Source organism: Klebsiella sp. CN_Kp104 (assembly GCF_040064515.1).
Taxonomy (GTDB): Bacteria; Pseudomonadota; Gammaproteobacteria; order Enterobacterales; family Enterobacteriaceae; genus Klebsiella; species Klebsiella aerogenes.
Genome location: NZ_JBEAII010000004.1, coordinates 1 through 57,299 on the forward strand (window position 1 = coordinate 1; position 57,299 = coordinate 57,299).

Genomic DNA, 57,299 nt, shown 5'->3' on the forward strand with positions numbered 1-57,299 from the left:
TAGTGCAGGCGCGAACGGATATGAAAGATCTGAATACGGTATCGGGCGTGCTGGGTAAAATATATCGCGATATAAAAAGCGAGGCTTTTAAAATACTGCTGCCTTAATTCGTTATCGCCATATTCATTATATCCGCTAAGTATCCTTAATAACGCTATACGGGCGTGATGATGCACGCCCGTGGCTAAGGGAATCATCAATTTTATGTTCAAGGAAAAAAATGCCGCGGTAATGACCGTAGCGGCTACCGCGACCCTGTGTCTTGCCGTCTGGACAATTGTGGTCCTGCTGAGCGGTCTGGGATGGTGGAACTGGCACGCCAACCGCACGCTGCAGTGGACGGCGATCCGCGAGATATTGACCGTCTGTGGCCTGATCTGGGCGTATGGTCTCTGTCTCTGGATACTGGGTTTTATTGCTTTCCACCTGTTTATCAGGCAAAAAGCCGATGGGCAACAGCGTCAGACGCGGACTTTTATTAGCCAGCAGACAAAACCGGCGCAGCCGTTTGCGTCCTTAAAGCACTTTCTCCGTCGCCGCTACGGCCGATTGTGGCGCAATAAGGTCCGCCTGCTGTGGGTCGCTGGCGAGGCGGCGCAGATTGCCGCCATCGCTCCAGGCCTTGCGCAACAGCAATGGCTGGAGGGCCGCGGTACGGTGCTAATTCACGGCGGTAGCCTGTCGGCGACGGTGGATATCGAGCGGCTCAGCGCCCTGCGTCGGCTGCGCGGCCGCCGGCCGCTGGATGGCATCGTGCTGGCGCTGGACAATGCTCAGGCCACCGCCGCGACCCTGGACGGGTATTTGCGAAAGCTGGAGCAGGTTGCGCAGGTTCTGCGCTACCAGCCGCCGGTCTATCTGTGGCAACTCCACGACAGCGACTGGCCGCAGGATACGCGCATTACCCAGACGCTGGGGGCGTTGTTCCCGCCGCGGGCCGTCCCGCAGGATGTTGAACGGCAGCTTCGCGCCATTCTGCCCGCCATGCTGGCGCAGGGGACCCAGCAGTTGTGCGCTGATTCGTCCCACGATTACCTGCTGCGTGTCGCTAAATGGCTGAAGGAGGGTGGTATCAGCGGCTGGAAGACGCTACTGACGCCGTGGCTTACCGGGCATCTGCAACAGATCCCGCTCCGTGGTCTGCTGTTCAGCCCATCGTTAAAGGCGGAAGAAGCGGTGGACAATGGGCTCTATCCCCACCGTTGGCCGGCCCCGGCCGTCTGGCAGGGGATCATCGCAGACTGCAGCCGCGCGCGCGGCGTGCCGGTGGGGGTGGCGTGGCGCCGCTCCCTCGGCGTCGGCCTGCTGGCGCTATGTGCCCTGTGGGCGGCGGGAAGCCTGCTCTCTTTTATCGTCAACCGCCAGCAAATTGTCAGCGCCACCCAGCGGGTACAGCTGCTGCGGCAGCCCGTCGTTAACGACCAGCAGCTGATCGATTTGCAGGTGCTGCGCAACGATATCGGCCGTCTACAGAATCAGCTCGCCAACGGCGCGCCCTGGTATCAGCGCTTTGGTCTTAATCATAATGCGCCGCTTTTTGCCGCGCTGCTGCCGTGGTATGGGCGGGCTAACCAGCGTCTGATCCGCGACGCCGCGGCAGAAGCGCTCACCCGGCAACTGACGGTGTTGGTCAACCTGCCGCCGCGCAGCCCGCAGCGGGCGCAGCTGGCGAAAGCGGGTTATGACCAGTTAAAGGCCTATCTGATGATGGCGCGTCCGGACAAAGCCGATGCGGCGTTTTACCGCCAGGCAATGACCGCCGCGCAGCAGACGCGTCAGGGAGTCGCCCCGGCGCTATGGCAGAGCATCGCCCCCGATTTATGGGGCTTCTATATGGACAACTTGCCATCGCAGCCGACGTGGAGAATCACCCCGGACGCCGCGCTGGTGACGCAAGCGCGTCAGGTGCTGCTGGCGCAAATCGGGCGGCGCAACGCCGAAAGCACGCTTTACGAGAACATGCTGCTGCAGGTGCGCCGTAACTATGCCGACATGACGCTGGAAGACATGACGCCGCAGACCAATGCGAGCCGGTTGTTTACCACGGAAGAGGTGGTGCCGGGGATGTTTACCCGTCAGGCGTGGGAGGGCGGCGTGCGCGAGGCGATCGATAAGGCGGTGGCGACCAGGCGCGATGAGATCGACTGGGTGCTGAGCGATAGCCGCCAGACCGTCAGCGGCGACGTCTCCCCGGAGGCGTTGAAACAGCGGCTGACCGATCGCTATTTCACCGATTTCGCCGGGGCGTGGTTGGGTTTTCTCAATAGCATCCGCTTGAATCCGGCGCGCAATATTGCCGATGTGACCGATCAGCTGACGTTGGCGGGCGACGTTCGTCAGTCGCCGCTGATTGCGTTGATGAATACCCTTGCCTGGCAGGGGCAGACCGGGCAGCAGCGTGAGGGCGTGGCGGATTCGCTGGTGAAATCGGCAAAAAGTCTACTCGATAAGGATAAGCAGCCGTTTATCGACCAGCAGGCCGGCGGCGTGCGCGGCCCGCTGGAGAGCACCTTTGGGCCGCTGCTGGCGCTGATGGGCAAAAATCCCTCTCAAAGCGTGGTCGCCGCAGACAGCACCCTCAGTTTACAGACCTGGCTGACGCGCCTGACCCGCGTACGCCTGCGGCTCCAGCAGGTGGCAAACGCGCCCGACCCGCAGGCGATGATGCAGCAGCTGGCGCAGACCGTGTTCCAGGGTAAAAGCGTCGACCTGACCGACACCCAGGAGTACGGCAGCCTGGTGGCGGCCAGCCTTGGCGAAGAGTGGAGCGGTTTCGGCCAGACCATGTTCGTCCAGCCGCTGACGCAGGCCTGGGAAACGGTGCTGCAGCCATCGGCGGCCAGCCTGAACGAGGCGTGGCAGCGTTCTGTGGTCGCTAACTGGCATTCGGCTTTCGACGGCCGCTATCCGTTTGCCGCGGGCAAAAACGATGTCTCGCTACCGATGCTGGCGGCATTCATCCGTCGCGATAGCGGGCGAATCGACCAGTTTCTTGCCCGACAGTTGGGCGGCGTGCTCAACCGGGAGGGTAGCCGCTGGGTGGCCGATAGCGCGCACAGTCAGGGGCTGACTTTCAATCCGGCCTTCCTGAAGGCGATTAATCAACTGAGTTCCTTGTCCGACATCCTGTTTACCGACGGCAGTCAGGGAATGGGGTTTGAACTACAGGGGGTGGCGACGCCGGGCATTGTTGAAACGCAACTCACCCTCGACGGCCAGAATCTGCACTACTTTAACCAGCTTGCCGAATGGAAAAGTTTCCGCTGGCCGGGGACTATCAACAAACCCGGCGCGATGCTGAGCTGGAGCTCAGTGGCGGCGGGCGCTCGGCTATTGGCGAACGACAGCGGCCCGTGGGGCACGCTGCGTATGCTGGAGAGAATGAAGCGCCAGCAGATCGGCGATGGGCTGTTTCGCCTGACGGTCAATACGCCGGATAACCGGCAACTGCAGTGGCTGCTGCGTACCGAACTCGGCGATGGCCCGCTGGCGTTGCTGAAACTGCGAAACTTCACGTTGCCGACACAGATTTTCATTGTGGAGGCCTCCCGTGCGGAACCGTTTGCCGACGGTGACGTAGAGGAATAAGGGCCGACATTCACGCTGCAAGCGCTGCTTTACAAGCAGCGAGTTTTTCAATTCTGACATCTGAGATATTCCATGGACGATTTAACTCTGCGTTATTTTGACGCTGAAATGCGCTATCTGCGTGAGGCTGGCGAGGAGTTTGCCCGCGCCCATCCCGATCGCGCCGCGGCGTTAAACCTCGATAAAGCCGGCGCCCGCGATCCCTATGTTGAGCGGCTGTTCGAAGGTTTTGCTTTCCTGATGGGGCGGCTGCGCGAAAAGCTCGACGACGACCTGCCGGAGCTGACCGGCGGGCTGGTGAGTATGATCTGGCCGCATTATCTCCGTACCATTCCGTCGCTGGCGATGGTGGAGTTCAGCGTCGACTGGCGGGAGATGAAAGAGCCGCAGCGGCTGAAGAAGGGAACGGAAGTGATCTCCCGGCCCATCGGCGAGACGGGCACCCGCTGCCGTTACACCACGACCCAGCCGCTAACCTTACAGCCGCTCGCGCTCTCCCGCGCCAGCGTCAGGGCGCAGGCCGACGGCCGCCAGGCGATTTGTCTGCGTTTTGACTGTAGCGCGTTGGTGGACTGGCGGGCGCTCGACCTGAGCCGTATTCCGTTGTATCTGAATGCCGACGCGCCATTGGCCTGCGCGCTACATGAAGCGCTGACCCTGAATGTGGCGCGCATCGGCATACGTCTGGCGGGGGAGGCCGATAGCAGGCCGCTGGCGGCCCATTTTGCCGTTTGCGGTTTTGGCCATGATGATGCGCTGCTGCCCCAAAGCGGCGGGTTCAGCGGCTACCAGTTGCTGCTGGAGTATTTCAGCTTTCGTGAAAAGTTTATGTCGGTCGCGCTGTGCGGGCTGGAGAATATGACGTTTCCTGATGCGCCGGGATGGTTTGAGATCGAGGTCGTGCTGGATAAACCGTGGCCGCAGGAGTATGCGTTGTCAGAGAAACATCTGCGTTTACACTGCAGCCCGGTTATTAACCTGTTCCCGCTGGAGTCGGATCCGCTGCATCTGGATTCACTACAAAGTGAGTATCTGCTGCGCCCCATGCGCGTCCAGGATGGACACACCGAAATCTATTCGGTGGAGTCCGTCACCTCTTCACGTCTTTCCGGCACCCAAGTGTATGTGCCGTTTACCAGTTTTCGCCACAAAGGCGGCATGTTGCGCCATGATGCGCCGGAATATTATTACCACACGCGCGTTAAACGTGGCCCGTCCGGGCTGCATGATACCTGGCTGACGCTGGGCGGCGAGGCGTTTGACCAGCATCGCGTGCCGCAGAATGAAACCCTGTCATTGAGCCTGATCGGCACCAACGGCCAGTTGCCGCGGCGGGCGCTGCAAAGCACGCTGCTGGACACGGTGGTCAAATCCACGACGTCGCGACTCCAGGTGCGCAATCTCAGCGCGCCGACGTTGCCGTGTTATCCACCGGATCGCGACCGTTTTCACTGGCGGGTACTGAGCCATCTCGGTAGCAGCTTCCTGTGGATGATGGATAACGCCGAGGTGTTGCGCGGCGCGCTGGCGTTGTACGACTGGACGGACAACGAAATGAACCGCCGTCGCCTGCAGGCGATCGTCGACGTGAGCCACTGTGAGGTGGAACGTTTTGCCGAGGGGCACTTTCTACGCGGCGTGCAGATAGAGGTGACGCTCGACGGTAACGGCTTCGCCGGGCACGGCGACATCTGCCTGTTTGGCGAGATGCTCAACCGCTTCTTTGCCCTGTATACCGACATCCATCTGTTTAATCGTCTGATTCTGATACTGCAACCTACCGGAGAGCGTCTCGAATGGCAGGAGAACCACAAACGCCGCATTCCCGGCTGAGCCCGCGGCTGGAGCGGGATATTCAGCGCATCAACTTTTACCGCTTCTGCCAGCTACTGGAAAAATCGCGACCTGGCGCGCCGGCATTAGGCAGCACGCTAAACCCGGCGGATGATCCGGTACGCTTTCGCCCGCATCCGGGGATGGGTTTTCCGGTCAGCGAACTCAAAGCGGTGGAGTATGATGAGGCGCATCCCGACGCGCCGCCGACGTTGCGCACCACCTTTATGGGGCTATACGGTGTCGATTCGCCGTTGCCCACCGCCTGGCTGGATGATATTGCGCAGCAAAGAGAAGGGCATGAGGCGCAGGAAGCATTTCTCGATATTTTTAACCACCGCATTCTGAGCCAGTTTTATCGCATCTGGCGCAAATACTCGTATCCGGCAACCTTTGAAGACGGCGGTCGCGACCGTACTTCACAGAGCCTGCTGGGGCTGATCGGGCTTGGCATTCCCGGCACCGCTCAGCATATTGCCGCGCCGGTATCTCGCTTTCTGGCATTACTCAGCGTGATGCGCCTGCCCGCGCGTACCGAAGAGGGGATTCAGGCGCTGGTACGATTGTTGGCGCCCCATACGCGAGCGGAAGCGTCGCCGCACTGCCCACGGACGGTGTACCCGGCGCAGCCGCTGGGTTTTTACGGCGATAACGATTTCCTGCTTGATGGCTACACGGTGCTGGGCGATGAAACGACCGAGATTGCCAGCCAGTTGCTGATCGCGCTGTACACCGATGATATCGCCGAGGCCACAGGCTGGATGCCGGAAGGGCAAATCTATGCGGACTTTCTGGTTCTGCTGCGGGTTTATCTCGGCTGGCGCTATAAGGCCAAAATCACCTTAACGCTTCCCACGCCGCTGTTACCCGCGCCGGTACTCGGTGAATCGCCGTTTATGCTCGGCATAAGCGGCGTTCTGGGCATGGAGGGGGACGCGGTTCCGCCGGATTTACCGGCCACGTTTACCACGGAACTGGGCGGCTACCGCGGCATGCCGCTTGCATCATTATCACAAGGAAACCAACGTGTTGCATATCACTTCGCTTAAACTATCCGCACTGATTCTTCTGCCGTTCATGCTGGCGGGTTGCGGGCTAACACAGAAAATCAGCGACGGCGCTTCGTCCGCCGTAAAGTCAGTATTTTATCGCCAGGTGAAAACGCTGCGTCTGGATTTTAGCGCGCGCAATGCGTTAAACACCGATAACCGTGAGGATAACAGCGCCTCCCAGCCGGTGATGGTGCGGGTCTATGTGCTGAAGGATCGCAAGACTTTCGATAAGACGGTTTACCAGCAGCTGGCGGCGGAGGGGGAGGAGATATTAAAAGACGACCAACTGGCCAGCCGCAGCCTGGTGCTCAAACCGGGAACGGAGATGAGTCTCACCATGCCGCTGGATGAACAGGCGCAGTATGTTGCCGTGGTGGCGCTGTTCCGGGCGCCGGATCTGACGAAAAACGACTGGAAGCTGGTGCTTGCCCGTGAGGATCTTGACCCGGACCGCGCGCGCGTCATTGAGGCCAGCCATCATCAACTTGTTCTGCAACCGCGGAAGGAGAAGTGAGAAACGCGCTGCGTAATTTTATATTCCATAAATAACCTCACGGACGCCATGATGGCCAAACCTGATTTTATTTAAGGTTTGGCCTGTCGGGGAATCATTTAACCGTGGGCAGATCGCTATATCGGGTGGTGTATCGCGGGGAGAGCATTTCCCGCTTCATCTGCCACGGTTGCTGGATACCCTGGCCGGCGAAGTAAAGCGTCCCACGTCCGTCCTCAGCATTCAGGCGGTCCAGCACCTCCATCAGTTTTTGGCTATTTTTTCGTGGCGCATTTTCGTCAAACAGATTAAGTTGCGCGACGCCCTGGCTATAAAAATCGCCCAGCATCACCCCGGCTTTCTGGTACCGACAGCCACTTTGCCAGATGGCATCCAGACAACGCGTCGCGGCGGCGATAATATCTCTGCTGTCCTGCGTTGGGGTAAGCAGGGTGACCGAGGCATTATTGGCGTAATACCGTTCATCAGGCGCGAAGGGCGACGTTTTTACAAAGACAGAGATAAACCGGCAGTATTGATGTTCCTGACGAAGTTTCTCTGCAGCCCGGGAAGCGTAACTACAGATGGCCTGGCGCATTTCTTCGTACTCGGTGATGCGATGGCCGAACGAACGGGAACAGATAATCTCTTGCTTTACCGGGGCAAACTCTTCCAGCTCGAGACAGGGCTCGCCGCGTAATTCACGGACGGTTCTTTCCAGTACGACATTAAAGTGTTTCCTGATGAAGCGGATATCCGTGTCAGCCAGCTGCAATACCGTCCGGATCCCCATCGTTTCAAGCCTCTTCGCTATGCGTCGACCCACTCCCCAAACCTCTTCCACCGGTAGCGCCGCCATCAATTTTCTTTGCCGCTCCGCATTCGACAGGTCAACCACGCCTCCTGTCTGCTGTTGCCAGCGTTTTGCCGCATGATTCGCCAGTTTAGCCAGCGTTTTTGTCTGGGCTATTCCGACGCCCACCGTCAGGTGTGTGCGTTGCCGCACCGTGGCTCTGAGCTCATGTCCAAATTCGGTAAGAACGCGGCAGTTACGCACGCCGGTAAGATCGCAAAAAACTTCATCAATGGAGTATTTTTCACAGCGAGGCGACATCTCTTCAAGCGTCGTCATTACCCGGTTGGACATATCGGCGTAGAGTTCATAGTTGCTACTGAAGCAAACCACGCCATGATGTCTGAAGATATCTTTTTGTTTAAAGTACGGTTCACCCATTTTCACAAACGGTTTGGCTTCCGCAGAACGTGAAATCACACACCCGTCATTATTGGACAAAACAACCACCGGGCGGCCGCGTAAGTCCGGGCGAAAGACGGTTTCACAGGAAGCATAGAATGAGTTCACATCACACAGGGCAAACACGATCAGCCCGCCGATTTCACGATGTAGGTCACCACGCCAAAGATTTCCAGACACTCTTCACTGCCTGGCATAATCGGCTGGTAGGCGGGATTATCAGGTTTTAGCATGACAACAGGATGTAACTGGAGGCGCTTAACCGTGAATTCCCCATCCACTGCGGCAATAACGATGCTGCCATGGACGGCCTTGCGGGAGCTATCCACCACCAGTAAATCACCATCACCAATGCCAGCGCCAATCATTGAGTCACCGCTTGATTTCACAAAGTAGGTGGCGCCAGGATGCTGAATCAGCAGTTCATTCAGGTCGATACGCCGTTCAACATAATCCTGCGCGGGGCTAGGAAAACCGCAGGGAACAAGATCGCTGAACAGGGGGAGTGCCACGATCTGGCGTAGTTCGGTTAGTGTGAAAAACTGCATGATGATCACCGATTATCTTTACTGTATGTATATACAGTATTGTAGATCGATGGCAGAGATCAAGAGGGTCGTACCTTATCAAAACCTGCGCCAGCGCCCGGCAGGCGGGGGGTTTTATGTCTGAAGCCGATTGATAAACAATAGATTACCTCATCGCTAATATTAGCGACTGCGCCGTTTAGCTGGCGAAAATAGCGCGACGATTTTATGTAAAAACAATCTGAATATGACTGAGGTAAAGGATCTGATATTAACGAGACAGGGGATGTCTGAGCGATTAACGACCAGGGATTGCTCACCGGCCGACCGTATGCAAGAGCAGGCCGGTGAGCAAATGGCTGTGATGGCAGTTCGCAGCCGCGGTTATTTTAAAGCGTCCGGGCCGGTTTAAACATATTTCTTCGCGCCAGGAGACTATTTTCAGACTTACCTCATTACCGTTTCTAATAAGTCAAACCAGTAATTAACGCCTGTTAAGAAAGCTCCACTACTAATAATGACGGTATAAAGATGAACAAAAGCACAGAGTTGAATAATTAAGAGTATTCCTGGGTGAAATCTCGGGCAGAGAGATGACTTCTGATAAATATTCAGGATAATTTATTAATCTTAAGGAATTAGCCCCGCGGCTGCCTGCACCATAAAGGAATCCATATGGTTAATCGGATATCGATCCTGTCATCTGTCGACAGCTCCTCGTTATTATTCTGGAAATTCAGCGGGCAGGAGAAACTGTCCGAACCTTTCCTCTTTCAGGTCGATTTACTCAGCCAGGATTTTGCTATCGACCGTCAGGCCATGCTCGGCAAAAACATGACGGTGGCGGTTCCCGGCCAATGGGGACAGGAGCGTTATCTTTCCGGCAAAATCACCGCCGTTACCGTACGCGCCGAAGATCTTGGCGAGACGCGCTACGCCGTCTATCAGACCACGCTGGAACCCGATTTCTGGCCGATGATGCGCGACCGCAACTTCCGTATTTTCCAGCAGCAGCGGGTGCCGGATATCGTGGCCAAACTGTTTAGCGAGCATAACGTTAAGTTTGAGGACAAACTTACGCGTAGCTACCGGCAGTGGGATTATTGTGTGCAGTATGCGGAAAGCAGCTTCCATTTCATCAGCCGTTTGCTGGAGCTGGAAGGTATTAGCTATCTGTTCCGCCACGATAAAGACGGCCATACCCTGGTGCTGATGGATGACTATCAGCAGGCTGAATCCTTCCCCGGTTATGAAACTATTCCCTGGCATGCGCAGCCGGGCGGCGGCGCGGTCGGCGAAGAGGGCATCAGCCAGCTGATGGCGAGCCACGTCGTCACGCCGGGGCTTTACAGCACCGATGACTATGATTTTCGCAAGCCCCACGCCTGGATGCTGCAAACGCTGCAGAATCCGGTCTCGCCGACGCCGGGCAAAATCGACGTTTACGACTGGCCGGGGCGCTTTATGGAGCACGGCGACGGCGAAGCCTACGCCCGTATTCGTCAGCAGTCCTGGCAGGCCGAACAGCAGCAAACGCAGGGTATCGCCACCGCGACCGGTATCGTCCCGGGACACACGTTTACCCTGACGCATGCGCCTAACATGGCTGATAACGCTAAATGGCTGGTGGTGGGCGCCCGCTATGATTTTGAAGAGAATCAGTATGCCTCCGGCGGCGGAAATACCGCGCAGCACCGCATCGCATTCACCGTTATTCCCGCCGCGACGCCATTTGTCCCCGCGTCAAGGACCGACTGGCCGCGCACCTACGGGCCGCAAACCGCCCGCGTGGTAGGGCCGAAAGGAGAATCGATCTGGACCGATAAATATGGCCGGATTAAGGTGAAATTCCACTGGGACCGCGAAAGCCAGGGCGATGAAAATAGCTCCTGTTGGGTGCGCGTTTCCAGCGCCTGGGCCGGCCAGGGTTACGGCGGGGTGCAGATCCCACGCGTCGGTGATGAAGTGGTGGTGGACTTTATTAACGGTGAGCCGGACCGGCCGATTGTCATTGGCCGCGTCTATAACGAAGCCAGTATGCCGCCGTGGGCGCTACCGGCGGCAGCCACGCAAATGGGCTTTATGAGCCGCTCAAAGGATGGTTCGCCGGACAACGCCAACGCCCTGCGTTTTGAAGATAAACCCGGCGAAGAGCAGCTCTGGCTGCACGCCGAGCGCAACATGGATACTGAAGTCGAAAACGACGAGACCCATGATGTCGGCAATAACCGCACCAAAACCGTCGGCAAAGACGAAACCAGCCATATCAAACAGAACCGCACCCGCACGGTGGATGGCAATGAAAGCGTTACCGTCGGCAAAGATCGCAGCAAAACCATCAATGGTAATGAAACCACCACCGTTGAGCAGAACCGTACCGAAAGCGTGAAGGGGAATGAGACCCTAAGCGTTGAGCAGAACCGCGATGAAACCATCAGCGGCAACCATACCACCACGGTGAAAAGCGACCATACCGCGACCGTCGAAGGCAAGCAGTCACTGACGGTCGTACAGGATCGCACCCGCCAGGTGCAGGGTAACGAAAGCGTCAGCGTCCAGCAGAACCGTAACGTGCAGGTCACCGGCAATCAGACGCTGGGAGTGACCGGCAATCACGATATTTCCGTGACCGGTAAGCAAACGCAGACCATCACCAGTAAGCAAGAGGTGACGATCGGCGCCGGGCGTACCCTGAGCATCACCGGCGGTGATACCCGCTTTACGCAAGGGAGCGTAACCGACAGCGCTACCGATACCGTACATATCAACGTGGGCGAAAGCGGCATTCTGATAAGTAACGGCAGCGTGGAGATTACCGCTGGCGGGTCGACGATCACCATTAACGCCGCTGGCGTGATGGTGAATGGTAAAAAGATTGAGCTCAATGCCTGACAGGGAAAGGGAATGAACGCGGCGAAGAATCCGACCGAAAAAGTAATGAGCGAGCTTGAGCTTAGCTGGCTGGACGCCAGCGAGCAGGCGGAACAGATCCGCTTATTTATCTGGCGGACGCCTGCCGGCGGCGAGTCGCTGCTTGATGGTTTTATCGCGCTGCAGCAGCATCCTGAAGGCCGCTCGCTGCCGGATCTGCTGCTGGGGTTAACCACGCCGTTCGAGACCGGCTATGGCTACAGCGAGGCGCTCGGGCGCGAGTTTGTGGAACACTACGAAGCGACGCCGGATGCCGCTATATGGGATGCCGAACGCTTTCTCCCAACCTATAGCCCGGCGCAGTTGCGGCAGATGCTGCAGGATTTTGCGACGACATTTCATGACGATTTACGTTATCTGGTGTTGGTGCTGAAACCCTCCGCCGTCAGCGATGAAAAGGCGTTGAACCGCTGGTTGAACGGCTGGCTGGCGCAGGAGGCGTGCAACGCCAGACTGTTACTTATCGACACGCTTGAGCAACCGATTTGGCAGCCGCTGTATGAGGCGCATCCGCGCAGGGTACGGCTGCTGACCGATGACGTCGACAGTATGAAAGTGATGCATCAAACCGCGCGCGGGCAGAGCGATCCGAATCCCGATCGCCTGTTGTTTCGCCGCTATCTGGCTGATGCCATGCTGCTGCTGGAAAAAGGCAGCGCCGCGCAGGTGGCCGCGCGCGGCGGTATGGCGCTCGGCGTCGCCCAGCGCTGCGGTTGGGCCGACCAGCAGGCGATGATGCATAACCTGATCGCCGGCGGTTGGTTGAAAGGTAACGATCATCAACGGGCCGTCGATCACTACCGCCAGGCGCAAAACATCAGCGGCGAAATTGCCGACCCGGCGCTTAAAGGACAACTGCGTACCCAAAGCACTTTTGGCGAGGCCGGCGCCTGGTTCGCGCGTAAAGAGTATCTCCAGGCGGCGAAAGTCTATCGCCGGGCGGCGGGCGAAGCGCAAACCATTCCACACCCGGTATTTGCCGTAGAAGGCTGGCGGATGTCCGGTTTTTGTCTCAACCTCGCCGGGCACCGGGCAAAAGCGATGGAGGAGTATGCCCACGCCATCCAGGCGGCGGAGCCGATCCCACGGCAAGAGCGCGCCCAGACCACGCTGACGCTGGCATTCCAGGATCTGCTGCGCATCCATGATAAACGACGGACCGAGGCGCTTGAGGCCTGCGCGACACGCTGGCAAAGCGAAAAACAGCGCTTAATCCAACAGGCGGAAGACCGCTTGCCGCGGCAACCCGCCGTCGAACAGGTAAAACGCGTGGACCGGCAGTTACAGCTACAGCTGGAAGCCGCGTTCGCGCTAATCCGCGAAGCGCGGGAAAAACTGATCCGCGGCGGCGATGACAGCTTTCGTCGCGTGATCCGCCTGGCGCGGGAGAAGCTGCATCCGCACTGGAACGGTCTGCCGGAGATCGCCCACCCCTTTGATGCCCCGCCGGGTGAATGGCAAAGCCTGCCTGCCTGGGGAAATACCGATGCATCATCCACTGAAAATGCAGGGAGCAACCCGCTATGAAGACCCGGATTATTATTATTGTTGCCGTGACGCTGCTGGCAATTCTGTTTTTAAGCCTTTCGGACGGCGGGTTCGCCACCGAAGTGCGCACCTTCCTGCGCGCGCTGCTGCGCGCCATGTTCTGAGGCGCGTCTGATGCACTCCGGGGCTCACTTCGACCCGCAGCTTGGCCTGGATATCCATACTTATCCCTGGCCGCTGCCGACGCCGCATATCGGCATCGTTTTCGACGTGTTTGATTATCTGCCGCTGCTGGGCACAACCGTACACGTCAACAGCATCAAGCGCGCCAGCGCGGGGACCGGCGGTATTGCGGTACATATTCCGGTCGGCGGCGTGTGGGTGCCGCCGCTGCGCGCGCCCGGCGGCCCGCAGATGGAAGACGAGCTGTTTATGGGCAGCAAAACCGTCGCCGTCGATGGTGAACCGTTTTCCCGCATCGGCATGCCGGTACTGAGCTGTAACATCCTCGGAATGGTGCCGCCGTTCCGCCTGAAGCGGCTGAGCAAGCCAAAGCCGCTCTCGCTGACGCTGCCGCTGACGTTTAACCTCGCGATTCCCAACAACGTGATTGTCGGCGGGCCGCCAACCATCAACCTGATGGCGCTGCTGATGCGCGCCGGGTTAAGCGGGTTGGGCAAGGGGTTGAAGAAAGTTAAAAAAACGCCGCAGTGGCGGCTGTTTATGCGGCGGTTTAAAAAGCTGCGCCAGAAGCTGTTTCGCAACATGGATCCCGGCGTCCTGAAATGCCGGGTGCTACGCGCCGAACCGGTTGATATCCGCGACGGTAGCGTGAGCCTGGAGCATGAGGATTTTCTGTTACCCGGCCGCCTGCCGCTGGCGTGGACGCGAAGCTACTCGTCGGCGGATCTCGATGAAGAAGGGGTGTGCGGTTACGGCTGGTCAACCCCGGCGGACACCCGCCTTGAAATACTGACCGATGAAGGCGTCGCGGTGCTGACTCAGCCGGAAGGGATGACGCTGTTTGCGGCGCTGCCGCAGTCCGATGGCCGCGAGCAGGGTATTGTCGGCCTGCCGGACGGCAGCCGCCTGTGGCGGGAAACCCGCAATGGCGAATGCTTCTGGCATGTTGAGCAGGAAGGGAGCGCGCGGCTGCAGTTTCGCGGTAAGCGCGGGCCGCTGGCGATTTACCGGCTGGCGGACCGTAACGGTAATGGCTGGCAGTTCGACTGGCAGGGGCGCGAGCTTGAGCGTATTCGCGAGTTCAGCACGCGCGGCATGAGCGGCAGGGAGATCCTCGTCACCTGGCAGGATGGCCGCCTGCGGGGGCTACGCCTGCGCAACGCGCTGGATGACGAAATCACGCCGCTGACCCGCTATGAATACGATAGCGATAATCAATTGAGCGCGGAGATCGATGCGCTTTCGCATCCGCGGCGCTTCTACTATCAACAGCGCCATATGACCAGCCATGTCGACCGTAACGGCCAGGGCTTCCACTACCAGTTCAATGACGAGTGGCGGGTGGTTCACGCCTGGGGTGACGGCGGCGTATGGGATTACCATTTCGCCTGGCACGACTTGCTCAACGAAGTGGAAATCACCGATTCCAACGGCCATGTAACGTCTGTCAGCTTTGATGATAACGGCCTGCCGGTTTCGGAGATCGATCCGACCGGCGGCAATACCGTCTTCCACTACGATGATTTTGGCCGCACCGTCGAACTCATTGAGCCGGACGGCAGCACGCGTCGTTGGGAGTATGATGAACAGGGGCGAATGATCGCCGAACATCTGCCGGACGGTAGCCAGATTCAGGCGGCCTACAATGAAGACGGCGATGTGCTGACGCTGATTGATGAGAAAGGCGCCTGCTGGCGTTCGGACTATGACGAACGCGGCAACCTGCTGGCGGGAACGGACCCTACCGGCGTCACCTCGCGCTATCAGTATGATGAGTACGGGCAGCTGAGCGCGGCGGACGTGCCGGGTTCCGGGCAGAGTCGCTATCGCTATGATCGGTTTGGTTTTTTGCAGGCGCTGAGCCAGGCCAGCGCGGGAACCACTCAACTGCGGCATTCCGCGCGCGGCACGCTGCTGGAGCGTATTGACGCCGGCGGCGGCAGCAGCCGTTTCCACTGGGACAGCAAGGATAGGCTGGTGGCGATGGTCAATCCGCAGGGCGGCGAAATTCGCGTCGCTTACGACCGGGAAGATTCACCGCTTCACTTCACCGATGAAGCCGGCCAGATAACCCGTTTTCGTTATAACCGCACCGGAATGCTGGCCGCCTGCGAGACGCCGGATGGCGCGACGCTTGGCTATCAGTACGACCTGGAAGATCGCCTGCTGGCGGTGATCAACCAGAAAGGTCAGCGCTGGCAGCTGGACCGCGACGCGCTGGGGCGCATCGCCGCGGAGACCGATTACTGGGGACAGGTAACCCGTTATGGCTGGGATAAAGGCAACCGGCTGATCAGCCGTGAGGATCCGCTGGGGCGGCTGGTGCGCTACGGTTACGACCGCGGCGGGCGGCTAAGCGAGCGGCGCAGCGGCGATACCCTGCAGGCGAAGTATCATTACGATCCCTGCGGACGGATGGTGCTGTGTGAGAATCCGTGGCGGCGGCTGGCGTGGCGCTATGATGACGCCGGGCGGGTGCTGCTGGAGGAGCAGGACGGTTTTCAGCTGCATTATGGCTATAACGAGCGCGGCCTGCTGGTCTCCCGGCGCAGCGACAGCGGTCATCAGGTGCGTTACGCCATGGATGAGTATGACCGGCTGAGCCAGATCCAGCTGAATGACGATGCGCCAATCGTGCTGGGTTACGATGAGGCCGGGCGGCGGGTCAGCGAGCAGCTGTCGGCGGAGGTGACGCGTCATTTCACCTACAACCGGCTCGGCCAACTGACATCGCAGCAGGTGTTGCAGAATGATTTACCGCTGTTCGCCAGCGGCTTCAGCTGGGATAGGCTGGGTAACCTGACCCGGCGCGATGACAGCCTGTGGGGCAGCGATCGTTACGCTTACGATCCGGTGGGGCGCTTGACGGCCCATACCGCGCCGGACGGTACGCTGCGGCAGTTTGTGCAGGATGCGGCGGGCAGCCACCTGCAGACGCAGACCCGGGCGGTGAATGAGAGCGCCGGGGGCTGGTTCCGCGAGGGGCAGCAGCGCGGGGTGCGTTATGTATTCGATCGCGCGGGCGAGCTGCGACAGCGGCGCGATGTCCGGCATAACGGCGAGAAAGAGGATTTCAGCTGGGACGATAACCGCCAGCTGGTGGCGGTGCGCAAGGGCGAGCGGCTGGTGCGTTACGGCTATGACGGGCTGGGGCGCCGGGTGTTCAAGCAGACGGCGGAAGAGACGCGCTGGTTCTACTGGCAGGGCGACGCGCTGGCGGGGGAAACGGTCACTATCACCCGCGAACCGCTGGCGGCACAGAGCATTTTTGATACCGGCAGCCGGCTGCAGCGGCAGAAAGCGCAGGAAACGCTGTTCAGCAGTATGCGCGAGTACGTGTACTATCCGGGAAGTTTTCAGCCGCTGGCGCTGCTGACGCAGGAAGCGGGCAGGAAGGAGAGCTGGCACTATCATTGTGACCCGAACGGCGCGCCGGTGCGCCTGACGTCATTACAGGGCGAGATAGTGTGGTCAGAGAAGACGGGGGTATGGGGAGAGAAAGGGGAGGTCTACGCCGATCGTATCAGCAACCCGCTGCGTTTTCAGGGCCAGTATTTTGACGCTGAAACGGGGCTGCACTATAATCGACATCGTTACTATGATCCTGAAATTGCGGGATTTATTAGCCAGGATCCGATTGGATTAGCCGGCGGGCTGAATGTTTATCAGTATGCGCCGAACCCGCTGGGTTATATAGATCCAAAAGGTTTAACACCGAAGACATTGTATCATTATACGACCGAGGAGGGGATGAATGGGATTATGGAAAGTGGGACTATTCGCGCCTCATCAGGTGATATACATGCGCGTTTTGGTGAGGGGCAATATTTTACAGATATTACACCAGCCATGATCGGCGGAAGGACATTAAAAGATGCTTCAGGGACAGGTAAAATGTCTCTGGGCCAACTGGCAAGTAACATATATGGTGATTCCAGAAAGTTGAATGGTATTACTCATTTTGTAGAAATAGATGTAACTGGGCTAAATGTCACAGAACCAAGAAAAAATACATTTAGAGTTGCAAATACAGGAGAACTGAATGTTTCGGATAGAATCGTCAGCAGTGGAAAGTCCACAAGTTGTGGTTGAATATTATAAGTCTAATGCGGAATTTACGTCTGGGGAAGGCATCCTGTATACAGAGTTTATGGGGGAAATTGCCACAAGACAGATAAGTGTTTTGGATAGCTTATATTACCCATCAGCCTCGTTGAGTGATGAAAATGATAAAATAGGTTTCCTTCTTTATGATGGAAAAAAAAGTGAATTAGAACTATCTGATTCACAGATTATATCAAAAGACGAATTTGAGGCTGTGTGGTTAATAGCTATGAATGATCACAAAGAAAAAGAAATCATTCAATATGTAACTGGAGATGCTGCTGTCCCATTAAGTTCTGCCACTATCATTGCTCATATAGTTAATAACAAAGGGAAATGGGGGAAAGGATTTGTTTTATCATTATCAAAAAAATACCCAGCAGCCAAGAAGGTTTATTTGGATAAATATTCTAACACATCAGATTTAACTTTGGGTGATATACAGTTCATATCTGTAGATGAAAAGGATAGAATATTTGTGGCTAATATGGTTTCTCAAGATGGGATAAGAAAAAACTATGCTGATAAAAAACAATATTTATCATATCACGCACTTGAGGAATGTCTTGAAAAACTATCGGAGTTTGCATTGATTAATCGATTGGTTGTACAAATGCCAAAAATTGGAGCTGGATTAGGTGGCGGAGATTGGAAGCATATTGAGAGTTTAATACAAAAACATTTATGTTATAAATTAATTAAATGTACTGTTGTGATATTGTGATTCCCAGAGCGGGGTACCTTATTTTTTTTTACAGCTGTATCTGGATAGGCGGGATATTAAAGTGAATTTATCATAATATATTCGCTCTTTAAATATTCTAAGTCCGGTGATATTAACAACTATCCTGTAAGTTTTCAGCTGTTGGCGCTGCTGACGCAGGAAGCGGGCAGGAAGGAGAGCTGGCACTATCATTGTGACCCGCTGCGTTTTCAGGGCCAGTATTTTGACGCTGAAACGGGGCTGCACTATAATCGACATCGTTACTATGATCCTGAAATTGCGGGATTTATTAGCCAGGATCCGATTGGATTAGCCGGCGGGCTGAATGTTTATCAGTATGCGCCGAACCCATTAAGCTGGATCGATCCGCTGGGACTAAAATGTGGCTTCGCGGAAAAGGACAATATAACCCAAAGGTGGGTAAATAAATTAACAGGTAAAGCTCCGGCTGAAATAGACTCCCTTTTAACATCTAAAGGTTGGACGAAGATCTATCCACAAGCTGGTAGGCCTGAGGCTATTCAACATATACAATATGTGAAAACGACAAAATCTGGTACAACATATAAATTAGATTATCATCCTGGTGGTAACGCAAAACAACAAAATATTCATGGAAATGATTACTGGAAGGTTTATAGGACTAATAGTGAAGGTGAGGATATCGTATATGGACGTATAGGTCATGGTGGTTTTGAAAATTAAGATCTAATAAAGGACTCTCCTGTTTATGTCGACGGTGTATTAGTAAATGGTGGGATGTAAAATGTTTGATTTTTCTGCAGAAATAAAACCATTTCATTCGTTAGGCGATGTGCTGTTAAATACAAATATATCTGTCTATCTTGCTGAAATGTATGCTGACCATTGTGTTGAGTACAAAGAGTATCTTCTACCTGATGCGAGTAAGAGATTTTCCTATGTATTGGATGATACTTTAACTATATCAACCGAACCTGATGGAAATATATTTTCTATTGGATGCAATCAAAATTACAAAGGGTTATACAAAAACTTATTATATGCCGGTCAAGAATTTGGTGAGATAAAAAAACTCACTTATCGGCAAAGAATATTTAATGGTTCCATTATTATAGACGAGGATTTTGGCATTCAATTTATATTACCCTCACCATTTGATGAGATAGCTGACAGTATAGATAACATTCCGTCCGACTTGAAATTGAATGAAATATATATAGGGGATTTTTCATTTTGGAATCCATGTAAATAACAAAGCAAAGCCGGGTAATAAATTAACTCTTCCCGGCCTTTATAGCAACGCTGCGCTTTGGGAACTCTATCTTAGAGCTTAGATTGGTGCGGGTTGACGGTACGATTGGCCCAGGGGATAGGATTGTTCGTCTGATCCGATTGGATTAGCCGGTGGGCTGAATGTTTATCAGTATGCCCCGAATCCGCTGGGATGGGTGGATCCGTGGGGGCTGAGCGCTGATGATTTAATCAGATACAAGCCATATGATTCTTTAAATGCTCAGCCAGGGGCTAGAAGTACTGCAATATCTAGAGCATGGGTCCATGAGAAAGCGTTATTACAAAACGGTGGGGTTGGAACACGCAATTGGAGTAGTGAAGAAAGAGATTTAATTTTGAAAACATCCAATAAAGATCTTACTTCAGTAATGTCAAGGGCTGGCTATACAGGACATCATATAAATTCAGTTGAAGGAAACGGTTCATTAGGTGCAAAATGGCAAGGAGATCCAAGAAATATTATATTCTTACAAAATCATAACCATCCCAGTGGATTTAATGAACATGTTCATGGACTGAGGGGGCATAGAGGTAATACTCAAAACGTTACAAATGGACGTTTGATAGATAGAGAATCCACATCAAGAATGCGAAGTAAATGTGAGGGGTAGAGTAAATATGACTATTGATAGCTCATTACAAAATTTCATTGAGACATTTCAGAAGAGCAAAAGAAGTATGGGTGTAATGTCCTACTCTGAAGAAAATTTAGGCTGCTCGAACCATGATATTCCTTTACATGGGGATATGTTGTATTTTTATGAACATACTATCCTTGAAGATAAACCCACCTTTGGTGGCGATTTTTTCATTCAGATAATTGAAATGTATGACTTAGGCAATATACAGTCAGGCTGGCTTATACCAAATGGAACAAATGATTGGGATAAGAACTATGTAATCTTTGCAGAACGTAATGGCGACGTTCTGTTTTGTGATGTATTAGACGATAATTCAGCCGTATATGGAAGTGTGCAAAAAAAAGTATATAAATTAACTAACACACTAGGGGACTTTTTGGGTACATATTCCGCTCTGATTGAATTAGAAGAGAGCGAATTTGAATGTGATACCACGGATGATGATTTTAATTATAAAAATGAATATTTGCTTAGGGTGAAGGAAGTTCTAAGTAATAATCTTCCAACTGAATTGGTAGATAATTATATGTGTTTTTTCTTTGGCTAGGTGCATTTTTTTGCCATACTTTATATCAGCCGGTAATCTAAATTCTCCGGCTTTATTTTAATCTTAGGTTAATGTAGCTGTATGATAGGAGCAACTGGCCTGAAGAAAAATGTTGTATCGCTCATCATTGTTAATGTATTTTAAAGATGTCGAGATACAGATGAATATGAAGAATAAAATATAAGTAGTGTATATCCTAACAACAAGTCACGAGAGAATTAATTATTTTTATGATAGTGTCATGAATGATTTTGACTCATTAACTAATAATGGTTCAACCGAAAAGTTGAAGGGGTTAGCTATGGTTATAAATTAAAAAATAAAATCACGTGATGATAAATGATTATATTGAAAAATTTAGAAGATAAGTTTAATAAGATTAGTTCCGATAGTGAAAACTATATTATGTCATATAGTGATAGTGTTAGACTCAACGAAACTAAAGTAGTAGTTAGTAAAGGTGCATTATATAATATTCGACCCTACGAAATCGAACGAGCTGGATTTAAGATAGGTAAGAAACTTAATAAATTACCTGCAAATGTAAAAAATACACACATCTATCACTTTGATAGTCTGGAACGTATATCGTTAATAGAAATATTTGGACAGGCATCAAATATAATTAACAAAGAGTTTTGTATCTATGAAGGTGATAACTTAGAAAGGATTTATTTTACCAGTGCCGGTATGCTGCGAAACATCTCTTTGTCAGTATACAATGATGGATTGATTGAAAAAGATTTCAATTGGGGGATGTAGGGTGCAGTGTATCTGATTATGTTTATGAAGACTCAATTCTTAAGAAAATATATGTTCAGCAAAAAGAACATGCAGAATCATCTTTTACAGAATTTGAAGTTGTATTTTCGTATAAAAATGCGATCATCGATACCATTAAAAATGTATTTCCTAATGGTTATGAAGAACAACGTTATCCTGCACGCTGAATTAGCTAATTAAATAACAGCCTGTGGGGCAGCAATCGTTACGCTTACGATCCGGTGGGGCGTTTGACGGCCCATACCGCGCCGGACGGTACGCTGCGGCAGTTTGTGTAGGATGCGGCGGGCAGCCACCTGCAGACGCAGACCCGGGCGGTGAATGAGAGCGTCGGGGGCTGGTTCCGCGAGGGGCTGCAGCGCGGGGTGCGTTATGTATTCGATCGCGCGGGCGAGCTGCGACAGCGGCGCGATGTCCGGCATAACGGAGAGAAAGAGGATTTTAGCTGGGGCGATAACCGCCAGCTGGTGGCGGTGCGCAAGGGCGAGCGCCTGGTGTTCAAGCAGACGGCGGAAGAGACGCGCTGGTTCTACTGGCAGGGCGACGCGCTGGCGGGGGAAACGGTCACTATCACCCGCGAACCGCTGGCGGCACAGAGCATTTTTGATACCGGCAGCCGGCTGCAGCGGCAGAAAGCGCAGGAAACGCTGTTCAGCAGTATGCGCGAGTACGTGTACTATCCGGGAAGTTTTCAGCCGCTGGCTCTGCTGACGCAGGAAGCGGGCAGGAAGGAGAGCTGGCACTATCATTGTGACCCGAACGGCGCGCCGGTCGCCTGACGTCATTACAGGGCGAGATAGTGTGGTCAGAGAAGACGGGCGTATGGGGAGAAAAAGAGGAGGTCTACGCCGATCGTATCAACAACCCGCTGCGTTTCCGGGGCCAGTATTTTGACGCTGAACGGCTGAATACCTTACTTACCTCTCACGCGGCGTCGCCTTCTTACTACTGTACATCGCTTTATCTGCACTGTTCAGCAATGTATCGGCATCCGCGGCATCGTGAGGGAAAAGCGCAATGCCGATGCTGCCGGAAATCGTAATAACATGCTCGTGGATCAAAAATGACTGGGTTAGCGCATTGCTGATCTTTTCCGCCGTTTGTCGGGGGAGCGGATCGTTTGCCTTTAAACCGGGGAGCAGAGCGATAAACTCATCGCCGCCGAGGCGGGCCACCGTATCACCTTCTCGTAAAACGCTTTGTAGACGGAACGCCACCAGCCGCAGCAGTTCGTCACCCACGGCGTGGCCGTAAACGTCATTCACTGGCTTAAAGCGGTCGAGATCGATAAAAAGCAGCGCCACTTCTGTCTCATTGGCAATGGCCTGAGTAATCGCCAGCTCCAGGCGATTTACCAACAGTCTGCGGTTTGGCAATCCGGTCAGCGCGTCGAAATTGGCATGCAGCCAGACCACCTGCTCCCGCTGTTTACGGTCGGTGATATCGCGAATAAACGCGGAGAAAATCTGCTTGCCTGATTGTTGATGCGGCCAGATCGACAGCTCGATAGGGAACTTGCCTTTAGTGCGATGCAGGGCGGTAATTTCGATGGTGCGATTAAGGATATTCGACGGCTGAGCCGCCTGAAAGCGCATTAAACCACGCGCGTGCTGCTCGCGAAACTCTTCCGGCACGATCATCTCGCCCAGGTTGTTGCCGATAGCCTCCCCTGCGGACCAGCCGAACATTCTTTCCGCTGCCTGGTTCCAGTTAATCACCACCCCAGCATGATTGATGGTAATCACCGCATCCTGTGCAGTCTCAACCAGCTGTCGATGGTTCTCCTCGCTTTCGGCCAGCGCTCGCTGCATCGACTCAATCTCGCTGATGCTCTCCTGTAGCTCACGATGCATTTCCGCAAGCGAAAGCGAGAAAAAGCGAATACGCTCTTCTACTGACATATTTTTCATTTCGGCGTACAGATCGCTGGCGCTACGTGGAGACATAAGGCGTTCCTGATGAATCGAAGAGAATATTCAACCAATTTAGCAATAAGTGTAGTTAAAAAAAGATCCGCTGCTGACATCTCGGCTATTTTATCTATTAAATAAAATCTATTGTAAATTTGTTCAGATTTAAATTTAACGCTTAGTTACAGATGGATCATATTCCGGCGGTAATAATCCGCACTCTTTATAAAGCGTATTAAGGACAATTTATCGTGAATACTTTCTTGCGTAACACCCTGGCCGCCGTAGTGATGACTGCGGGTCTTTCCGTTGCCGCTCAGGCCGCGACGACAGCCGAAGTGCCGCCGTTATCCCAGGACCCAGTGGTGCAACATCTCAAGCTGAGCAACGATCAGGTCAGCAAAATTCAGGCCCTGCGTCAGGAGCTGGAAACAAACCTCAAAAATATCAAAATTGGTGGTTACCAGGATGGTGCTCTGGTGGATGTGATTCAGTCCGGTAAATGGGACGATGCGAAAGTAAAACAGCAGCTAGCCGCTTTTGCGCAATTGGATCAGCAGACGCGTTATTACCGCGTGAAGTATTACTTCGGCATTAATCAGGTGCTGACGGCTGAACAACGTGAGCAGGTAAAAAAAGATCTGCAGCAGGCTCTCAACTAAGCAATGTCCTAATGCTCCGCTGTCCGGCGGAGCATTGATAGTGACTTTCCTCAATGAAAAGACAAGGGTGTCATCATGAAGAAGTTTCTCTTTATTGCGCTGGGAATGGCCGCGTTGTTTAGCCAGGCTGGCGTCGCCGGGACTAAAACGTTGGTTGATTATGGCGTCGTACAGGAAAGCCATATTATTAGCACTCCGCATCAGCGCCAGCCGCTTCGTACGCTCGCGGCAGGAACGCTGGGCGGCGTGGTCGGCCATCAGTTCGGCAACGGAAAAGGCCAGACGGCGATGACCGCCGCAGGCGCTCTGGCCGGAGCTGGCGCCTCTCGCTATCACCAGGATCGGCAGCAGGGCGCTCAGCAGGTTGAACTGTTAATCAAAACCAGTAGCGGTCAAGTGATACAGGTGCTACAGGGATACGACGGTCGGCTTATCTTCAACAAGGGAGATAAGGTGCGCATCCTGACGTCGGGAAATGATACCCGGGTGGATAAGTCGGTGTAACGCAGGTAAATGGGAGCCAATGCACTCCCGTTTGGCGTGACATGTTATGCCGATTTCAGCATATCAAAGCGGATTATCCGCGAACGTCCCAGCTCTTTCGCCCGATACAACGCGGCATCTGCGGCACGTAGCAGGCTGTCGCTTTGCGCGTGTTGCGGATAGCTGGCAATACCGATAGAAACATTCACCTGGCCTATATCCGTCAGCCCAGAGCGTAAAGTCATATTTCTCACGTTGTTGTAGATTTCAGTCGCGCAGGCTTCTGCGCTGGCCTCATCGCTGCCGGAAAGCAGTACCAAAAACTCTTCGCCGCCATAGCGGAATGCCATGCCAAGATCGCGTACCGCGCGCTGGATGATCGCTGCGACGTTTTTAATCACCAGATCGCCCGCCTCATGGCCGTAATTATCGTTAACCGCCTTAAAGTGATCGATATCGATCATCAGGCAGCTCAGCGGGCTGTTGTTGCGCACCGCCAGATTCATCTGCGTATGCAGCGCTTCCTCAAGATGATGGCGGTTTCGCAACCCGGTCAGAGAATCAAACAACGCTTTTTCCAGCAGAGCATTGCGCAGACGCTGGTTGGATAGCGCCAGGCCCAATGCTTCCGCCATGAGTTCAAGATAAGCGCGAGAGGGGGCTGTCTCACTAGTGACATTACGAAAAGAGAGCAGGCCAATGGCTTCACCCTGCGCGATCAGTGGAACGCACAATGATTGCTCGTTGCATTCTTGCGGCAGATGATAGCAGGCGATGTCCGGTTCGCCGTTAACCGGCGGATGGCTCAGGCCTCGACGTACTGCCCAGCACTTATCGGGATAAAACACGGCCGCCTCGTCCGGCGGCGAAAGCCACTGTGCGACGCAGCGCATTTGCCAGGGATCGGTATCAAGAATATACAGTCGGCCAGGAACGTCCGGCGCGATATTGGGGGCGAAAAGTTCAGCGACCTTCACCACATCCTCAAATGATTCACATCCCTGCAAGCGTTGAGTCATTCGCGCCAGCAGTTCACGAACGGCCCAGTCGGCATCGCGTTGTTGTTCAAGACGCTGGCGGGCAAGGCCATTTTCGCGAAAGATACGGATCGCCTGCGCCATATCGCCGATTTCATCAATCTGTTTGAAGTGTGGTGGTTCGACGGCATAATCCTGCGATGCCAGACGCTGTACCACATCGCTGAGTCGTACCACAGGGGTGAGCACCCGGCGTTTGAGAATAAAGCCGAGAACAAATAAAAACATCAAGGCGGTCAGGCCAACCATCGCTTCCGAAAGCGTCCGCCAGAGGCGTGATTTTTCAGTCGCTTGCTGCATGGCGTTGTTTGTTCGTCCTTCCAGCAGCAGGCGGAAATGATCGATTTGCGTTTGCACCCGCTCCAACTCCTGCTCATAAGGCTTACCGTAAACCTGCAAAATCGCCTCTTTCTCTTCGCCACGAGCGACGCGATCGATCGCGGTCTGCTGTTCATCTTGTAATTCATCGGCAATACGCAGACCATCGTGCAACAGCGCCAGTTCCTGCTGGCTGGCGCCAATGTCTTTTAGTTTAAGCAACCGATTTTCAATTGATTCGAGCGTTTGGATCTGCTGACGATACTGTTGCAGCGTCTCCGGTTGTTTTTCGATGACATACAGTCGCGTGAGGTCCGAAAGCTCCCACGCATCGCGTTCTACCTCATCGGCGAGACGAACGAACGTATCCCGTTGTTGTACAGCCTGGCGTTCAGCGCGATCGGCGCCGGAAGCCATTAGCATCGCCATACCGGATGCAATGGTCAGCCCTACGGTGATCCCGTAGGCCCAGTTAGTCATGGTGGCGATTCTCACCGGGTATTTCCTTGCAGGCAGATGAATGAGAAATGGGTATTTTTATTATAGAGCCCTGTAGCCAACCGGAAGGATCAGACGCGCGGTATGCGGGTGACGAGGTGATGTAGCGCCTGGGCATGCTGGCGCAATACAAGATACACATCGTTATCCAGAGCGCCATTTATAACATCAGCTTCTATAAGATGTAACGCCTCCTGATACGGCATGCCGAGCCGATACGGGCGATCCTCAACGAGCGCGGTAAAGATATCCGCAACGGCGATAATTCTGTCCGGAAGTTGTAAATAACGATGATTTAAATTCAGCGGGTAGCCGCTGCCATCGAGTTTCTCATGATGGTTAGCGGCCCAATCGATGATTTCCGCCAGATCGGTGAAATCTCGTAATATTTCACCGGTCATATAGCTATGCTCGCGGATCAATTGTGCTTCGTCATCGCTAAGTTCAGCCTGTTTTTCGAGGATCGCCAGTGGAATATATATTTTGCCGATATCATGCAAATAGCCGGCAATTTCAATTTTGCGGCACACCGGCGGCGGCAGATGCATATAGACGGCGAGGGCATAAGAAATTTCGCCAACCATGATGCTGTGGCTGGCGGTGAAACTACTGTAGGTATCGACAATTTTGGCGATCAACAAACAAATATCTTTTAGACCATCGATGTCAATATATACGTCATTAATCGGCCCGACGATCTCCAGCAACCGCTGAATATGCTCTGCTTGCATATGGCGCCAGAAGGTAGGATGTTGCGCCAGTTCGCATAGTCTATCGCAAAGTGGAGGATCGATGTCGCGATAGTCAGCGACAAAGCGGGCGATGAGAGCACTTTGTTGGTCCGGGGCAACGACGCCTTGCGAAGGGAGTAGACGCTCAAAACAGTCCGCGAAATAGACGATATGCTGCTCCAGATTGCCTTTGCGGCTTGGGCTGAAGTGGTGATCGCCAATAATAGGGCTGATAGGGGTAAAAGTATCCAGCCCGGCAAGCATCTGTACGCCACGGATTTGATGCGGGTCATAAAGGTTGTCTATTGCGTTTAGCGAATCAATGCGCCGCTTATCGCCAAGCACGCCGATATCATGTAGCAGCGCAGCCAGAAAGATGGTTTTTTGTTGCGGCGCAGGAAGATCCAACGCCAGCGATAATTTGTAGCTTATCAGCGCCGTGCGCTGTAGATGCAGATCCAGCCTTGGGTTGATAGCGTTAATGACGCGCGTGACCAGCATTAAAGCCGACTTTAAGGCAATACGCATTTTTCTCTCCGTCCATGCAATCCGCTGTTGCCGTTAATCCTGTGGCGCCGGCAAGCACGATCAAATCCCCCAGGCGCCTGACAAGTGAATCGACGCCAGACTCAAACGCCACCCACTTATGTGAACAACTCATTTTAGCTCACATAGTCGCTTTCATTGTGGTAATAGCGTGATGAATCTCTTCACAGTTTGATTCATATCTACCTGTGATAAGAACTGATTGCTTTTACATCACCTTTCGCGGCGCTGTAAGGGCGGGTTGGAGCATGTGCAAATCGGCTCTCCTGTTTTGTTCGCCTCTATTTGGCGAGGTGGCATTGGTCATGGAGTTTTATTGCCTGAAAAGGGCGAAAAATAACACTTATGGGACAATTTTATATTGTTGCAAACGTGACTATTAGTCTCAATTATATACTTTTGTCAGTATTCATCAGTAAGCATAAATAATCCTGTTCTTATTTATATTTCACAATAACTAAAATTTTAATGAGTCAGTGCATCCTGTAAATATTATTATCTACAGTGATGATTTTTAGTGAATGAATTCGATGCTTGAATGTTTGTTGACCGTTTGAGTTCGGGCTGTGATGTGCCGGGAGGGGGCGTAAACAGTGGCCTGCGTGAAGTTGTGTTTGTAAAATCGCCAGATAGCAGTTTAAGTTCATTCCTATATCGAAAAAAATCATTAGCGCGAAAATGATTATCAGCGTAAATATGAATGAACGGACTCCATTTTTACTTTACATTTTGTAACATCTGTGTATCTATTATGTATTTTAGCGTTAAGTGTAATTTTTTCTTGCTGCCGTGAATTTACCAGGATTACTATTGTCTTACTCGTTGTATCGCCTAATGACAGATGAAGGGACTCGTTTTTTCCTTAAGCGTTACCCTATATTTTAATGTTTACAGGAAAAACCATGTCTTGCGCCTTTAAAAAGAATCTACTGCTTCCCCGCTATTGGGTGACCTGGTTTGGCCTGGCCATTCTTTGGTTAATCGTCCAACTACCTTATCCCGTTTTACATACGCTCGGCACCAGCGCAGGGCGGCTATCGCGTCGCTTCCTGAAGCGTCGGGAACATATCGCCCGGCGTAACATTGAGCTGTGCTTCCCGGAGATGTCCAGCGCGGCTCGTGAAAAGCTACTGGAAGAGAACTTTATGTCTCTCGGCATGGGGCTTATCGAAACGGGTATGGCGTGGTTCTGGAGCGATGAACGCGTTAAGAAGTGGTTTGACGTCGAAGGCATCGCCAATCTGAATAATGCGCTCAGCGCCGATAAAGGCGTGATGGTTGTTGGCATCCACTTTATGTCACTGGAGTTGGGCGGCCGAGCAATGGGCTTGTGTCGTCCGATGATGGCGACGTATCGCCCGCACAACAGCCCGCTTATGGAGTGGGTGCAGACTCGCGCTCGTCTGCGCTCGAATAAAGCGATGATCGACCGCCGTAATCTCTCCGGGCTGGTGCATGCGCTGAAATCCGGTGAGGCGGTGTGGTTTGCGCCGGATCAGGATTACGGCCCGAAGGGCAGCGTATTTGCGCCGTTTTTCTCGGTTCCACAGGCGGCGACGACTAATGGTACCTGGGTGCTGTCGCGCCTCTCCGGTTCAAAAATGCTGAGTATCAGTATGGTGCGCAAGCTGGATCGAAAAGGCTACAGCCTGCACATCAGTGAAGTGATGAATGATTACCCCGGCGAAGATAAACAGATTGCCGCCAGTTATATCAACAAGGTCATCGAACGAGAAATCCTGCGTGCACCAGAGCAATACCTGTGGGTGCATCGCCGGTTCAAAACCCGCCCGCTTGGCGAAACCTCGGTATATTAGTACAACACTTGCGCTCCACGCTTTCAAAATGACCGCAGTTGCGTTAACGTGAGCCGGATCATACTTTTTGTTGAAAGCGAAGGAGTGCAGCGTGTTCGCTGAGTTTGGTGTTTTGAATTATCTGACCTACCTGGTCGGGGCTATTTTTATCATACTCGTACCAGGTCCCAATACTTTTTTTGTACTGAAAACCGGTATCGCGCACGGCGTTAAGAAAGGATACCTTGCCGCCGCTGGCGTGTTTATCGGCGATGCGGTTCTGATGTTCCTGGCTTTTGCTGGCGTTGCGACGCTTATCAAAACGACCCCGGTGCTGTTTAATATTGTGCGCTATCTTGGCGCGATTTATCTGCTTTGGCTGGGCGCCAAAATGCTCTACTCGGTATTTAAACAGCGCGAGGGGCAAGATGCCGCCGATGCTGAGCCGGGGAGCGCCATCCTCAAACGCTCGTTAACCCTGAGCCTGACTAACCCGAAAGCGATTCTTTTCTATGTCTCTTTTTTCGTCCAGTTCATTGACGTTAATGCGACATCGCCGGGCATCGCGTTCTTTATCCTGGCGCTGACGCTGGAGATCATTAGCTTTGTCTACATGAGCTTCCTTATCCTTTCTGGCTCGTTTGTGACGCGCTATGTGAAAACCAAAAAGAAACTGGCGAAATTGGGCAACAGCCTTATCGGTCTGGTCTTTGTGGGTTTTGCCGCCCGCCTGGCGACGCTGCAGTCCTGATCCCGGAAACGATCTGCCAGCGATAATCGCTGTGTTGTAACAAAAACCCTTCAATTTTTATTGCATTGGTGTTACATATACAGCCGATTATCGCTCACAGAGAAGGGAACCCGGATGATTCTGCAAAAAATCCTCAGTAATAAAAACGGCAAGAAGTTTCTGTTGTCGATGGCGACAGTTTTTGCCATTGCGCTTGCCGTCGTGGGCCGCGCAACGTTCGGTGGCGTGGTGAGCGAGTACAACATGCCGTACTCGGAGTGGACAACCTCGATGTTCTTCCTGCAGGGGGCGATGGTGATGGTTTACAGTACCGTGTTCACCGTGTTATTTGCTATCCCGCTGGGCTTTCTGTTTTTAGGTTCTGACCGTCAGGACTAAATGCAAAAAAGGCGAACTCTTGTTCGCCTTTTTGAATGATCCTATCTGTTACCAGCCACGATCATGATGATGGTGGTGGTGGTGTCGATGATGATAACCATCATCCACGATACATCCCGATAACAGCGTGCACAGCGCAATAATCAACGGTAACACCATCGGTTTTTTCATTACTCACTTCTCCAGTTAATGCCCGCTTTGCTGCATAAACACAGCGAAGCGGCTGATGAAATGAGTGTATCGTCTTAACTTATTGAGTAGATAAGACAACTCCGCAATACCGGGGCGGCGGGAAAATTTGAGATTACCACCAGCCCAATTCGGTGCCGGCGACCACCACGATGGCGACAATAATCATAATGATGGTTGTCTTTTTCATCATGCCCCCCCTGGCGCCGCATAGCCGCCAACAAAAAACCAGCCCAGAAAGACCACGGCGACAATGAAAATCACCACCGGAAAAAGAATACCCAATTTCATGCTTAGTTCCTGTCTCTTAACGTAATGTTATCTATCATACTGGAAAGTTATGCTTTCTGGTCGATATCGAAAATGGTCAGCATGCGGCGTGCGTTTTTGTCGTGGTACATAGCCTCATCCGCTGCGCGTAGCGCCTGTTCAACGTCCATATTCTGCGGATCGACATCGATGACCCCAAAGCTGGCGCCAGGGTATTCTATACCGTGTCCGGCCAGGCGGTAACGCCCGGTAAGCTGCTGGCGCAGGTGGACAATAAACGCTTCCTGCTCAGGGGATTCAAGTGCCGGGCCAATGATTAAAAACTCATCGCCGCCGAGGCGGCCAACGGTATCTTCGTTACGTACGTTGGCACTTAATCGTTCACCTATCTGGATGAGAAAACTGTCGCCGCAGGGGTGGCCCAGTTTATCGTTAATCGCTTTAAAATCGTCGAGGTCGATAAAAATAAGCAGGAGCCTGCGCTGCTGGGCGCGAGCTTGGGTAAACAGCGTTTTAAGATGTTTAAACAACGCGCGGCGGTTGGCCAGACCGGTCAGTTCATCGGTATTGGAGTGCATCTCCAGCGCCGCATTTGCGCTACGCAGTTGCTGAACCAGCGTCTCTTTCTCCACGTAATGGGAGATCAGGCCGGCGAACAATGTCATTACCTGCTCGCCTTCCAGATTATAGGGCTGTTTGACGCGGCTTGTGGCGCACAACGTACCATATAACGAACCATCGGCAAGATGGACGGGAATACTAAAGAACGTGGCGATCCCGAGTTCCTGCGCGGCGGTGCAGGACCGCCAGCGTTGGCCAACCTCGTTGCAAAATATACAGTTATCATCGATTGCGCGTTTGCAAAGCGACTCGTCCCAGGGAACGGAAAAACCTTCCGGGATCTGCATTTCGCTGCTGTTGTGGGCATACATGACTAACTGGCGCTGCGCTTCTAAATCAATCCGCGTCAGGTATGTGGACTCCATACGAGTCACCAGTTCCAGCATTTCCAGCAGTTGTCGCACCAACGTTTCGAGCGTTCGTTCGGTAGCAAGCGTCTGTGAGACGCGGGCAAGAATGAAGTCTGACATGAATGAAACGGCCCCCGGAGGTTAGCGCAGTACTGCGAGCTGGCGCAGCGAACAGCTAATAACAAACATATTTATAACGAATGTATCACATTCAGCAGGGGGATATCTGCTATCGCGACGGTAAAAAAAAGCCCCATCGGGGGCATTTGTGATGCCCGGTACAGTTGGCTTTCAACAGTGCAATGCGGTTTGAGCGGCACGCAAGACCATTGAAAGCCATATTAAATTACCCGTGCGTGGACGCAATGTGGACATTTCCCACATTCACGCCACCCCTGAGCGGGTTAAGCGATATCGCGTCTTGCAGATACTCAGGGGCGAAATGAGCGTATGCCATTGTTTGCTCTATTCGCGCATGTCCGAGAATCCGCTGCAACGTAATAATACTCCCGCCGTTAATCATAAAATGCGTTGCGAAACTATGCCGTAACGCATGCGTTGACTGACCTGCCGGGAGATCTGGTTTTACTTCTTTCAGCACCTGCCTGAATCCATCGTAAGAAGCACCGGGGAATAAAATCCCGCACTTGCCTTCGGCAATGTATCGGGCGACTTCAGGGGAAACTGGAACGGTACGCTGTTTGTTGCCTTTTGTTTTAACGAACGTTATTCGATTCTGTATGATGTTTTCAGCCTTTAGCCGGGCTGCCTCCCCCCATCGCGCACCTGTGCTGAGGTAAAGAATGGCAATCTTTTTGTTGTCACCTTCCAGCCTTGAGAGCAGTAGCTCGATCTCGTCGTTCGTGAGATAGCCGGTTTCTGGTATCTCTTCCTTAAGCTTCTTCCTTCCACGAATAGGGTGCTCACCGAAATAAACCTCAGCTTCAATGAGGGCGGTAAACATCCCGCTGATGCTGTTCAAGTCGCGGTTAATGGTAGACGTCTTGATCCCTTGGCTACGCCGGGTGGCACAGTATTGGCTGATAACTGTTTTCGTAATCTGGAATGCACAGGGATCGCCGGTGATTCGTGAAAACAACTGGATTTTGCTCAAATCAATTCGCCCGTGTTCTTCATGCTTACCCTTCAGATTCCACCAAAGTGCGATCAGCTCTGACAGATGCCGCTTATCTGTCGGTTTTGATAACCAGTCTTTGTTGTGGTGGTTGTATAATGTGTGTTTCTCGAAGGCTAACGCCTCGCTCTTTTTCTCAAACTTCCTGCGGATACGTTTTCCATTACGCCCAGCAGGTCTGATGTCCACTTCGTATCGACCATCATCGAGTTTCTTAATACTCATAAGAAAACCCTCCGAGTGGTGCGTTTACTTTTTGCTCTTAACTCTTTGATGCTGTGTGAAGAATATTTTTCAACCAGTAACACGCATTTGTAATGCATGTGATCGCGGTGAATAGTTAACCAGTCTTTTGGTCTGAGTGCTGTGAGGTTGTTGCATCTTGCCCAAAGTGTGCGAGCGCCGGTGCGACTTGCCCGGATTCTGGAGAAATTTGGTCGGTCATAAACCAAAGGGCGTACTTGCTAAATCGCGGATGCTGGAGAATTTTCATCGCTATGTCAGTCGGTGGGATGGTTCTTCCGCTTACGTAAAGTGAAGGCATGGCGTGCAGGTGAGAAAGATAAACCAACTTCTGAATTTGTGTCAGTGTATAATCTGGTTGCTCGCTGGAGGAACTTGACTAAGAATTCATCTTAGAGAAAAGGAATCGTTAATGATAATTTCTTATACTAACTTTGGAGTACAAGAGGCCCGAAAGGCCTCTTTTGGAATGTTAATAAATAAGTAAAATAAACATATGCTATTTTTTTATGAAGTATTTCTCATGAGAGGAATGATGTTCGTTAAACGTATTTAATTGATTAATAAGTTTTCTCTCCCATAGTTTTTCTTTTTTTAGGCCAAACTCATCAAGTTTATGTAATCTATTTGTTTGTGAGTTGAATATAGCCTTGAAATTATCTAGGGAGACTATTTTTGAGCAAAAATGCGTTAATAGTTTTCTGGTTGTTGTAGAGGACGCATAGGCAATCTCTTCTTCGAAATTAGATATTTGTTGGAACAAAAAGATGGAGTGCTTCTTTGATTTTAGAAAGTTCAAATTATCCTTGAATCGCTGAATGTTATCTATTTTGTCCGTGTCAAAAATGATTAATATATCACTTTGTTCAGTAAGTGATGGAGCAATTTTTTTAATGTTATTGTTCCAAAGGTTAGCTTTTATCACTCTCTTTATAGGGTATTTTAGTTGAGACTTTAAATCATTTATTAAAAACTTCTCAGTCTCACCTTCAACAAGTACAATGGCATATTTATTCAGGCGCATCCATCAATCCTCAAAAAGAATTTCTTCAATTAAAGATACATCTGGAACTGTGCCAAAACAGTCATTTTTCACATATGCCAATAAATTTCTATCATTTTTTTTATATATTTCGGTTGCATCTACAAATGTAGTGATGCCATTTTGTTTTTTTGTGAACGTGAATGAATGAGCCGGAAGATCTAAACTAAGCACATCATAGTTATGAGTTGTGTAGAAAAATTGCCCATATCGGCAAAGCTTAGAAATAATTAAAGTGATGATCATTTTTTCTAATTCTGTGTGCGTAAATGCCATTTTTTCGTCTAAGTAATATATACCAGAACCTTTTTCCTCATACCCAATATCTGATTTTTGATCGGCAATAATGCTTCCAAGTAAATGGGAAATTTTTACCGCCTCATAAGTTCCTCTAGACAGGCGTTCCTTATTTGTAATCTCTCCCTCAAGATCTAAGATTACTTTATCATTGTTATGAAAAGTTATAGAATAACCTTGAATCTCTGATTCACCATCATCATCTTTTGAGGTGAGTTCAGCTACCGATTTAATAGTGTGGTCAAATGTTTTTAATACTGCCGAAAGAGCCGCAGTGTTTAATCTAGAGATATTATTTCCAATTTCTTCATTTTCGGAAAGAGCATAATGATAGCCGAAGAAAAAATCTTGATTTGCACAAGCATCTGTAAAGGCATCAGGGGAAAGAATTTGATTGCTAAAAAATATTGAGCTTCCTGATAATGATGGTTTTTTTTCATTCCATACCTTATCTAATCTTTTTGTGGCAGTTGCACAAGAGTCGTTTTTTCTTAGCGCGATACCAGCAACCGTTGTATTCTTCACAACGATCGGTTTTTTCTCTGCTTCTGAAATGAAAAAACCAACTCTATATAAAAAACCTTTATGAGATTGAAAAAAATCAGCCTCAATATAAGCTGGTTGGGATTTATCAGTAATGCTCAAATGTGATGTGTTTAAATTCTTATTATCTAAGAATTGTTGTATTGAAAACAGTACTCTACCAAGGGATGTTTTTCCTGAAGCATTTGCACCAGAAAGAATACAAACTTTTTTGAAATAAAATTTTTCATAACCATCAATATATTCACCCTCTAGTGAACTATTGACAGGTGGGCGAGAAAAACTCAGGTTCAATTCTGTATCCTTGAAGCAAAACAGGTTATCAATCTTGATTCGTGTGAATGCCATTTAGTTCCACCTTTTGGAAGTAAATCATTATTGAAATGATCCTTGCATTAAATTTAAAGTTAAGCAAGCGCTCCTTGAAATTTCTTGCATGGAAATGCACAAAAGTGAACAATTTTTGAAACGATGTTTTTGCTACGCAGCGCCAGCACTGGCGGGGCTTGGGCGGTCTGCACAAAGTGCACAAAAAAGGTCGGTTTAGCGCGCAGGCGAGGCGGGGGAGCAAGCGCGCGTAGAGGGGGTAAGGGAGGGGGGCGTATCGTTCGCCAGTCGCGTCCTGCCGCGCGCTGACTTCTGGTACAGATCCGGAGAGCGCGAGCGAGTGAACACGCCACAATGGCGCTGGCGGCTTCTGGTGAGATGTAGGGATTCGAAAGTGATTGAGCGGCCAGTGTGGCCGGATACTGATACGGGGTGGCGGGTACCGCACCGCTAGAAATGACGATGCGGCCTGGTGTTACTTCGTGCTTTCGAGCAGTGCGTAAGGATTGAAGCGGATCACCTCTTCGCCCAGCCAGTCGTTAACATGTTTCATGGCTTCCATGTAGGGCGTCAGCTCGTTGACGGCGAAGACGCGGGCCGCCTTCTCGATATCGCCAAATGATCCGTTGCCTTCAGGAATGGCGCCCATTAATTGAGGGGGCACCCGATGCGCGGCTAACATGTCATCGCGGGTGGAGGACTTCACCCCTACGAATTCATCCTTTGCCGATATCTGGCTGAACGGCAGGATCTGCACGGAGTCTTTGCCGCCGTTAGGGGCATGAAGAAGAATGTTCTTGAATGCCCCGCCGCATCGGGTGCGGGCTTTAAGGATGCGATCGATAATCAGTACTGGATAATCGCGAAAGCAGGGCATACGGTTGACGATAGCGGATTCAAAACCCGGCTGGAGCTTGAAGCGAAAATACCTGAATGGATTGCAGAAAGTGAGAGTTAGCGGCCATAATATGAGCGAGTTCAACTCCCGCCCCGGGAGGCCATCATGTTTAAGTGTCCTGTTTGTGGTGCCGTTGCAAAAACGCGTACCAGTCGCTCGTTAAGCAATACCACCGTTCGGCATTATCACCAGTGCCAGAATTTTGAATGTAGTATCACTTTCACCACGCTAAACAGCGTTGAAAAACTGGTAACAAAGCGCGCGCCGCGTGAGAAGTTGCCGCCGGGCTTTATCCCTTCAGATGCGTTTCCCGCATCACATTACGGTAATGATCAGCTCAGTTTTGCAATATGAAAAAGCCCCGCATTTGCGGGGTTAATTTCTTGTCAATCAGTAATAATCCGATAAAATCCAAATGTTTTGTAACAAATGAAACCAATAAATAACTATGGGGATTATTGCTATGGCTTTGGTTAGCTGCCCGGAATGCCGGAAGGAAGTGAGCGATTCAGCATTGAAGTGTCCATCTTGCGGTAAACAACTAAGAAAACCGCGTCGCTCAATTTTTGGGTTCCTAATAAAATGGATCTTCATTCTGTTTAATATCTTCATGATCTATGCCCTTTTTAAAGGATTAGGTGGCACAGGTGAGGTTATTAACCATGCCACAACGGAAGCTGAAAGGGCTGGGGCCGCTTTAGGTGCAGGTCTGGGGATGATGGCCATTGGTACTATTTGGGTTATTGGCGACATTGTCATTGGAATACTGGTGTTTCTTACAAGACCAAAGGGATAATCTCATGAAGAAAAGTTTTATTTTCATTGTGACTTTTTTGGCCTCTTCAGTGTCTTTGGTCGCTCATGCTCAAGGGGAACCAAGGGACTTTAAAGGAGTTCTTCAGTGCCGAACGATAGAGGATAGCTCTCAGCGTCTTTCTTGTTACGATAATTCGATCCCCCCGACACGAACGAAGAGCGCTAAAAAATTTGAAAGTAGAGATCAATGCCCTGACGAAAAAACGGACAAAGGGCGCCTGACCTGTTATGACAGATTTTTCTCACCAACGTTTAAACCAGCGAGTTCACCCAAAACCGCACCTTTAAGCCAAGAGGTTGGTAAGAACGAGGCGATCAATAAAGAAAGGCTCCTTGAATGCCGCTCAGAAATAAATGGCACCAAACGATTGGCATGTTATGACGAGCTTTTCCCTCAAGATGGAACAGAGGATGTTGTGCCTTCCTCAGTTGAGCCAGCCCCGAACCCTGGAAAGTGGCTGACTCATATAACAACTTCACCGGTTGATGATTCAAAAAATGTGGTTTTAATGCTACCTAGCAATGATTCCATTAGGACACCATACGGCGAGACCGTTACACCGACTATTTTTGTGGCTTGTCGTGAAAAGAAAACCGAAGTTTTTATTAATTGGGATGTGTACCTAGGACTAGAAGAAACGAGCATGCTTTACCGGTTTGATAAGCAAAAAGCTGTGGAAAGAGGATGGTCGATTTCTACTGATACAAAGGCCGTTTTCTACCGTGGAAGAGACATCGATTTTGTTAAAGCCATGATGAAAGCCGATAAGATGTTCGCAAGGATAACCCCATACAACGAAAGCCCGGTGTCGGTAACGTTTGATTTGTCGGGGCTTAATAGCGCCGTTAAGCCACTACAGCAGGCTTGTGGTTGGAAGTAGAGCGCTTGACCTATTAGAGTAAGCCACGGCAAGCCGTGGCTTTTTTGTCGATGTGGTCGTGATGTGGACAGTTGATGAAATAAATCCTTTTATTTCAGATGATTAAAATCTAAAAAAAAGCCCCATCGGGGGCGATGGGGCAAAACTCATTGATTATGGAATGATCTGTTCTCTGGTCAATTCGAGAACGAGCGCTACTCTAAAGGGCAAAAGTGTAGTTAAAATGGAGAAACCGTGGAGATTCAGGGCGAAAGGTCGCTTTGAATAAAACAGGAGTAATTATGAAGTGGATAGTAATGATGTTGCCGCTGATGCTAGCGGGCTGCGCTCAGTCACAACAGCCTGATGCGCCGCCGCCGCCAAATTCGATCGGCATGGCGAATCCGGCCGCCGTCTATTGCGACCAGAAGGGCGGTAAGCAGGTTCCGGTCCAGACACCTCAGGGCGTACGCACCGACTGTAAACTTCCCAGTGGCGAAACGCTCGATGAATGGGAACTGTGGCGGCGCGATCATCCGGCGAAGAAATAATTCGCTGCCGTTAGATTAAGCTTTTCAGCCACTCCGCCAGCACCAGCGCATGGTTTTGTTGCGTATCTTTGGCCGCGTAGAGCAGCGTTAAGGGTTGCTGATTGGCCAATTTGGCGAGCCGTAGCCCTTCATCGCGATGAGTTTCAAGCTCTTCGCGGTACTGCTGGCGGAAGTGAGAGAAGTCAATCGCTTCTCCGTGAAGAGCCTTGCGTAAATCGCTGGAAGGCGTCAGGGTTTTACACCATTCGTCATAATGCAAATCCTCTTTTTTTATTCCGCGTGGCCACAGGCGATCGACCAGCACGCGGTAACCATCGCTGGCCTCTGTAGGGTCATAAACGCGTTTACATTGAATCATCATTATTCTCCCGTCGTTATGTCTATCTGGCGGCTTGCCCGTGCCGTGTGCCGCTAAATAACCATTGTGTTCCGCGAATGATATCGCTAATCTGAGGTTCCTTGTGTTGCCCGATAATCCTCAGACATAAGGATCCTGCTATGAACACCCCTTTGCGCATTGCCCTTGTTGGCGATTATAACCCTGATGTGATTGCCCATAAGGCGATTCCGCTGGCTATCGATGACGCTGCCGCGGTTCTGGAACAACCGGTGAGTTATGACTGGATAGCCACCAGCGAGATTACCAGCGCAGACCGGCTCACCGATTATGACGCCATCTGGGTGGTTCCCGCCAGCCCGTATAAAAACGCCGAGGGCGCATTTATCGCCATTCGCTACGCCCGCGAAAATAGCATTCCGTTCCTCGGTACCTGCGGCGGTTTCCAGCACGCGATTATCGAATACGCCCGTAATGTTATGGGATGGCAGGATGCGGCGCACGCCGAAACCGATAGCGAAGGGCGAATGGTCATTGCGCCATTAAGCTGTTCGCTGGTGGAAAAATCAGACGCTATCGAGCTGCGCGCGAACACGCTGATTGCCCGCGCTTATGGCCGTGACAGCATTGAAGAGGGATATCATTGTAACTACGGCATTGCCGAAAGCTTTGCCCATGAACTGGAGCAGGGCACGCTGCGGGTGAGCGGTTGGGATGAGAACGGCGAGATCCGCGCCGTGGAGTTAACTACCCATCCGTTCTTCGTCGCCACGCTGTTCCAGCACGAGCGCAACGCGCTGGAAGGGCGTCCGGCGCCGCTGGTACAGGCTTTCCTGCACGCGGCCCGGCAATAAAAAATCGGCAGCCCTGGCTGCCGACTCTTGTGATTAATGAATTTCGCGCGCCCTTCCGGCAAGGGCGCCGAACAGCGCCATGACCACTGCGATGAGTGCGACGATGATTAACGGTATATGCCAGTCGCCGTAAGCATCATGGATTTTACCGATGAGCGGCGGTCCGCAGGCAGCCAGCAGATAACCAATAGTCTGCGCCATGCCGGAGAGGGCCGCGGCCTGATGCGCTGAGCTGGCGCGTAGACCAATAAACGTCAGGCCAAGGATCATGGTGGCGCCGGATCCGAAGCCAAAAATCAATGTCCAGATCACCGCCTGACCGGGCAGTAACCATAATCCCAGCGTGCTTATTACGCACATTAAGGCTACCAGCACGGCGATGCCGCGCTGATCTTTCAGGCGATGGAGTACCAGCGGGATGGCCAGGCCCGGCGCGGCGGTTGCCAACTGCAACAGGCCATGCAGAGAGCCAGCCTGCGCTTCGCTGTAGCCCATACTCTGCAGGATTGCGGGCAGCCAACCGACGATAACGTAATAGACCAGTGAGTTAATCCCAAGGAACAGCGTGACCTGCCACGCCAGCGCTGAACGCCAGATCCCCCGATTGTGCGCGGCACCCGATCCGGTCATCGGCGTGGTAGCCTGGCGGCGCGCCTGCGGCAGCCAGAGTAATAGCGCCAACAGCGGGAAAACCATCAGTAGCAGCAGTGCGCCGCGCCAACCAAAACCCGCCAGCGCCAGCGGTACCACCATCGCGGAACCTGCCGCCGCCGCTGCGCCCATGGTAATGGAGTAGGCGCCGGTCATACGGGCGACATGGCCGGAAAAATCACGCTTAATTAACCCTGGCAGCAGCACGTTGCCCAGCGCGATTCCGCAGCCAATGAGCGCCGTACCAATATACAGCCAGGCTGCTGAGGGGAGCGAACGTAATCCGATCCCGAGGCAAATAATCACCATCGCCAGCAGCAGGCTACGCTCTATGCCGAATCGGCGGGCGACGCCGGCCGCCAGCGGAGAGACCAGCCCGAAGGCCAGCAGCGGCAGGGTCGTGAGCAGCCCGGTTTGCGCCGTCGTCAGTTGGTATTCAGCGCGTATCGCATCCAGCAGTGGGGCGATACCGGTGAAAGTTACCCGTAGCGTGGCGGCGATAAATAAAATTCCGACAATCAGCAGCAGTTTGTTGCCGTTGGCAGAGGAAGAAACAGGACTCATAACGTTCTCAGACTAATAAACAGGGTCGTAACAATAGCCTGTTTAACAGTTGTTTGAATCAAGCTAAAATGACAGATTATCGCTAATATCGGACAATTTAATGATTGGACTGGGTTTAGACGGCTATGAACCAGACAGCGGACATGAAGCGGCGCTGGCGTTTCGCATTCAGGTGGTGGACGACGAGCAGTTCATTCCGCGCCATCAGCACCGCAAAGGTCAACTGATCCTCGCGTTGCACGGCGCTTTAACCTGCGAAGTGGATAACGCCATGTGGATGGTGCCGCCGCTGTATGCGGTGTGGGTTCCAGGCCTGCTTCCACACAGCAATCGCGCAACGCCAGGGGCACAGGTGTGCTTTTTGTTCATAGAACCGGGGGCGGCGCCGATGCCTGAGCATTGCTGCACGTTAAAAATCTCACCCTTGGTGCGAGAGTTGATTATGACCCTTGCGGAACGCGGCAGGGAGGCGCTTGACGCGCCGCCTACGCAGCGCCTGGTGCAGGTATTATTTGATGAGCTACCGCAACAACCGCAGGAACATCTGCAATTGCCGGTTTCAGGACATCCGAAGATCCGCCGGATGGCCGACACCATGGCCCGCGATCCGGCGCACTGGCAGACGCTCTCGCAGTGGGCGGCGGCGTTCGCTATGAGCGAACGCAACCTGGCGCGGCTGGTGGTGCGGGAGACCGGGCTTAGCTTTCGCCGCTGGCGGCACCAGCTGCAGCTGATCCTGGCGCTGCAGATGCTGGTGCGTGGACAGACGGTACAGCAAACCGCCCAGACGCTTGGTTATGATTCAACAACCGCCTTTATCACCATGTTCAAAAAAGGGTTAGGGCAAACGCCGGGCCGCTACCACGCCAGTTTGGCTAAGCCTTTCCGATAAAAAGCGAAATAATACCGGCGGCGATAAGCGGCCCGACCGGGACGCCGCGAAATAGCGCCACGCCCAGCACGGTACCCACCAGTAGCCCGGCGACCAGTTGAGGCTGCGAACCCATGAGCGCGACTCCGCGTCCGCCAAGCCACGAGACGAACACGCCCACGGCAATCGCCAGCAGTGATTTCCAGTTCACAAAAGAGTGTAACAGTGTCGAGGGCGGTAGCGTTCCGCTGGCGATGGGAGCCATCACGCCGATGGTCAGAATGATGATACCGATGCTCAGCCCCTGCTTTTCAATCCAGGGGAAGAAAACGTTAAGCGGCGTCACCCGTACGATGATGAGCACCAGTATTGAGATAGCGACAGTGGTGTTATGGCTGATAAAGCCGAGTGCCGCCAGCCCCAGCAAAATAAACAGGGTTGTATCGAACATGCCAGAGGTCCTTGCCAAAATAAAAAAAGAAAACCTGCTTACTCTACGCATAATCGCGTGAATAAACAGGCTCTTAATTTATTTGCTGCAAATAAGGCTACCAGCGCCGCCCGCGAACCTTGTCGCATACCGGTGATGCGCTAAATGACGCGACGGAACGCGACCAGCTCAGGGCGGGCGATACGCAGATAATCGTCGGTATTCATAATGATCGATTTTTCCAGCAGGCCGGCATTAAAGGCTATCTCTGTAAAACGTTCGAACAGCAACGGGTCGGCGACCAGTTTTAGCTTAGGGTGGAAGCTAAACGGCGGAATGGCGCCGAATACGCAGGCGGTAAGGGCATCGACTTCTGCCGGGCTGGCGAGTGAGGCTTTATTGCCGCCGATATGCTGCGCCAGGCGAGATAAATCGGCCTGCTGATCGGCGGCAAGGATAGCCAGCACGTGCTGGTTTACCCCATTACCTTTCACTTTACAGACCAGCGCTTTGGCGCCCTGTCCCAGCGCGGTACCGCGGATTGCAGATACGGCTTCACATTTACCAACGGCTTCATGTTCCATGACCCGATAGCGGGCCTGTTGCTCATCAAGGAGGCGGCATAATTGCTGGTGTATGTCGGCGGTCTCTGGCGATTGCATGTTGCGATGGTTCCTCTACAGAAAAGGCAAAGCTTAACCCCGCGCGGCGGTAATGAAAACTTATCTGCGAATGCCGGGGCTTTTTTTCTGCTTTTTGTTCATATACAGGCGCGCATCGGCAGCTTTCATTGCTTCGCTGAGCGACTGTTCTGGCGCAAGACTTTCTGCGCCCCAGGAGAAATCGACGCGCTGTTGATGGTCATGAATCGCCAGATATTGCCGGATCCTCGCCGGGATATTTTCCGCTTCAGCTTCCGGATAATCGATCAGAATTAGAAAGAACTCATCGCCTCCTAAGCGCACGCCATAATCGCTGCTACGAATGGATGCGGAAATAGCCTGCGCCAGTAGAATAATCGCTTCGTCGCCGGCGTTATGCCCCCAGGTATCGTTGATCTTTTTCAGTCCATCGCAGTCAAGGGCCATCGTTACCACGTTAACCCCTTGCGCGGTAAGTCGTTGCAGGCGCGACTCCAGCATCGGGGTAAGGATTTTACGATTATAAAGGCCGGTCATGGTATCGCTGATATTCTCTTTCGATACCGAGTTATAAAGGCGGAAATGAACCCGCACCAGATGCAATAATGCGGCGGTAGAGAGTAAATAAAACAGGAAGAGTTTCCATGAACTAAGCAGAAAATACATAACATCCAGAGACAGCGTTATCCGTAAGTTTTCTGCTACCTGATGGGTGTAATGGGCGTAATTCAACAGGTGCGTTTTACTATGATGTACCTCAATGAGTGCGCCGGTATCGGAATCCTTCAAGGTAATATCCAGATAGCGCCACACCAAAGGTCGGTCGCTGGTGTATAACAAGGCCTCAATCTCTTGCGCGGTCACATCGACCATCACTACGCCTTTCAGCTTATCCTTGAAATACACTGGCGTTAAAAACGATAAAATATTCTTTCCCGTCATCGCATCAACATACACGGTTGAGATGAGCGAACGACCCTGTTCTAAACCATCAAGGCTGGCCTGGCTAATACCCAGTTTACTGTCCTGAAGAAAATTCCAGTTCTGTATCGGATTACTTTTAATTCTGACAGGCGCATAAAAGTAGATGTATTTATTTACCAGGTCTATGTAATAGCGAAAGCGTTTTTCTGATTTGAGCGTCGCAGGAACCTCTGGCTGCCAGCTATCATTTTTGGCAACCGCGCGATCGAATGCCTGGAGTGCAGGAATATCGCCCCGCCACTTGCCGCAGTCGGCATGCGCGGCGCTTAGCGTGCCATGCAACTGGGGATAGGTATATCCGGCGATATTCAAACCACTGACATCCCCGTTGTGTTGTACGCTATCGCAGACCTGTTCTACCTCTGTTTGGTTTGGGGGAGTATCCAGCTTACGCAGAAACTGAGAGATGATGAGTTGATTCTGATACTTATCATAGAGAAAGGTCGATTCTCCTTTTTCTATGATGTATCGCATATAGCCTGACATATCGCGGTGGGTAGCGATTAATTCGTATACAAGAAAAGAAGACGTCAACACCACAACGCCTGCGGAAATAACATGTCGCAGTAATTTATTCTGTAATTTCATGATGTTTGGATTCGTCTTACCCGTTTAGCTGATTTTATCATAGTGGATAAACAGGCTACCAGAGCGTGGGTGAACGAACGGCTGGTCAGATTAACTATGCTGACAGGTAGTGTAGGTGTGGAGAATGAGGCAGGGCAGACTAACTAAAATGCGGCACTCTTCATGACGCGTGTCTGAAGAGTGCGCAGGACTGGCCAAAGGCCACTCATGAGGCGGCGGAGGCAAACATTTTGCTTCCGGCGAGTTGTGACATGACAGGCTGATAAACATCGATAGATTCGATATTGTCAAAAGTCACCATGTCGGATTTGCAAAAAATGCATTTCGCGCCGAAGGGGTTTTTTTCGCTCACGTCAAAATGTGAGGTTCTGTATTGTGACCCATGGCAGCACGGGCATCGGAAATGAATATTGTTAATCATAATTTTATCCTTTTATATTATTATGTTTTTTTACATTTTGTCACTTACCCACAGATGAATATGTAAATTTCTGGTGGGCTGAACTGCAAAACGGAAAAATATTTTGCGTTACTACTAAAAATAGCATAGGTGACAGATTATGTTATCAATTTATGCCATTTTGTGTTGATTTGAATGAGATGCTTCTTATTTATCTACTCAGGTCAAAGCCGTCATCGTTATCGTAAATCAGAAGTTCGCATCAAATTTAGCCGGCGTTTAACCGTTTTACTAAGTCATTACTCTTATTAGTCATCTTCTATCCAGGTTTTTAATGTATCAAAGCATACAGGATTTGATTTGCAGAAGAATCTTAATACTATTGGAGAGACTCAGGAAAGGTGGTATCAGCGATAGCGCCTGGAGGTGTGAGTAACTGCTTGGGTAATATCTTTCTGTCTTTCAAATCGACGTAGCCATTAACGCATAGTAGGAAAAATAGTGCAAGATTTATTTTAGCCGTCCAGAGACCCAATGTGTAAAGGATTAATTCGACAATTATCGAAATGTAATTGAACGGAACCTGTGGCTGGCTATTAATGTGTTTTAGTTACAGAAAAATCAGCCAGAATGGGTATTTATCTGGCTGATTTATGAGGCTAAGTATTACTGGTAGCGCCTTGTTTATGAAACAGTTCGCGGAACACCGGATAAATATCTTCCTGATCGCGAATATGCTGCATAGCAAAATTCTCAAACGTCGCCTGCAGATGTTCATATTCGCGCCACAGAGTCTGGTGAGCGCGGCGGGTGATTTCGATATAGCTGTAGTAACGAACCACCGGCAATATTTTCTTCGCCAGCAGTTCATGACACAGCGGCGAGTCGTCTGCCCAGTTATCGCCATCCGACGCCTGCGCGGCGTAAATATTCCACTGCGCCGGGTCATAGCGGGCTTTAACAACCTCATCCATCAACTTCAAGGCGCTTGAAACAATCGTACCGCCGGTTTCCTGGGAGTAGAAAAACTCATGTTCATCCACCTCTTTCGCCTGGGTGTGGTGGCGAATATAGACCACTTCAACGTTTTTATAGGTCCGGCTGAGGAACAAATACAGCAGAATGTAAAAACGTTTCGCCATGTCTTTGGTGGACTGATCCATTGAACCAGAAACATCCATCAGGCAGAACATCACCGCCTGACTTGAAGGCTCCGGTCGTTTCTCATAGTTTTTATAGCGTAAATCAAAGGTGTCGATAAACGGCACGCGCTCAATTTTAGCCCGTAGTTCCGCAATCTCTTTACGTAGCCGCTCCTCTTCCAGCAACTGCGCTGGTTCGCTTTTGGCAATGGTATCGAGATCGTCTTCCAGCGCCCGCAGTTCGCGCCGTTTACCGGCGGTCATCGCGGTTCGCCGCGCCAGCGAATTCTGCAATGAACGCACCACGCTGATATTGGCCGGCACGCCGTTGGCGGTAAAACCCGCACGATGGGTTTTGAACTCGTTCAACTGGCGTTGCTGGTTCTTCTTCAGGTTGGGAAGGGCCAGATCTTCAAACAGCAGGTCAAGATATTCATCTTTCGAAATCTGAAAGACGAATTCATCCTGGCCCTCGCCATCGGCGCTGGCTTGCCCCTGACCACCGCCGCCTCCGCCGCCGCCGCCCTGAGGGCGTTCAATACGGTCGTTCTGCACAAAGTGATCGTTGCCGGGATGGACGCGATTACGAAGCCCGCCGCGCCCCTGATGAAACATCGGCTCGTTAATATCGTCCGTCGGAATGGAGACGGATTCACCGCTGTCGATATCGGTCACCGAACGTTTATTGATGGCTTCGGAGATCGACTGCTTTATCTGCGCCTTGTAACGGCGCAGAAAGCGCTGACGATTGACAGCGCTTTTGTTCTTCCCGTTCAGGCGTCGGTCTATGAACCAGGTCATATGCCCTCCTGTACTGCATTTGCCAACTGTACCCTGATGTTGATTAGGGTAGATGTCTTTCGTTATACGAGCAGTGGTGCTGAAACCCGGCAGCCGCGGCTACCGGGTTGGTCGCTATCAGGACGATTTACGTACCCGCAGGTACCATTCACACAGCAGGCGCACCTGTTTACGGGTATAGCCTTTTTCCATCATGCGATCGACGAAGTCGTCGTGTTTTTTCTGCTCGTCGGTAGACGTTTTGGCATTGAACGAAATGACCGGCAACAGCTCCTCGGTATTGGAGAACATTTTCTTCTCAATAACCGTGCGCAGTTTTTCATAACTGGTCCAGTTCGGATTACGTCCGCTGTTATTCGCTCTGGCGCGCAGCACGAAGTTGACGATTTCATTACGGAAATCTTTCGGGTTGCTGATCCCGGCGGGCTTCTCGATTTTCTCCAGTTCCGAATTCAGCGATTCACGGTCGAACAGTTGCCCGGTATCCGGATCGCGGTACTCCTGATCCTGAATCCAGAAATCTGCATAAGTGACATATCTGTCAAAAATGTTCTGTCCATATTCGGAATAAGACTCAAGATACGCCGTTTGGATCTCTTTGCCGATAAATTCGGCGTATTTCGGGATCAGATAGCCTTTGAGGAATTCCAGGTAACGTTCGGCCTGCTCTTGCGGGAACTGTTCGCGTTCGATTTGCTGTTCCAGTACGTAGAACAGATGGACCGGGTTGGCCGCCACTTCGGCATGATCGAAGTTAAACACCCTTGAGAGAATTTTAAAGGCAAAACGGGTAGAGAGACCGTTCATCCCTTCATCGACGCCAGCGTAATCACGATACTCCTGGTAGGATTTCGCTTTCGGGTCGGTATCTTTCAAGCTTTCGCCGTCATAGACGCGCATCTTCGAGTAGATGCTCGAGTTTTCCGGCTCTTTCAGGCGCGACAGAATAGAGAAGCGCGACAGCGTTTCAAGCGTTCCTGGGGCGCATGGCGCATGGGTCAGCTCACTGTTATTCAACAGTTTTTCATAAATACGGATCTCTTCCGAGATGCGCAGGCAATAAGGCACTTTGACGATATAGACACGGTCAAGGAACGCCTCGTTGTTTTTGTTATTACGGAAGGTCACCCACTCGGATTCGTTGGAGTGCGCGAGGATAATGCCGTTGAACGGCAGGGCGGAGATACCCTCGGTACCGTTATAGTTGCCTTCCTGGGTCGCCGTCAGCAGTGGGTGCAATACTTTAATCGGCGCTTTAAACATCTCGACGAATTCCATGATCCCCTGGTTGGCGCGGCATAGCGCGCCGGAGTAACCATAGGCATCCGGGTCGTTTTGCGCATAGTGTTCCAGTTTACGGATATCCACTTTCCCCACCAGCGCCGAAATGTCCTGGTTATTTTCATCACCGGGTTCCGTTTTGGCGATGGCAATCTGTTCGAGGATTGACGGCCACACTTTCACGACGCGGAATTTAGTGATATCACCGCCGAACTCGTGCAGGCGTTTAGCCGCCCACGGCGACATAATTGTGCCGAGATAACGGTTAGGAATGCCGTATTCTTTATTGAGGATCTGCGCGTCCTCCTGCGGGTTAAACAGGCACAGAGGGTGATCGTTGACCGGGCTGCGTTCGCCATTCGCGCTCAGCACGTAGATTGGCACCCTTTGCATCAGCGATTTCAGGCGTTCCGCCAGCGAGGATTTACCGCCGCCAACCGGCCCCAGCAGATACAGAATCTGTTTTTTCTCTTCCAGACCCTGCGCAGCATGTTTCAGATAGGAAACAATCTGCTCGATGGCATCTTCCATACCATAGAACTCTTCAAACGCCGGATAGCGTGCAACAACCCGGTTTGAAAAGAGGCGGGACAGCCGCGGCTCCAGGGCCGTATCGACCATGACTGGTTCACCAATGGCCGTCAATAGCCGCTCTGCCGCGTTGGCATAAGCACTGCGATCTTGCCGGCAGATGGTAAGAAACTCCTGCAGTGTGAACTCTTCGTCCTTGGCAGCTTCATAGCGCTGGCGATAGTGATCGAATATATTCATGGCATGCCGTCCTTTCGTTTTTTAGCACAGGTTGAGAGCCGTTCATATGAATAGTAGGGGCCCCCGGAAGGAGCAGGCTGAACGACATCCTTTACTTATCAGCAACCCTCGTGCCAGGTTACAGAAGCGATTTGGATAACGTGCTCTGCGACTACACCTTCTAAATTTAAGCGTAGATGCATTTAGAAAACTTGCATGCCGCTAAAACTCAATTTCAATGACATATCAATAACTCATCCGGAAACCAGGCAATTTTTCGCATATCTTGCCAAAGCCTTTCATCAATGTGTCATGAAGTCGCAAGAGGACGGTCATCAAGTAGTGGGAAATTGTTCGGTTTAGTGTAAGAGCAAGTAAAGCATTTGAGGCATGACCTCTACGACGTTAAACTGCACGCGCTAATTATTTGACAACAGGAATATGGATCGTGACTAAAATCAAACTTCTGGCACTGGGTGTGTTCATCGCGACGTCAGCTGGCGCAGTGCACGCTGACGGGAAGTTAACGCTGGGGGCCGGCGTGGGCGTCGTCGAGCATCCTTATAAACAATATGATGCAGATGTTTACCCGGTACCTGTCATTAGTTATGAAAGTGATAACTTCTGGTTCCACGGTTTGGGTGGTGGCTACTACCTGTGGAATGATACCAACGACAAACTGTCCGTGACCGCTTACTGGTCGCCGATGTATTTCAAGCCGGGCGACAGCGACAATTCGCAGATGCGCAAGCTGGACCGCCGCAAATCCACCATGATGGCGGGTTTGAGCTACGTTCATAACACTCAGTACGGATTCCTGCGTACGACGCTGGCCGGCGATACGCTGGACAACAGCAATGGCATTACCTGGGATATGGCCTGGCTGTACCGTTATACCAACGGCAACCTGACCCTGACGCCGGGTATTGGCGTGGAGTGGAACAGCGACAATCAGAACGAATACTACTACGGCGTCTCGAAGCATGAGTCGAATCGCAGCGGCATGCGCAGCTACGATCCTGACAGCAGCTGGAACCCGTATCTGGAGCTGGCGGCGAACTATCGTTTCCTCGGCGACTGGAGCGTTTACGGTATTGCCCGTTACACTCGTCTGTCTGACGAAATCACCGATAGCCCGATGGTGGACAAATCCTGGAGCGGCCTGATTTCGACCGGGATCACCTATACCTTCTGACAGTGCACTTCCACAGACTTTTTTGTGCATCAAAACAGGGCGTCATGCCCTGTTTTGCTATACGGTGGTGCATCACATAGAGGAGATCATCGATGGCGCACACAACCTTACCTTTCGGCGATCAGCCAGCCGTACCGGTCATTGGTCTGGGAACCTGGTATATGGGCGAACAGCCGGACTCGCGTAAGCAAGAGATCGCTGCACTACAGGCGGGCATCGATCTTGGACTGACCCTTATTGATACCGCTGAGATGTATGCCGACGGGGGCGCGGAAGAGGTGGTCGGAGAGGCGCTACGCGGACGGCGCGATCGAGTGACGCTGGTGTCAAAGGTCTATCCGTGGAACGCTGGCGGGCAAAAAATGCAGGTTGCCTGTGAAGCCAGTCTGCGTCGTTTACAGACGGACTATCTGGACATGTACCTGCTGCACTGGCGTGGCGAATTCCCGCTACAGGAGACGGTCTCCGCGCTGGAAAGCCTGGTCCGGCAGGGGAAAATCCGCCGCTGGGGCGTGTCGAATCTCGATATTGATGATATGCAGGCGCTGTGGCGCGTCGATGGCGGCCAGCGCTGCGCCACCAATCAAGTGTTGTATCACCTTGCTTCGCGCGGAATTGAGCGGCAGTTGCTACCTTGGTGCCAGCAGCAACAGATGCCGGTGATGGCCTATTGTCCCCTGGCGCAGGCGGGGCGTTTGCGCCAGGGCCTGCTGAATGACCCCGTTGTAAACGAGATTGCCGATGCGCATCAGGCGACAGCGGCGCAAATTTTGCTGGCGTGGGCGATCGGGCATCCGGGAGTCCTGGCTATCCCGAAAGCGGCTTCGATACCGCATGTGGAACAAAATGCGGGCGCGTTGGCGATAACGCTTTCGGCGGATGAGCTGGCGCGACTGGATAACGCCTGGCCAAGGCCTGCGAAAAAGACACCGTTGGATATGGTCTAAAAAAACGCCCGACGGTTATCGGGCATTTTCGTTTACCGGTTTTGCGCGTTGATTAACGCTTCACAACGCGAATAGTCTGCGCCAGGCGAGTGGGTTTCTCTTCGCTGGCTTTCTGCGGCACGGTCACGCAGCAGGTTTCCACGCAAACAAAAGTTTTGTAGCCATCATCCGGCATATCGCCCATGCTGACGGAAAGCGCCGGGCCCGGGTTCCAGGCAACGACGTTACCGTGATGGCGATGGATCACGTCGATGTTGCGCTGCAGGACGTCATCATGAATCACGCTGCAGGCTTCGGCATTGAGATAAACGCGGTCGGTGCGGTCCGGGAAGGTCTGGATGCCGTCCTTCAGCACACCTTCTTCGGCATTCAGCACTTTATCGACATAGCGATCGCCAAGGCCGCTCACTTTGACTGCCGTGATATCGCCAACGTTGAAGTAGGTGTGCAGGGCGGAGGTGGTTTCAAACTCGCCGTGGGCTTCCAGTTCGATCTCGCAGGTCTTACCCAGCTTGAAGCGCGCATACAGCGTGAAGTCGTGAGGCCAGTATTTGCGGGTTTCGTCACTGCTCTGCAGTTCGAAGGTCAGCATCACGCCGTTTTCATCTTCGTCCTGGCATTTTAGCGCCCACGGCAGGTTGCGTGCGAAACCGTGCGACGGCAGCCCCTGTTGCGCTGACGGACCGAACCATGGCCAGCAGATGGGTACGCCGCCGCGCAGGGCGACGCCGCTTTTAAATGGGGTATTGTTGCTCAACCACAAAACTTCTTCTTCACCGGCCGGTTGCCAGGAGAGCAGGTGAGCGCCCTGCAGGGCGACGGTAGCTTTTACCTGCGGGTGGTCAACGACGATAAGTTCAAGATCGTCCAGCTTGCGGCGGGAGAATGCAGGAGAAAGTTGTTCAATCACCGGGAGAGCAAAAATTTTATTAATCATTACGCCATCCTCTTTCGGGCAAAAAAAAGAGCGACCGAAGCCGCTCTTATTGATTACTTATTCATCTCAACTTATTTGGAGATGTGAGCAATCAGGTCCAGAACTTTGTTGGAGTAACCAGTTTCGTTGTCGTACCAGGAAACCAGTTTCACGAAGTTGTCGTTCAGTGCGATACCAGCTTTAGCATCGAACACGGAAGTGCAAACTTCGCCGTTGAAATCGGTAGATACAACGTCGTCTTCGGTGTAACCCAGAACGCCTTTCATTGCGCCTTCAGAAGCCGCTTTGATTGCTTTCTTGATTTCTTCGTAGGACGCTGCTTTTTCCAGACGAACGGTCAGGTCAACAACGGATACGTTCGGAGTCGGAACGCGGAACGCCATACCGGTCAGTTTGCCGTTCAGTTCTGGCAGTACTTTACCTACCGCTTTAGCAGCGCCGGTAGAGGACGGGATGATGTTCTGCGCTGCGCCGCGGCCGCCGCGCCAGTCTTTGTGAGACGGGCCATCAACGGTTTTCTGAGTTGCGGTAGTAGCGTGAACGGTGGTCATCAGGCCTTCAACGATACCGAAGTTGTCGTTGATGACTTTAGCCAGCGGAGCCAGGCAGTTGGTGGTGCAGGATGCGTTAGAAACGATGTCCTGGCCTGCGTAAGTGTCGAAGTTAGCGCCGCGAACGAACATCGGAGTGTTGTCTTTGGACGGGCCAGTCAGAACGACTTTTTTCGCGCCAGCGGTGATGTGTTTACGAGCGGTTTCGTCGGTCAGGAAGATACCGGTTGCTTCAGCAACAACGTCAACACCAACTTCATCCCATTTCAGGTTAGCCGGGTCACGTTCAGCGGTAACACGGATTTTTTTACCGTTAACGACCAGATGACCGTCTTTCACTTCAACGGTACCGTCGAAACGACCGTGAGTGGAGTCATACTTCAGCATGTAAGCCATGTACTCTGCGTCTAACAGGTCGTTGATTGCAACGATCTCGATGTCAGAACGTTTCTGAGCAGCACGGAAAACAATGCGACCGATACGGCCAAAACCGTTGATACCTACTTTGATAGTCATATATTCCACCAGCTATTTGTTAGTGAATAAAAGGTTGCCTGTAAAATTACAAAAACCTTACGCAGCGTCAAGCGGAATCGTGTCAATCATTGCGACAAATCAATCCTGAGCAGACCTTTGCGCGATTGATTTGCCTCACTCTCCCTTTGAGCCCAATTCCATATGGGGACTGCGTCCGGAATTTTAAAGGTCATATAAGATAAAAATGTGATTAGTATCACAATTATCTGGCTGCCTGATGGCATCGGATAAGTTTAGAACAAAAGTACAGGTTTCATTGTTAATGTTTTGTTAGAATCGACGGGTAAAGTTGCCCTTTCAAAGCGAGAAGTAATCACATGGCTAATAAACCATCTCCTGACGAGCTCAAACAAGAATTGAGCGAGATGCAGTTTTATGTGACGCAGAATCACGGTACCGAACCGCCGTTTACCGGACGGTTGCTGCATAACAAAAAAGACGGCATCTACCACTGCCTGGTCTGCGATGCGCCGCTATTTCACTCACAATCCAAGTATGACTCCGGCTGCGGCTGGCCAAGCTTCTATGAGCCGGTGAGTGACGACGCGATTCGTTATCTCAATGATTACTCCCACGGGATGCAGCGTACTGAAATTCGCTGTGGCAATTGCGATGCGCATCTGGGGCATGTCTTCCCGGATGGCCCGCAGCCGACCGGCGAGCGTTTTTGCGTCAATTCGGCCTCTTTAAGCTTCACCGATGAGCAAAACGGCGAGCGAACTAAAGGCTAAGAAACGATTCAGCAAATTATTCCAAGACGGATGAGCAGAAGATGGATATCGAGCAAATTATTGCCAGCATGACGCCGGAACTGTACCAACGTTTAGCCACCGCGGTGGAGTTAGGAAAATGGCCGGACGGCGTTGCGCTGACCCCGGAACAAAAAGAAAACAGCATGCAGTTGGTGATGTTGTGGCAGGCGCGCAACAACACGGATGCGCAGCATATGACCATCGACACCAACGGTCAGATGGTGATGAAGAGCAAACAGCAATTGAAAGAGGATTTCGGTATCGTGCCGAAGCCGATTGCGACGTTCAAACCGCAGTAACCTGCCGCACAGAGCGCCCGGTTTAGCCGGGTTGCTCTCCATGTTACCCCGGTCGCGCAGTGCTTCCGGGGTGTGTGTTTTACTGCGTCTTGATACCTAGCGACTCGGCCAGTTGTCGGGCAAGCTGGTTTTTGTCATCTGCGCCATATTCCCAGAACATGCCGCCCGCTAACCCTTTGCTCTTGATGTAATCGGCTTTGATCGCCACCGAACGTGGATTCTCGTAGGACAGGGCGAAAAGCGCTTTGCCATCGGCAGAGTTTACCGATAACCACGGCACCTTCGCTTCGTCATCCCAGTGCTCAGTAAAGCGTTTCTGCGGATCGTTGAGCAGTTTGGCAACAATATCGTTGTATTTCACATAGGTATCTTTGCTCAGGTCATAACCCAGCGATTTAAACAACTCGATTTGCTGCGCCCCGAAGTAAGGCTGGGTAGCCGGGTTTTTCTGCGCGTCTGGCTTACTCCAGTCAATCCCTGGCTCGACGGCACGTTTCGGTACCCGGCCATAGAAACCAATGCCGAGATTCATCTGGCTGGGTTTGAGGCCAGCAGCCAGATAGTTATTTACCACAAAATCGGCGCTGTATTTATCCGCTGCGGCGACGGTCGGCCAATGGCGGGAGTCATACAGATTGGAGTTGAAATATTGTGTGCCGTAGGCCATGTCGTAGGTCATCAGATTGATATAGTCCAGCAGTGGGGCGACCGCTTTCACGTCGACCCAGCTTTTTGGACTTTCAACATTGGCGCCCACGGCGATGGTCACCAGTTTCTTAGTGCCAACGGCGGCACGTAGTTCTTTCAGCAACGCGGTAAAGTTATCGCGATCCGCCGGCTGGCTGGCCACCAATCCCCAGGCGCCGTTAACCGGAAACTCCCAGTCAAGATCGATGCCATCAAGGCCATATTGGTCAATGACCTGCTGAACCGAACGGATAAACACCGCCCGGCTTTCCGGCGTGGCCGCCGCGCCGGAAAATCCACGCGCGCCCCAGCCGCCAACGGAGAGCAGGACTTTCAGATCGGGATTCTGCTGACGTAACGCCGGCAGTTTTTGTAAATCCGCCTGTACTTTTGGCGACAGCCAGATTTGATGGAGATGCTCAGGATCTTTCAGCGCCTCGTTGGTCTCGTCTTTTTCATCGTTGTAGATAAGCCCGAACGAGTAGTTAAGGTGGGTTATTTGTCGGACATCCAGCTTGTCGATATCGCCGCCGGGGCCTGCGGTGACGTCGCCGCCGCCGTTGAAGTAGCCGACCGACATGAAAGATTGCGCGGAAACGACAGAGGCGCAGAGCAGGGGTAATGCTGCCAGCAAGGGCAAAAGTTTCATCGGAGTTCCTCTTTGACAATAAAAAAAAATGCACACGCCACGGAAATGGCGTGGCGAAAAAACAGCCTGTCTACAGTATCAGCCCTTATCCGGGGAAACTGCGAGACAGCTCAATTTATCGAGGTCAACGAGGCGGTAAATACCGCCCGGCGTGAGGTGCGCCGGGCGTGAGGTCAGGGCTGGGTTTCCAGCCAGTCGTCGAGGGTGTAGAGCGTAGCTCCGGCGGCGGCCATTTCCATAAAGGCAACGGCGCTGTCCTGCGGCTGCAGGTTGACGCCGCGACAGCCGTCGGTGATCACGTTGACGGCGTAGCCCAAATTCAGGGCATCAAGCACGGTAAACTTAACGCAGTAATCCGTCGCGAGGCCGAGAATGTTCAGCTCCGTCACGCCGTGCGCGCGCAGCCAGCCATCGAGTTCGGTTTTCTGCCGGTGACCGTTGTCGAAAAACGCGCTGTAGCTGTCGATTACCGGATTTTGCCCTTTATGAAACACGGCGTTAATAGCCTGCTGTTTGAGTAGCGGGTGCAGCGCGGCGCCATCGCTATGCTGCACGCAGTGATCGGGCCAGAAAGTCTGCGGCAGGCCATCAAGCTCGCCCTGGGCATAGGGTTCCGCCTGATGCTGACTGGCAAAGCTACCGTGGTTGGCCGGATGCCAGTCCTGGCTTGCGATGATGGCGTCGCCGCGCGCCAGGCTCCAGTCGATCAGCTGATTTGCGATATCAATGGTGCTGTCGCCTTCGGGGACGGCGAGTGCGCCGCCAGCGCAGAAATCGTTTTGCAGGTCGACCAATAGCAGCGCGCGATGGCTCATAGCATGTTCCTTATTCATCGGGGGTCAGCTCGCCGCGCAGGTTTTGCTGCATGGCGTTTCGAATGGCCGCACCATCAAGGTTCTGACTGAGCAGATAGTGTAGCTTTGTCAGCGTCGCTTCCACGGTCATATCAAAACCACTAATGACTCCGGCCTGCGCCAGCGCGTTGCCGGTGGCATAGCCACCCATATTCACCTTACCCGACATGCATTGCGTCAGGTTCACCACCACAATACCGCGCTGGCTGGCTTCCGCCAGGACCTGAATAAACTCGCCGTTCTGCGGCGCATTGCCTACGCCATAGGAGCGCAGGATCAGCGCTTTCACCGGCTGGCGCAGGAAATTACGCACCACATCGGCAGAAATCCCAGGATAGATAGTGACCACGCCGATAGGCTGCGGCGTAATCGGGTGGACGATCAGCTCGCCCTTTCCGTGCGGCGCGGGCGGAGTACCGAGACGGCGGATATGGATGCCGGCTTCCAGCAGCGGCGCCAGGTTTGGCGAAGCAAAGGCATCGAAACCGTCTGCGTGGGCCTTGGTCGTGCGGTTGCCGCGATACAGACGATTATTGAAGAACAGCGAAACTTCGTTGATCGGGTAGTTGGCTGCGACGTACAGCGCATTGAGCAAATTGATTTGCCCATCGGAACGCAGCTCGGCTAGCGGGATTTGTGACCCTGTCACAATGACCGGCTTACCTAAGTTCTCCAGCATGAACGACAGCGCCGAAGCGGTGAAGGCCATGGTATCGGTGCCGTGCAGGATAACGAAACCATCGTATTGGTCGTAGTGGTCGCGAATGTCGTCAGCGATATGCTGCCAGTCTTCCGGCGTCATATCAGACGAGTCCATCAACGGCGCATATTCATGAATAGTGAAGTCCGGCATCTCCGGGCGGTGGAACTCGGGCATTAGCGCCAGCTGGCGCTGCAGGTGGCCGGAAACGGGGATATAAC

The 57,299-nt window shown here is 52.2% G+C and carries 54 protein-coding genes and 4 pseudogenes (1 of these 58 running past the window's edge); 31 read left to right on the forward strand and 27 right to left on the reverse strand.

Annotated features, from left to right (window positions below):
- Nucleotides 1–204 precede the first annotated feature (204 nt).
- From ABLU80_RS07005 to tssJ, 4 genes are all read left to right on the forward strand, one after another.
- A complete protein-coding gene (locus tag ABLU80_RS07005; protein ID WP_348849850.1) occupies nucleotides 205–3,588 on the forward strand; it encodes an ImcF-related family protein in 3,384 nt (1,127 codons plus the stop codon).
- Nucleotides 3,589–3,660: 72 nt separating this feature from the next.
- Nucleotides 3,661–5,421, forward strand: a complete 1,761-nt coding sequence (tssF, locus tag ABLU80_RS07010; RefSeq protein ID WP_020078511.1) for a type VI secretion system baseplate subunit TssF — start codon at nucleotides 3,661–3,663, stop codon at nucleotides 5,419–5,421.
- Entirely contained in the window at nucleotides 5,385–6,470 is a 1,086-nt protein-coding gene (gene tssG / locus ABLU80_RS07015) for a type VI secretion system baseplate subunit TssG (RefSeq protein ID WP_348849851.1), read from the forward strand. Before tssF ends, tssG begins: the two co-directional genes overlap by 37 nt.
- Complete coding sequence (tssJ, locus tag ABLU80_RS07020; protein ID WP_032714761.1) at nucleotides 6,448–6,987, forward strand: type VI secretion system lipoprotein TssJ; 540 nt, start codon at nucleotides 6,448–6,450, stop codon at nucleotides 6,985–6,987. Before tssG ends, tssJ begins: the two co-directional genes overlap by 23 nt.
- Before the next feature lie 94 nt (nucleotides 6,988–7,081).
- Here the strand turns inward: tssJ and ABLU80_RS07025 are convergent, their stop codons facing one another.
- Nucleotides 7,082–8,347, reverse strand: coding sequence for a Y-family DNA polymerase (locus tag ABLU80_RS07025; protein ID WP_015366112.1), 1,266 nt, complete (start codon nucleotides 8,345–8,347; stop codon nucleotides 7,082–7,084).
- A 2-nt stretch (nucleotides 8,348–8,349) separates the two neighbouring features.
- Entirely contained in the window at nucleotides 8,350–8,769 is a 420-nt protein-coding gene (locus tag ABLU80_RS07030) for a translesion error-prone DNA polymerase V autoproteolytic subunit (RefSeq protein WP_015705808.1), read from the reverse strand.
- A 654-nt stretch (nucleotides 8,770–9,423) separates the two neighbouring features.
- On the opposite strand from ABLU80_RS07030, the gene tssI reads away from it, so the two are divergent.
- From tssI to ABLU80_RS07085, 11 genes and pseudogenes are all read left to right on the forward strand, one after another.
- On the forward strand, nucleotides 9,424–11,640 hold the full coding sequence (gene tssI, locus ABLU80_RS07035) for a type VI secretion system tip protein TssI/VgrG (protein WP_213199965.1): 2,217 nt from the start codon (nucleotides 9,424–9,426) through the stop codon (nucleotides 11,638–11,640).
- A gap of 12 nt (nucleotides 11,641–11,652) precedes the next feature.
- Nucleotides 11,653–13,206 carry a hypothetical protein gene (locus tag ABLU80_RS07040; protein WP_348849852.1) on the forward strand — a complete coding sequence of 518 codons (1,554 nt, stop codon included), beginning with the start codon at nucleotides 11,653–11,655 and terminating at the stop codon, nucleotides 13,204–13,206.
- Complete coding sequence (locus tag ABLU80_RS07045) at nucleotides 13,203–13,331, forward strand: hypothetical protein (protein WP_015366119.1); 129 nt, start codon at nucleotides 13,203–13,205, stop codon at nucleotides 13,329–13,331. The genes ABLU80_RS07040 and ABLU80_RS07045 overlap by 4 nt, the downstream gene beginning before the upstream one ends.
- A 10-nt stretch (nucleotides 13,332–13,341) precedes the next feature.
- Nucleotides 13,342–17,442: an RHS repeat-associated core domain-containing protein gene (locus tag ABLU80_RS07050; protein WP_348849853.1), complete on the forward strand. Its 4,101-nt coding sequence runs from the start codon at nucleotides 13,342–13,344 to the stop codon at nucleotides 17,440–17,442.
- Nucleotides 17,393–18,178, forward strand: a complete 786-nt coding sequence (locus ABLU80_RS07055; RefSeq protein WP_157195273.1) for a macro domain-containing protein — start codon at nucleotides 17,393–17,395, stop codon at nucleotides 18,176–18,178. The genes ABLU80_RS07050 and ABLU80_RS07055 overlap by 50 nt, the downstream gene beginning before the upstream one ends.
- A 141-nt stretch (nucleotides 18,179–18,319) precedes the next feature.
- The gene (locus ABLU80_RS07060) at nucleotides 18,320–18,883 is read left to right on the forward strand and encodes an RHS repeat-associated core domain-containing protein (protein WP_072056272.1); all 564 of its coding nucleotides are present in this window, start codon (nucleotides 18,320–18,322) and stop codon (nucleotides 18,881–18,883) included.
- Nucleotides 18,884–18,944: 61 nt separating this feature from the next.
- Nucleotides 18,945–19,412 (forward strand): hypothetical protein, encoded by a 468-nt coding sequence (locus ABLU80_RS07065; protein WP_020078519.1) that lies wholly within the window; start codon nucleotides 18,945–18,947, stop codon nucleotides 19,410–19,412.
- Nucleotides 19,413–19,608: 196 nt separating this feature from the next.
- Complete coding sequence (locus ABLU80_RS07070) at nucleotides 19,609–20,064, forward strand: hypothetical protein (RefSeq protein ID WP_072033701.1); 456 nt, start codon at nucleotides 19,609–19,611, stop codon at nucleotides 20,062–20,064.
- Nucleotides 20,065–20,071: 7 nt separating this feature from the next.
- The gene (locus tag ABLU80_RS07075) at nucleotides 20,072–20,641 is read left to right on the forward strand and encodes a hypothetical protein (protein ID WP_110915951.1); all 570 of its coding nucleotides are present in this window, start codon (nucleotides 20,072–20,074) and stop codon (nucleotides 20,639–20,641) included.
- Between the two features lie 339 nt (nucleotides 20,642–20,980).
- On the forward strand, nucleotides 20,981–21,403 hold the full coding sequence (locus tag ABLU80_RS07080; protein ID WP_227537731.1) for a hypothetical protein: 423 nt from the start codon (nucleotides 20,981–20,983) through the stop codon (nucleotides 21,401–21,403).
- 203 nt (nucleotides 21,404–21,606) lie between these two features.
- A pseudogene (locus tag ABLU80_RS07085) lies at nucleotides 21,607–22,325 on the forward strand (RHS domain-containing protein); the annotation flags it as partial.
- Between the two features lie 16 nt (nucleotides 22,326–22,341).
- Here ABLU80_RS07085 and ABLU80_RS07090 read toward each other — a convergent pair.
- On the reverse strand, nucleotides 22,342–23,370 hold the full coding sequence (locus ABLU80_RS07090) for a diguanylate cyclase (RefSeq protein WP_045360499.1): 1,029 nt from the start codon (nucleotides 23,368–23,370) through the stop codon (nucleotides 22,342–22,344).
- 215 nt (nucleotides 23,371–23,585) lie between these two features.
- Between ABLU80_RS07090 and ABLU80_RS07095 the strand changes: the two genes are divergently transcribed.
- Together ABLU80_RS07095 and ABLU80_RS07100 are read left to right on the forward strand one after the other, a co-directional pair.
- A complete protein-coding gene (locus ABLU80_RS07095) occupies nucleotides 23,586–23,996 on the forward strand; it encodes a hypothetical protein (protein WP_015366126.1) in 411 nt (136 codons plus the stop codon).
- Between the two features lie 75 nt (nucleotides 23,997–24,071).
- Nucleotides 24,072–24,500 carry a glycine zipper 2TM domain-containing protein gene (locus tag ABLU80_RS07100; RefSeq protein ID WP_015705797.1) on the forward strand — a complete coding sequence of 143 codons (429 nt, stop codon included), beginning with the start codon at nucleotides 24,072–24,074 and terminating at the stop codon, nucleotides 24,498–24,500.
- 44 nt (nucleotides 24,501–24,544) lie between these two features.
- On the opposite strand, the gene ABLU80_RS07105 is transcribed toward ABLU80_RS07100, so the two are convergent.
- Entirely contained in the window at nucleotides 24,545–26,329 is a 1,785-nt protein-coding gene (locus ABLU80_RS07105; RefSeq protein WP_020078528.1) for a diguanylate cyclase, read from the reverse strand.
- Between the two features lie 74 nt (nucleotides 26,330–26,403).
- Nucleotides 26,404–27,591: an HD domain-containing phosphohydrolase gene (locus ABLU80_RS07110; RefSeq protein ID WP_020078529.1), complete on the reverse strand. Its 1,188-nt coding sequence runs from the start codon at nucleotides 27,589–27,591 to the stop codon at nucleotides 26,404–26,406.
- A 920-nt stretch (nucleotides 27,592–28,511) separates the two neighbouring features.
- On the opposite strand from ABLU80_RS07110, the gene lpxP reads away from it, so the two are divergent.
- The 3 genes from lpxP (at nucleotide 28,512) to ABLU80_RS07125 (ending at nucleotide 30,534) form a co-directional block, all read left to right on the forward strand.
- Nucleotides 28,512–29,426, forward strand: coding sequence for a kdo(2)-lipid IV(A) palmitoleoyltransferase (lpxP, locus tag ABLU80_RS07115; RefSeq protein WP_015366130.1), 915 nt, complete (start codon nucleotides 28,512–28,514; stop codon nucleotides 29,424–29,426).
- 91 nt (nucleotides 29,427–29,517) lie between these two features.
- Entirely contained in the window at nucleotides 29,518–30,156 is a 639-nt protein-coding gene (gene leuE, locus ABLU80_RS07120; RefSeq protein WP_045411280.1) for a leucine efflux protein LeuE, read from the forward strand.
- A gap of 114 nt (nucleotides 30,157–30,270) precedes the next feature.
- The gene (locus tag ABLU80_RS07125) at nucleotides 30,271–30,534 is read left to right on the forward strand and encodes a DUF2534 family protein (protein WP_015366132.1); all 264 of its coding nucleotides are present in this window, start codon (nucleotides 30,271–30,273) and stop codon (nucleotides 30,532–30,534) included.
- A 48-nt stretch (nucleotides 30,535–30,582) separates the two neighbouring features.
- On the opposite strand, the gene ABLU80_RS07130 is transcribed toward ABLU80_RS07125, so the two are convergent.
- The 9 genes and pseudogenes from ABLU80_RS07130 to ABLU80_RS07170 form a co-directional block, all read right to left on the reverse strand.
- Nucleotides 30,583–30,705, reverse strand: a complete 123-nt coding sequence (locus tag ABLU80_RS07130) for a hypothetical protein (RefSeq protein ID WP_015366133.1) — start codon at nucleotides 30,703–30,705, stop codon at nucleotides 30,583–30,585.
- Between the two features lie 133 nt (nucleotides 30,706–30,838).
- On the reverse strand, nucleotides 30,839–30,913 hold the full coding sequence (yoaJ, locus tag ABLU80_RS07135; protein WP_100279139.1) for a protein YoaJ: 75 nt from the start codon (nucleotides 30,911–30,913) through the stop codon (nucleotides 30,839–30,841).
- Nucleotides 30,913–31,014 (reverse strand): YoaK family small membrane protein, encoded by a 102-nt coding sequence (locus tag ABLU80_RS07140; protein ID WP_015705794.1) that lies wholly within the window; start codon nucleotides 31,012–31,014, stop codon nucleotides 30,913–30,915. The genes yoaJ and ABLU80_RS07140 overlap by 1 nt, the downstream gene beginning before the upstream one ends.
- Before the next feature lie 47 nt (nucleotides 31,015–31,061).
- Complete coding sequence (locus tag ABLU80_RS07145; RefSeq protein ID WP_049034592.1) at nucleotides 31,062–32,084, reverse strand: sensor domain-containing diguanylate cyclase; 1,023 nt, start codon at nucleotides 32,082–32,084, stop codon at nucleotides 31,062–31,064.
- 226 nt (nucleotides 32,085–32,310) lie between these two features.
- On the reverse strand, nucleotides 32,311–33,324 hold the full coding sequence (locus ABLU80_RS07150) for a tyrosine-type recombinase/integrase (protein WP_348849854.1): 1,014 nt from the start codon (nucleotides 33,322–33,324) through the stop codon (nucleotides 32,311–32,313).
- A 115-nt stretch (nucleotides 33,325–33,439) separates the two neighbouring features.
- A pseudogene (locus tag ABLU80_RS07155) lies at nucleotides 33,440–33,625 on the reverse strand (transcriptional regulator); the annotation flags it as partial.
- Between the two features lie 216 nt (nucleotides 33,626–33,841).
- On the reverse strand, nucleotides 33,842–34,366 hold the full coding sequence (locus ABLU80_RS07160) for a hypothetical protein (RefSeq protein ID WP_348849855.1): 525 nt from the start codon (nucleotides 34,364–34,366) through the stop codon (nucleotides 33,842–33,844).
- A gap of 3 nt (nucleotides 34,367–34,369) precedes the next feature.
- Nucleotides 34,370–35,572 (reverse strand): AAA family ATPase, encoded by a 1,203-nt coding sequence (locus ABLU80_RS07165; protein ID WP_348849856.1) that lies wholly within the window; start codon nucleotides 35,570–35,572, stop codon nucleotides 34,370–34,372.
- Between the two features lie 454 nt (nucleotides 35,573–36,026).
- A pseudogene (locus tag ABLU80_RS07170) lies at nucleotides 36,027–36,371 on the reverse strand (phage portal protein); the annotation flags it as partial.
- A gap of 3 nt (nucleotides 36,372–36,374) precedes the next feature.
- On the opposite strand from ABLU80_RS07170, the pseudogene ABLU80_RS07175 reads away from it, so the two are divergent.
- The 5 genes and pseudogenes from ABLU80_RS07175 to ABLU80_RS07195 form a co-directional block, all read left to right on the forward strand.
- Nucleotides 36,375–36,509: pseudogene (locus ABLU80_RS07175) on the forward strand (phage late control D family protein); the annotation flags it as partial.
- Between the two features lie 45 nt (nucleotides 36,510–36,554).
- Entirely contained in the window at nucleotides 36,555–36,803 is a 249-nt protein-coding gene (locus tag ABLU80_RS07180; RefSeq protein ID WP_032705887.1) for an ogr/Delta-like zinc finger family protein, read from the forward strand.
- Nucleotides 36,804–36,912: 109 nt separating this feature from the next.
- Nucleotides 36,913–37,245, forward strand: coding sequence for a zinc-ribbon domain-containing protein (locus ABLU80_RS07185; RefSeq protein WP_116289345.1), 333 nt, complete (start codon nucleotides 36,913–36,915; stop codon nucleotides 37,243–37,245).
- Nucleotides 37,246–37,249: 4 nt separating this feature from the next.
- Entirely contained in the window at nucleotides 37,250–38,146 is an 897-nt protein-coding gene (locus tag ABLU80_RS07190) for a type VI secretion system-associated protein TagO (RefSeq protein WP_348849857.1), read from the forward strand.
- 281 nt (nucleotides 38,147–38,427) lie between these two features.
- Entirely contained in the window at nucleotides 38,428–38,676 is a 249-nt protein-coding gene (locus ABLU80_RS07195) for a DUF333 domain-containing protein (protein ID WP_015366135.1), read from the forward strand.
- A gap of 10 nt (nucleotides 38,677–38,686) precedes the next feature.
- On the opposite strand, the gene ABLU80_RS07200 is transcribed toward ABLU80_RS07195, so the two are convergent.
- Nucleotides 38,687–39,034 (reverse strand): DUF488 domain-containing protein, encoded by a 348-nt coding sequence (locus ABLU80_RS07200; RefSeq protein WP_015705791.1) that lies wholly within the window; start codon nucleotides 39,032–39,034, stop codon nucleotides 38,687–38,689.
- A 140-nt stretch (nucleotides 39,035–39,174) separates the two neighbouring features.
- Between ABLU80_RS07200 and ABLU80_RS07205 the strand changes: the two genes are divergently transcribed.
- Nucleotides 39,175–39,867, forward strand: a complete 693-nt coding sequence (locus ABLU80_RS07205) for a CTP synthase (protein WP_285177712.1) — start codon at nucleotides 39,175–39,177, stop codon at nucleotides 39,865–39,867.
- Between the two features lie 33 nt (nucleotides 39,868–39,900).
- Here the strand turns inward: ABLU80_RS07205 and ABLU80_RS07210 are convergent, their stop codons facing one another.
- Nucleotides 39,901–41,082 carry a CynX/NimT family MFS transporter gene (locus ABLU80_RS07210; RefSeq protein WP_285177713.1) on the reverse strand — a complete coding sequence of 394 codons (1,182 nt, stop codon included), beginning with the start codon at nucleotides 41,080–41,082 and terminating at the stop codon, nucleotides 39,901–39,903.
- A 100-nt stretch (nucleotides 41,083–41,182) separates the two neighbouring features.
- Here ABLU80_RS07210 and ABLU80_RS07215 point away from each other — a divergent pair, with 100 nt between their 5' ends.
- Entirely contained in the window at nucleotides 41,183–41,974 is a 792-nt protein-coding gene (locus ABLU80_RS07215; RefSeq protein ID WP_015366139.1) for a helix-turn-helix transcriptional regulator, read from the forward strand.
- Here ABLU80_RS07215 and ABLU80_RS07220 read toward each other — a convergent pair.
- The 6 genes from ABLU80_RS07220 to yeaG all read right to left on the reverse strand — a co-directional run bounded on the left by ABLU80_RS07220 (nucleotide 41,958) and on the right by yeaG (nucleotide 48,991).
- The gene (locus ABLU80_RS07220) at nucleotides 41,958–42,404 is read right to left on the reverse strand and encodes a DUF441 domain-containing protein (RefSeq protein ID WP_348849858.1); all 447 of its coding nucleotides are present in this window, start codon (nucleotides 42,402–42,404) and stop codon (nucleotides 41,958–41,960) included. The two genes, ABLU80_RS07215 and ABLU80_RS07220, sit on opposite strands and share 17 nt — an antisense overlap.
- A gap of 140 nt (nucleotides 42,405–42,544) precedes the next feature.
- Nucleotides 42,545–43,045: a YbaK/prolyl-tRNA synthetase associated domain-containing protein gene (locus ABLU80_RS07225; RefSeq protein ID WP_020078533.1), complete on the reverse strand. Its 501-nt coding sequence runs from the start codon at nucleotides 43,043–43,045 to the stop codon at nucleotides 42,545–42,547.
- A gap of 60 nt (nucleotides 43,046–43,105) precedes the next feature.
- Nucleotides 43,106–44,596: a diguanylate cyclase DgcJ gene (gene dgcJ, locus ABLU80_RS07230; RefSeq protein WP_348849859.1), complete on the reverse strand. Its 1,491-nt coding sequence runs from the start codon at nucleotides 44,594–44,596 to the stop codon at nucleotides 43,106–43,108.
- 205 nt (nucleotides 44,597–44,801) lie between these two features.
- Nucleotides 44,802–45,017, reverse strand: coding sequence for a hypothetical protein (locus ABLU80_RS07235; protein ID WP_041165555.1), 216 nt, complete (start codon nucleotides 45,015–45,017; stop codon nucleotides 44,802–44,804).
- 638 nt (nucleotides 45,018–45,655) lie between these two features.
- Nucleotides 45,656–46,939 (reverse strand): YeaH/YhbH family protein, encoded by a 1,284-nt coding sequence (locus ABLU80_RS07240; RefSeq protein ID WP_015366144.1) that lies wholly within the window; start codon nucleotides 46,937–46,939, stop codon nucleotides 45,656–45,658.
- Nucleotides 46,940–47,056: 117 nt separating this feature from the next.
- Complete coding sequence (yeaG, locus tag ABLU80_RS07245) at nucleotides 47,057–48,991, reverse strand: protein kinase YeaG (protein ID WP_015366145.1); 1,935 nt, start codon at nucleotides 48,989–48,991, stop codon at nucleotides 47,057–47,059.
- Nucleotides 48,992–49,418: 427 nt separating this feature from the next.
- Here yeaG and ABLU80_RS07250 point away from each other — a divergent pair, with 427 nt between their 5' ends.
- Both ABLU80_RS07250 and ABLU80_RS07255 read left to right on the forward strand, forming a co-directional pair.
- Nucleotides 49,419–50,165, forward strand: coding sequence for a MipA/OmpV family protein (locus ABLU80_RS07250; RefSeq protein WP_015705786.1), 747 nt, complete (start codon nucleotides 49,419–49,421; stop codon nucleotides 50,163–50,165).
- 92 nt (nucleotides 50,166–50,257) lie between these two features.
- Nucleotides 50,258–51,112, forward strand: a complete 855-nt coding sequence (locus tag ABLU80_RS07255; protein ID WP_020078537.1) for an aldo/keto reductase — start codon at nucleotides 50,258–50,260, stop codon at nucleotides 51,110–51,112.
- Nucleotides 51,113–51,164: 52 nt separating this feature from the next.
- Here the strand turns inward: ABLU80_RS07255 and ABLU80_RS07260 are convergent, their stop codons facing one another.
- Both ABLU80_RS07260 and gapA read right to left on the reverse strand, forming a co-directional pair.
- The gene (locus ABLU80_RS07260; protein WP_348849860.1) at nucleotides 51,165–52,049 is read right to left on the reverse strand and encodes a D-hexose-6-phosphate mutarotase; all 885 of its coding nucleotides are present in this window, start codon (nucleotides 52,047–52,049) and stop codon (nucleotides 51,165–51,167) included.
- A 71-nt stretch (nucleotides 52,050–52,120) separates the two neighbouring features.
- Complete coding sequence (gapA, locus tag ABLU80_RS07265; protein ID WP_004203784.1) at nucleotides 52,121–53,116, reverse strand: glyceraldehyde-3-phosphate dehydrogenase; 996 nt, start codon at nucleotides 53,114–53,116, stop codon at nucleotides 52,121–52,123.
- 338 nt (nucleotides 53,117–53,454) lie between these two features.
- Here gapA and msrB point away from each other — a divergent pair, with 338 nt between their 5' ends.
- Both msrB and ABLU80_RS07275 read left to right on the forward strand, forming a co-directional pair.
- Complete coding sequence (gene msrB / locus ABLU80_RS07270; RefSeq protein ID WP_015705785.1) at nucleotides 53,455–53,868, forward strand: peptide-methionine (R)-S-oxide reductase MsrB; 414 nt, start codon at nucleotides 53,455–53,457, stop codon at nucleotides 53,866–53,868.
- A gap of 41 nt (nucleotides 53,869–53,909) precedes the next feature.
- Complete coding sequence (locus ABLU80_RS07275; protein WP_015366149.1) at nucleotides 53,910–54,188, forward strand: YeaC family protein; 279 nt, start codon at nucleotides 53,910–53,912, stop codon at nucleotides 54,186–54,188.
- Nucleotides 54,189–54,267: 79 nt separating this feature from the next.
- On the opposite strand, the gene ABLU80_RS07280 is transcribed toward ABLU80_RS07275, so the two are convergent.
- From ABLU80_RS07280 to ansA, 3 genes are all read right to left on the reverse strand, one after another.
- Nucleotides 54,268–55,524: a glycoside hydrolase family 18 protein gene (locus ABLU80_RS07280; RefSeq protein WP_015366150.1), complete on the reverse strand. Its 1,257-nt coding sequence runs from the start codon at nucleotides 55,522–55,524 to the stop codon at nucleotides 54,268–54,270.
- A gap of 173 nt (nucleotides 55,525–55,697) precedes the next feature.
- Nucleotides 55,698–56,339 carry a bifunctional nicotinamidase/pyrazinamidase gene (gene pncA, locus ABLU80_RS07285; RefSeq protein WP_348849861.1) on the reverse strand — a complete coding sequence of 214 codons (642 nt, stop codon included), beginning with the start codon at nucleotides 56,337–56,339 and terminating at the stop codon, nucleotides 55,698–55,700.
- A 10-nt stretch (nucleotides 56,340–56,349) separates the two neighbouring features.
- Nucleotides 56,350–57,299, reverse strand: partial view of an asparaginase gene (gene ansA, locus ABLU80_RS07290; RefSeq protein ID WP_015366152.1) — the 3' portion only. 67 nt of this gene lie beyond the right edge of the window; the window shows 950 of its 1,017 coding nt (coding positions 68–1,017); its start codon lies beyond the right edge, outside the window; it ends in the stop codon at nucleotides 56,350–56,352.

Bases quoted from the DNA above. Each gene is read 5' to 3' on its own strand.
- ABLU80_RS07005 (WP_348849850.1), top strand. From the start codon at position 205: ATGTTCAAGGAAAAAAATGCCGCGGTAATGACCGTAGCGGCTACCGCG.
- tssF (WP_020078511.1), top strand. From the start codon at position 3,661: ATGGACGATTTAACTCTGCGTTATTTTGACGCTGAAATGCGCTATCTG.
- tssG (WP_348849851.1), top strand. From the start codon at position 5,385: ATGGCAGGAGAACCACAAACGCCGCATTCCCGGCTGAGCCCGCGGCTG.
- ABLU80_RS07030 (WP_015705808.1), bottom strand. From the start codon at position 8,769: ATGCAGTTTTTCACACTAACCGAACTACGCCAGATCGTGGCACTCCCC.
- tssI (WP_213199965.1), top strand. From the start codon at position 9,424: ATGGTTAATCGGATATCGATCCTGTCATCTGTCGACAGCTCCTCGTTA.
- ABLU80_RS07040 (WP_348849852.1), top strand. From the start codon at position 11,653: ATGAACGCGGCGAAGAATCCGACCGAAAAAGTAATGAGCGAGCTTGAG.
- ABLU80_RS07045 (WP_015366119.1), top strand. From the start codon at position 13,203: ATGAAGACCCGGATTATTATTATTGTTGCCGTGACGCTGCTGGCAATT.
- ABLU80_RS07050 (WP_348849853.1), top strand. From the start codon at position 13,342: ATGCACTCCGGGGCTCACTTCGACCCGCAGCTTGGCCTGGATATCCAT.
- ABLU80_RS07055 (WP_157195273.1), top strand. From the start codon at position 17,393: ATGTTTCGGATAGAATCGTCAGCAGTGGAAAGTCCACAAGTTGTGGTT.
- ABLU80_RS07065 (WP_020078519.1), top strand. From the start codon at position 18,945: ATGTTTGATTTTTCTGCAGAAATAAAACCATTTCATTCGTTAGGCGAT.
- ABLU80_RS07075 (WP_110915951.1), top strand. From the start codon at position 20,072: ATGACTATTGATAGCTCATTACAAAATTTCATTGAGACATTTCAGAAG.
- ABLU80_RS07080 (WP_227537731.1), top strand. From the start codon at position 20,981: ATGATTATATTGAAAAATTTAGAAGATAAGTTTAATAAGATTAGTTCC.
- ABLU80_RS07090 (WP_045360499.1), bottom strand. From the start codon at position 23,370: ATGTCTCCACGTAGCGCCAGCGATCTGTACGCCGAAATGAAAAATATG.
- ABLU80_RS07100 (WP_015705797.1), top strand. From the start codon at position 24,072: ATGAAGAAGTTTCTCTTTATTGCGCTGGGAATGGCCGCGTTGTTTAGC.
- ABLU80_RS07110 (WP_020078529.1), bottom strand. From the start codon at position 27,591: ATGCGTATTGCCTTAAAGTCGGCTTTAATGCTGGTCACGCGCGTCATT.
- lpxP (WP_015366130.1), top strand. From the start codon at position 28,512: ATGTCTTGCGCCTTTAAAAAGAATCTACTGCTTCCCCGCTATTGGGTG.
- ABLU80_RS07125 (WP_015366132.1), top strand. From the start codon at position 30,271: ATGATTCTGCAAAAAATCCTCAGTAATAAAAACGGCAAGAAGTTTCTG.
- ABLU80_RS07130 (WP_015366133.1), bottom strand. From the start codon at position 30,705: ATGAAAAAACCGATGGTGTTACCGTTGATTATTGCGCTGTGCACGCTG.
- ABLU80_RS07140 (WP_015705794.1), bottom strand. From the start codon at position 31,014: ATGAAATTGGGTATTCTTTTTCCGGTGGTGATTTTCATTGTCGCCGTG.
- ABLU80_RS07145 (WP_049034592.1), bottom strand. From the start codon at position 32,084: ATGTCAGACTTCATTCTTGCCCGCGTCTCACAGACGCTTGCTACCGAA.
- ABLU80_RS07150 (WP_348849854.1), bottom strand. From the start codon at position 33,324: ATGAGTATTAAGAAACTCGATGATGGTCGATACGAAGTGGACATCAGA.
- ABLU80_RS07160 (WP_348849855.1), bottom strand. From the start codon at position 34,366: ATGCGCCTGAATAAATATGCCATTGTACTTGTTGAAGGTGAGACTGAG.
- ABLU80_RS07165 (WP_348849856.1), bottom strand. From the start codon at position 35,572: ATGGCATTCACACGAATCAAGATTGATAACCTGTTTTGCTTCAAGGAT.
- ABLU80_RS07180 (WP_032705887.1), top strand. From the start codon at position 36,555: ATGTTTAAGTGTCCTGTTTGTGGTGCCGTTGCAAAAACGCGTACCAGT.
- ABLU80_RS07185 (WP_116289345.1), top strand. From the start codon at position 36,913: ATGGCTTTGGTTAGCTGCCCGGAATGCCGGAAGGAAGTGAGCGATTCA.
- ABLU80_RS07190 (WP_348849857.1), top strand. From the start codon at position 37,250: ATGAAGAAAAGTTTTATTTTCATTGTGACTTTTTTGGCCTCTTCAGTG.
- ABLU80_RS07195 (WP_015366135.1), top strand. From the start codon at position 38,428: ATGAAGTGGATAGTAATGATGTTGCCGCTGATGCTAGCGGGCTGCGCT.
- ABLU80_RS07200 (WP_015705791.1), bottom strand. From the start codon at position 39,034: ATGATTCAATGTAAACGCGTTTATGACCCTACAGAGGCCAGCGATGGT.
- ABLU80_RS07205 (WP_285177712.1), top strand. From the start codon at position 39,175: ATGAACACCCCTTTGCGCATTGCCCTTGTTGGCGATTATAACCCTGAT.
- ABLU80_RS07210 (WP_285177713.1), bottom strand. From the start codon at position 41,082: ATGAGTCCTGTTTCTTCCTCTGCCAACGGCAACAAACTGCTGCTGATT.
- ABLU80_RS07215 (WP_015366139.1), top strand. From the start codon at position 41,183: ATGATTGGACTGGGTTTAGACGGCTATGAACCAGACAGCGGACATGAA.
- ABLU80_RS07220 (WP_348849858.1), bottom strand. From the start codon at position 42,404: ATGTTCGATACAACCCTGTTTATTTTGCTGGGGCTGGCGGCACTCGGC.
- ABLU80_RS07225 (WP_020078533.1), bottom strand. From the start codon at position 43,045: ATGCAATCGCCAGAGACCGCCGACATACACCAGCAATTATGCCGCCTC.
- dgcJ (WP_348849859.1), bottom strand. From the start codon at position 44,596: ATGAAATTACAGAATAAATTACTGCGACATGTTATTTCCGCAGGCGTT.
- ABLU80_RS07235 (WP_041165555.1), bottom strand. From the start codon at position 45,017: ATGATTAACAATATTCATTTCCGATGCCCGTGCTGCCATGGGTCACAA.
- ABLU80_RS07240 (WP_015366144.1), bottom strand. From the start codon at position 46,939: ATGACCTGGTTCATAGACCGACGCCTGAACGGGAAGAACAAAAGCGCT.
- yeaG (WP_015366145.1), bottom strand. From the start codon at position 48,991: ATGAATATATTCGATCACTATCGCCAGCGCTATGAAGCTGCCAAGGAC.
- ABLU80_RS07255 (WP_020078537.1), top strand. From the start codon at position 50,258: ATGGCGCACACAACCTTACCTTTCGGCGATCAGCCAGCCGTACCGGTC.
- ABLU80_RS07260 (WP_348849860.1), bottom strand. From the start codon at position 52,049: ATGATTAATAAAATTTTTGCTCTCCCGGTGATTGAACAACTTTCTCCT.
- gapA (WP_004203784.1), bottom strand. From the start codon at position 53,116: ATGACTATCAAAGTAGGTATCAACGGTTTTGGCCGTATCGGTCGCATT.
- msrB (WP_015705785.1), top strand. From the start codon at position 53,455: ATGGCTAATAAACCATCTCCTGACGAGCTCAAACAAGAATTGAGCGAG.
- ABLU80_RS07275 (WP_015366149.1), top strand. From the start codon at position 53,910: ATGGATATCGAGCAAATTATTGCCAGCATGACGCCGGAACTGTACCAA.
- ABLU80_RS07280 (WP_015366150.1), bottom strand. From the start codon at position 55,524: ATGAAACTTTTGCCCTTGCTGGCAGCATTACCCCTGCTCTGCGCCTCT.
- pncA (WP_348849861.1), bottom strand. From the start codon at position 56,339: ATGAGCCATCGCGCGCTGCTATTGGTCGACCTGCAAAACGATTTCTGC.